This window comes from Ochrovirga pacifica (assembly GCF_000220525.1).
Taxonomy (GTDB): domain Bacteria; phylum Bacteroidota; class Bacteroidia; order Flavobacteriales; family Flavobacteriaceae; genus Ochrovirga; species Ochrovirga pacifica.
The window spans coordinates 57,672-115,342 of the sequence record NZ_AFPK01000044.1; the positions used below are offsets into that span (position 1 = coordinate 57,672).

The 57,671-nt window shown below is 34.0% G+C and carries 58 protein-coding genes (2 of these 58 cut by a window edge); 36 read left to right on the plus strand and 22 right to left on the minus strand.

The genetic code is table 11. From position 1 onward, the window contains the following. The 3 genes in view from FS85_RS0109340 to FS85_RS0109350 are tightly spaced (at most 4 nt apart) and all read left to right on the plus strand, a layout consistent with a single transcriptional unit that may run on beyond the window. Positions 1-276, plus strand: partial view of a YfiT family bacillithiol transferase gene (locus FS85_RS0109340; RefSeq protein WP_010135964.1) — the 3' portion only. It extends 258 nt beyond the left edge of the window; 276 of the gene's 534 nt are visible here — the last part of the coding sequence; its start codon lies off the left edge, out of view; it ends in the stop codon at positions 274-276. A 3-nt stretch (positions 277-279) separates the two neighbouring features. Next, positions 280-780, plus strand: coding sequence for a hypothetical protein (locus FS85_RS0109345; RefSeq protein WP_010135965.1), 501 nt, complete (start codon positions 280-282; stop codon positions 778-780). A 4-nt stretch (positions 781-784) separates the two neighbouring features. Further along, a complete protein-coding gene (locus FS85_RS0109350; RefSeq protein ID WP_010135966.1) occupies positions 785-1,714 on the plus strand; it encodes an SGNH/GDSL hydrolase family protein in 930 nt (309 codons plus the stop codon). On the opposite strand, the gene FS85_RS0109355 is transcribed toward FS85_RS0109350, so the two are convergent. After that, positions 1,715-2,137, minus strand: coding sequence for a secondary thiamine-phosphate synthase enzyme YjbQ (locus tag FS85_RS0109355; RefSeq protein WP_010135967.1), 423 nt, complete (start codon positions 2,135-2,137; stop codon positions 1,715-1,717). Between the two features lie 190 nt (positions 2,138-2,327). Between FS85_RS0109355 and FS85_RS15435 the strand changes: the two genes are divergently transcribed. From FS85_RS15435 to FS85_RS0109400, 8 genes are all read left to right on the plus strand, one after another. Beyond that, positions 2,328-4,325 (plus strand): bifunctional metallophosphatase/5'-nucleotidase, encoded by a 1,998-nt coding sequence (locus FS85_RS15435; RefSeq protein WP_010135969.1) that lies wholly within the window; start codon positions 2,328-2,330, stop codon positions 4,323-4,325. Between the two features lie 172 nt (positions 4,326-4,497). Then, on the plus strand, positions 4,498-4,935 hold the full coding sequence (locus FS85_RS0109370) for an Hsp20/alpha crystallin family protein (protein ID WP_010135971.1): 438 nt from the start codon (positions 4,498-4,500) through the stop codon (positions 4,933-4,935). Between the two features lie 56 nt (positions 4,936-4,991). Beyond that, positions 4,992-5,192, plus strand: a complete 201-nt coding sequence (locus tag FS85_RS15440; protein WP_010135973.1) for a hypothetical protein — start codon at positions 4,992-4,994, stop codon at positions 5,190-5,192. A 93-nt stretch (positions 5,193-5,285) separates the two neighbouring features. Further along, positions 5,286-6,188 carry a histone deacetylase family protein gene (locus FS85_RS0109380; RefSeq protein ID WP_010135974.1) on the plus strand — a complete coding sequence of 301 codons (903 nt, stop codon included), beginning with the start codon at positions 5,286-5,288 and terminating at the stop codon, positions 6,186-6,188. Positions 6,189-6,286: 98 nt separating this feature from the next. Next, positions 6,287-6,466, plus strand: coding sequence for a hypothetical protein (locus FS85_RS0109385; RefSeq protein ID WP_029489376.1), 180 nt, complete (start codon positions 6,287-6,289; stop codon positions 6,464-6,466). 57 nt (positions 6,467-6,523) lie between these two features. Further along, complete coding sequence (locus FS85_RS0109390) at positions 6,524-6,910, plus strand: hypothetical protein (RefSeq protein WP_010135975.1); 387 nt, start codon at positions 6,524-6,526, stop codon at positions 6,908-6,910. Between the two features lie 152 nt (positions 6,911-7,062). Next, complete coding sequence (locus FS85_RS0109395) at positions 7,063-8,004, plus strand: hypothetical protein (protein WP_029489377.1); 942 nt, start codon at positions 7,063-7,065, stop codon at positions 8,002-8,004. A 75-nt stretch (positions 8,005-8,079) separates the two neighbouring features. Further along, positions 8,080-8,517, plus strand: a complete 438-nt coding sequence (locus tag FS85_RS0109400; protein WP_010135977.1) for a TlpA family protein disulfide reductase — start codon at positions 8,080-8,082, stop codon at positions 8,515-8,517. A 193-nt stretch (positions 8,518-8,710) separates the two neighbouring features. On the opposite strand, the gene dnaK is transcribed toward FS85_RS0109400, so the two are convergent. The 6 genes from dnaK to FS85_RS0109430 all read right to left on the minus strand — a co-directional run bounded on the left by dnaK (position 8,711) and on the right by FS85_RS0109430 (position 15,077). Further along, on the minus strand, positions 8,711-10,615 hold the full coding sequence (gene dnaK / locus FS85_RS0109405; protein ID WP_010135979.1) for a molecular chaperone DnaK: 1,905 nt from the start codon (positions 10,613-10,615) through the stop codon (positions 8,711-8,713). 140 nt (positions 10,616-10,755) lie between these two features. Beyond that, positions 10,756-11,430 carry a hypothetical protein gene (locus tag FS85_RS0109410; protein WP_010135981.1) on the minus strand — a complete coding sequence of 225 codons (675 nt, stop codon included), beginning with the start codon at positions 11,428-11,430 and terminating at the stop codon, positions 10,756-10,758. Positions 11,431-11,711: 281 nt separating this feature from the next. Then, positions 11,712-12,635 carry a hypothetical protein gene (locus FS85_RS0109415; protein ID WP_010135982.1) on the minus strand — a complete coding sequence of 308 codons (924 nt, stop codon included), beginning with the start codon at positions 12,633-12,635 and terminating at the stop codon, positions 11,712-11,714. Positions 12,636-12,659: 24 nt separating this feature from the next. Further along, positions 12,660-13,418: a peroxide stress protein YaaA gene (yaaA, locus tag FS85_RS0109420; RefSeq protein ID WP_010135983.1), complete on the minus strand. Its 759-nt coding sequence runs from the start codon at positions 13,416-13,418 to the stop codon at positions 12,660-12,662. A 31-nt stretch (positions 13,419-13,449) separates the two neighbouring features. After that, on the minus strand, positions 13,450-14,463 hold the full coding sequence (locus FS85_RS0109425; protein ID WP_010135984.1) for an RluA family pseudouridine synthase: 1,014 nt from the start codon (positions 14,461-14,463) through the stop codon (positions 13,450-13,452). A 17-nt stretch (positions 14,464-14,480) separates the two neighbouring features. After that, a complete protein-coding gene (locus FS85_RS0109430; RefSeq protein ID WP_010135985.1) occupies positions 14,481-15,077 on the minus strand; it encodes a PASTA domain-containing protein in 597 nt (198 codons plus the stop codon). 92 nt (positions 15,078-15,169) lie between these two features. On the opposite strand from FS85_RS0109430, the gene FS85_RS0109435 reads away from it, so the two are divergent. Together FS85_RS0109435 and coaD are read left to right on the plus strand one after the other, a co-directional pair. Further along, the gene (locus FS85_RS0109435) at positions 15,170-16,147 is read left to right on the plus strand and encodes a D-alanine--D-alanine ligase (RefSeq protein WP_010135987.1); all 978 of its coding nucleotides are present in this window, start codon (positions 15,170-15,172) and stop codon (positions 16,145-16,147) included. A gap of 4 nt (positions 16,148-16,151) precedes the next feature. After that, complete coding sequence (gene coaD / locus FS85_RS0109440; RefSeq protein WP_010135989.1) at positions 16,152-16,619, plus strand: pantetheine-phosphate adenylyltransferase; 468 nt, start codon at positions 16,152-16,154, stop codon at positions 16,617-16,619. Here coaD and FS85_RS0109445 read toward each other — a convergent pair. Next, on the minus strand, positions 16,616-16,852 hold the full coding sequence (locus tag FS85_RS0109445; RefSeq protein ID WP_160162394.1) for a hypothetical protein: 237 nt from the start codon (positions 16,850-16,852) through the stop codon (positions 16,616-16,618). The genes coaD and FS85_RS0109445 overlap by 4 nt on opposite strands. Positions 16,853-17,197: 345 nt before the next feature. Between FS85_RS0109445 and FS85_RS0109455 the strand changes: the two genes are divergently transcribed. The 10 genes from FS85_RS0109455 to FS85_RS0109500 are packed head-to-tail and all read left to right on the plus strand — an operon-like array spanning position 17,198 to position 24,814. Continuing rightward, the gene (locus tag FS85_RS0109455) at positions 17,198-17,854 is read left to right on the plus strand and encodes a TetR family transcriptional regulator C-terminal domain-containing protein (protein ID WP_010135991.1); all 657 of its coding nucleotides are present in this window, start codon (positions 17,198-17,200) and stop codon (positions 17,852-17,854) included. A gap of 6 nt (positions 17,855-17,860) precedes the next feature. Beyond that, on the plus strand, positions 17,861-19,171 hold the full coding sequence (locus FS85_RS0109460) for an ABC1 kinase family protein (protein ID WP_010135992.1): 1,311 nt from the start codon (positions 17,861-17,863) through the stop codon (positions 19,169-19,171). 4 nt (positions 19,172-19,175) lie between these two features. Beyond that, complete coding sequence (locus FS85_RS0109465; RefSeq protein ID WP_010135993.1) at positions 19,176-19,811, plus strand: flavin reductase family protein; 636 nt, start codon at positions 19,176-19,178, stop codon at positions 19,809-19,811. 36 nt (positions 19,812-19,847) lie between these two features. Next, positions 19,848-21,269 (plus strand): SDR family oxidoreductase, encoded by a 1,422-nt coding sequence (locus FS85_RS0109470; protein WP_010135994.1) that lies wholly within the window; start codon positions 19,848-19,850, stop codon positions 21,267-21,269. Positions 21,270-21,273: 4 nt separating this feature from the next. Next, the gene (locus tag FS85_RS0109475; protein WP_010135995.1) at positions 21,274-22,758 is read left to right on the plus strand and encodes a cryptochrome/deoxyribodipyrimidine photo-lyase family protein; all 1,485 of its coding nucleotides are present in this window, start codon (positions 21,274-21,276) and stop codon (positions 22,756-22,758) included. Beyond that, the gene (locus FS85_RS0109480) at positions 22,745-23,161 is read left to right on the plus strand and encodes a hypothetical protein (protein ID WP_010135997.1); all 417 of its coding nucleotides are present in this window, start codon (positions 22,745-22,747) and stop codon (positions 23,159-23,161) included. The genes FS85_RS0109475 and FS85_RS0109480 overlap by 14 nt, the downstream gene beginning before the upstream one ends. Positions 23,162-23,171: 10 nt before the next feature. Next, positions 23,172-23,444, plus strand: coding sequence for a TIGR03643 family protein (locus FS85_RS0109485; protein WP_010135998.1), 273 nt, complete (start codon positions 23,172-23,174; stop codon positions 23,442-23,444). Positions 23,445-23,448: 4 nt separating this feature from the next. Then, positions 23,449-24,144 carry an SDR family NAD(P)-dependent oxidoreductase gene (locus FS85_RS0109490; protein ID WP_010135999.1) on the plus strand — a complete coding sequence of 232 codons (696 nt, stop codon included), beginning with the start codon at positions 23,449-23,451 and terminating at the stop codon, positions 24,142-24,144. Positions 24,145-24,162: 18 nt separating this feature from the next. Next, on the plus strand, positions 24,163-24,339 hold the full coding sequence (locus tag FS85_RS16620; protein WP_010136000.1) for a Lacal_2735 family protein: 177 nt from the start codon (positions 24,163-24,165) through the stop codon (positions 24,337-24,339). 16 nt (positions 24,340-24,355) lie between these two features. Continuing rightward, positions 24,356-24,814, plus strand: a complete 459-nt coding sequence (locus tag FS85_RS0109500; RefSeq protein WP_010136001.1) for an SRPBCC family protein — start codon at positions 24,356-24,358, stop codon at positions 24,812-24,814. Here FS85_RS0109500 and FS85_RS0109505 read toward each other — a convergent pair. Further along, on the minus strand, positions 24,811-25,728 hold the full coding sequence (locus FS85_RS0109505; protein WP_029489379.1) for a LysR family transcriptional regulator: 918 nt from the start codon (positions 25,726-25,728) through the stop codon (positions 24,811-24,813). The genes FS85_RS0109500 and FS85_RS0109505 overlap by 4 nt on opposite strands. 146 nt (positions 25,729-25,874) lie before the next feature. On the opposite strand from FS85_RS0109505, the gene FS85_RS0109510 reads away from it, so the two are divergent. The 9 genes from FS85_RS0109510 (at position 25,875) to FS85_RS0109550 (ending at position 35,199) form a co-directional block, all read left to right on the plus strand. Then, positions 25,875-26,837 carry a sodium-dependent bicarbonate transport family permease gene (locus tag FS85_RS0109510; protein WP_010136003.1) on the plus strand — a complete coding sequence of 321 codons (963 nt, stop codon included), beginning with the start codon at positions 25,875-25,877 and terminating at the stop codon, positions 26,835-26,837. A gap of 63 nt (positions 26,838-26,900) precedes the next feature. Continuing rightward, positions 26,901-27,293 carry a hypothetical protein gene (locus FS85_RS0109515; protein ID WP_010136004.1) on the plus strand — a complete coding sequence of 131 codons (393 nt, stop codon included), beginning with the start codon at positions 26,901-26,903 and terminating at the stop codon, positions 27,291-27,293. A 214-nt stretch (positions 27,294-27,507) separates the two neighbouring features. Continuing rightward, positions 27,508-29,136, plus strand: a complete 1,629-nt coding sequence (locus FS85_RS0109520) for a peptidase domain-containing ABC transporter (RefSeq protein ID WP_029489380.1) — start codon at positions 27,508-27,510, stop codon at positions 29,134-29,136. Between the two features lie 4 nt (positions 29,137-29,140). Beyond that, entirely contained in the window at positions 29,141-30,520 is a 1,380-nt protein-coding gene (locus tag FS85_RS0109525; protein ID WP_010136006.1) for an HlyD family secretion protein, read from the plus strand. Beyond that, a complete protein-coding gene (locus FS85_RS0109530; protein WP_010136007.1) occupies positions 30,520-31,905 on the plus strand; it encodes a TolC family protein in 1,386 nt (461 codons plus the stop codon). The genes FS85_RS0109525 and FS85_RS0109530 overlap by 1 nt, the downstream gene beginning before the upstream one ends. 7 nt (positions 31,906-31,912) lie before the next feature. Then, a complete protein-coding gene (locus FS85_RS0109535; RefSeq protein WP_010136008.1) occupies positions 31,913-32,371 on the plus strand; it encodes a TspO/MBR family protein in 459 nt (152 codons plus the stop codon). 85 nt (positions 32,372-32,456) lie between these two features. Next, positions 32,457-33,911, plus strand: coding sequence for a 23S rRNA (uracil(1939)-C(5))-methyltransferase RlmD (rlmD, locus tag FS85_RS0109540; RefSeq protein ID WP_010136010.1), 1,455 nt, complete (start codon positions 32,457-32,459; stop codon positions 33,909-33,911). Positions 33,912-33,958: 47 nt separating this feature from the next. Beyond that, the gene (locus FS85_RS0109545) at positions 33,959-34,501 is read left to right on the plus strand and encodes a pyridoxamine 5'-phosphate oxidase family protein (protein ID WP_010136011.1); all 543 of its coding nucleotides are present in this window, start codon (positions 33,959-33,961) and stop codon (positions 34,499-34,501) included. Positions 34,502-34,569: 68 nt separating this feature from the next. Then, positions 34,570-35,199 carry a 2OG-Fe(II) oxygenase gene (locus FS85_RS0109550; protein WP_010136012.1) on the plus strand — a complete coding sequence of 210 codons (630 nt, stop codon included), beginning with the start codon at positions 34,570-34,572 and terminating at the stop codon, positions 35,197-35,199. A gap of 5 nt (positions 35,200-35,204) precedes the next feature. On the opposite strand, the gene FS85_RS0109555 is transcribed toward FS85_RS0109550, so the two are convergent. The 4 genes from FS85_RS0109555 to recG form a co-directional block, all read right to left on the minus strand. Continuing rightward, on the minus strand, positions 35,205-36,170 hold the full coding sequence (locus tag FS85_RS0109555; protein WP_010136013.1) for a glycosyltransferase: 966 nt from the start codon (positions 36,168-36,170) through the stop codon (positions 35,205-35,207). A 27-nt stretch (positions 36,171-36,197) separates the two neighbouring features. Beyond that, positions 36,198-37,238, minus strand: a complete 1,041-nt coding sequence (locus FS85_RS0109560; protein ID WP_010136014.1) for a quinone-dependent dihydroorotate dehydrogenase — start codon at positions 37,236-37,238, stop codon at positions 36,198-36,200. Between the two features lie 110 nt (positions 37,239-37,348). Beyond that, complete coding sequence (pheT, locus tag FS85_RS0109565; protein ID WP_010136015.1) at positions 37,349-39,775, minus strand: phenylalanine--tRNA ligase subunit beta; 2,427 nt, start codon at positions 39,773-39,775, stop codon at positions 37,349-37,351. A 94-nt stretch (positions 39,776-39,869) separates the two neighbouring features. Further along, on the minus strand, positions 39,870-41,969 hold the full coding sequence (gene recG / locus FS85_RS0109570; RefSeq protein ID WP_010136016.1) for an ATP-dependent DNA helicase RecG: 2,100 nt from the start codon (positions 41,967-41,969) through the stop codon (positions 39,870-39,872). A gap of 390 nt (positions 41,970-42,359) precedes the next feature. Between recG and FS85_RS0109575 the strand changes: the two genes are divergently transcribed. Continuing rightward, positions 42,360-43,568, plus strand: coding sequence for an RsmB/NOP family class I SAM-dependent RNA methyltransferase (locus FS85_RS0109575; RefSeq protein ID WP_010136017.1), 1,209 nt, complete (start codon positions 42,360-42,362; stop codon positions 43,566-43,568). Positions 43,569-43,571: 3 nt separating this feature from the next. Here the strand turns inward: FS85_RS0109575 and FS85_RS0109580 are convergent, their stop codons facing one another. After that, positions 43,572-45,887: a type IA DNA topoisomerase gene (locus tag FS85_RS0109580; RefSeq protein ID WP_010136018.1), complete on the minus strand. Its 2,316-nt coding sequence runs from the start codon at positions 45,885-45,887 to the stop codon at positions 43,572-43,574. A gap of 112 nt (positions 45,888-45,999) precedes the next feature. Between FS85_RS0109580 and FS85_RS0109585 the strand changes: the two genes are divergently transcribed. Then, complete coding sequence (locus FS85_RS0109585) at positions 46,000-47,151, plus strand: MFS transporter (protein ID WP_010136019.1); 1,152 nt, start codon at positions 46,000-46,002, stop codon at positions 47,149-47,151. A gap of 34 nt (positions 47,152-47,185) precedes the next feature. After that, positions 47,186-47,719, plus strand: a complete 534-nt coding sequence (locus FS85_RS0109590) for a hypothetical protein (RefSeq protein WP_139062185.1) — start codon at positions 47,186-47,188, stop codon at positions 47,717-47,719. 53 nt (positions 47,720-47,772) lie between these two features. Here FS85_RS0109590 and ytxJ read toward each other — a convergent pair whose 3' ends face one another. From ytxJ to FS85_RS0109605, 3 genes are all read right to left on the minus strand, one after another. Then, positions 47,773-48,153, minus strand: a complete 381-nt coding sequence (gene ytxJ / locus FS85_RS0109595; protein WP_010136021.1) for a bacillithiol system redox-active protein YtxJ — start codon at positions 48,151-48,153, stop codon at positions 47,773-47,775. 99 nt (positions 48,154-48,252) lie between these two features. Then, complete coding sequence (locus tag FS85_RS0109600) at positions 48,253-49,170, minus strand: helix-turn-helix domain-containing protein (RefSeq protein ID WP_202797929.1); 918 nt, start codon at positions 49,168-49,170, stop codon at positions 48,253-48,255. Positions 49,171-49,209: 39 nt separating this feature from the next. After that, on the minus strand, positions 49,210-49,968 hold the full coding sequence (locus FS85_RS0109605; RefSeq protein ID WP_010136024.1) for an SDR family NAD(P)-dependent oxidoreductase: 759 nt from the start codon (positions 49,966-49,968) through the stop codon (positions 49,210-49,212). 267 nt (positions 49,969-50,235) lie between these two features. On the opposite strand from FS85_RS0109605, the gene clpB reads away from it, so the two are divergent. Further along, entirely contained in the window at positions 50,236-52,833 is a 2,598-nt protein-coding gene (gene clpB / locus FS85_RS0109610) for an ATP-dependent chaperone ClpB (protein ID WP_010136025.1), read from the plus strand. 62 nt (positions 52,834-52,895) lie between these two features. On the opposite strand, the gene FS85_RS0109615 is transcribed toward clpB, so the two are convergent. The 5 genes from FS85_RS0109615 to FS85_RS0109650 form a co-directional block, all read right to left on the minus strand. After that, a complete protein-coding gene (locus FS85_RS0109615) occupies positions 52,896-53,219 on the minus strand; it encodes an antibiotic biosynthesis monooxygenase family protein (RefSeq protein WP_010136026.1) in 324 nt (107 codons plus the stop codon). 13 nt (positions 53,220-53,232) lie between these two features. Next, the gene (locus FS85_RS0109620; RefSeq protein ID WP_010136027.1) at positions 53,233-53,514 is read right to left on the minus strand and encodes a DUF1272 domain-containing protein; all 282 of its coding nucleotides are present in this window, start codon (positions 53,512-53,514) and stop codon (positions 53,233-53,235) included. 12 nt (positions 53,515-53,526) lie between these two features. After that, positions 53,527-54,519 carry a sensor histidine kinase gene (locus FS85_RS0109625; RefSeq protein ID WP_010136028.1) on the minus strand — a complete coding sequence of 331 codons (993 nt, stop codon included), beginning with the start codon at positions 54,517-54,519 and terminating at the stop codon, positions 53,527-53,529. Positions 54,520-55,312: 793 nt separating this feature from the next. After that, positions 55,313-57,094, minus strand: coding sequence for a RagB/SusD family nutrient uptake outer membrane protein (locus FS85_RS0109645; RefSeq protein ID WP_010136029.1), 1,782 nt, complete (start codon positions 57,092-57,094; stop codon positions 55,313-55,315). An 18-nt stretch (positions 57,095-57,112) separates the two neighbouring features. Next, positions 57,113-57,671: the 3' end of a SusC/RagA family TonB-linked outer membrane protein gene (locus FS85_RS0109650; protein ID WP_010136031.1), read on the minus strand. Its footprint extends 2,672 nt past the window's final position; only the last 559 of its 3,231 coding nucleotides appear in the window; the start codon falls outside the window, past its right edge — the gene reads right to left on this strand; its stop codon occupies positions 57,113-57,115.

Here is a 57,671-nt window from a genome sequence, read left to right on the forward strand (position 1 = left end):
ACCATAAAACCTTATTTAGAAGACAAATGGGCTGAACTTGCCGATGCTTTAGATGATGATGTTTCTACTTCTATAGCTTTGCTTACAGCTTTGCATAAAAAATGGGTGTTTTTGTTAAAGTCACTAAGTACAGAACAATTACAGATGCAATTTGTCCATCCAGAACATGGAAAACAATTTTCCTTGCTACAAATTATTGAAGTATATGCTTGGCATTGCAACCATCATTTGGCTCATATCAAAAATGCAATTATATCTAAAGGTAAATACAACTAAAACATGCTTAAACATTTTATTTTCTTTTTAACTATTGTTGGATTTCTTAATAGTAATGCACAAAAACAAAACATTACACTACATGCTATTAGTGATTTTAAGCAAGTATCGCAAAAAAATCACGTTTCGTTTTACGTACACAAATACAAAAAAGCTTTGGCTATTAATGCAGGAAAACACAAAGGGAAATTTGCAATAGCACAAGCTACCAAAACAATTGCTAAAGGAACCTATCAAGTAACGATAACCACCTTAGGAGAAATTGATGGGGAATCTACCTATAGATTGTTTGTTAACGACCAACAGGTTGCGGAACAACAAAACCAACCAACTGAAAAAGATTACCAACCACAAACATTAAACTTTGGTACAATAAAAATTCCTAAAAAAGCTACAATTAAAATAGCTTTTAACAGCCATACCAATGGAAAAATTCCAGAAGGTAACGGAACCGCTTTTTCTAGAGGTAGATGGACACAATTGACATTAACACCTTTAGACTAACTTTATGAAGTATTTTTATACACTACTACTTTGTCTTTGTAGCTTAATTTGTTGTGCACAAACACAGTACAAAATTCCCAATCATGCAAAACGTATTCTTTTTTTAGGAAATAGCATAAGTTACCAAGGACATTATATTACTTACATAGAAACAGTTTTATCTTTAGAAAACCCTAACGGTTCAGAAAAAACATTTATTAACGTGGGCTTGCCTAGCGAAACAGTATCTCAGCTATCAGAGCCTAATCATGCACAAGGTGCCTTTCCTCGACCTAAATTGCAAGAACGTTTGGGTAGAATATTAGACAAAACAAAACCTGATTTTGTGATTGCTTGTTATGGTATCAATGATGGAATTTACATGCCTTTTGATTCTGATAGATTTAAAGCCTATCAAAAAGGAATGCTTTGGCTAAACAACGAACTCATCAAAAAAAAATTACCTGTATTATACCTTACTCCATCTCCTTACGATAAAATGTCAGACCCAGCATACAGCAATGTTATTGATTTGTATTCTAATTGGCTAATGAGTTTGTCTTTTACTAAAAACTGGAATGTGATTGATGTTCATGAAGGAATGAAAAATGAATTGCTAAATCATCGAAAAACCAAACCCAACTTTACCTTTACTCGTGATGGAATTCATCCAACACCTCATGGACACTGGGTTATGGCGAAGCAAATACTAGCTGGTTTAGGCCTACAGCATATGTTACAATACACTACTTTTGCACAAGCGTTACAAAACTATCAACATGGTGAGGCTGTTTATAAACTTATTAACCAAAGGCAGCAATTAATGAAAGATGCATGGCTAACATATACAGGCCATAAAAGACCACAAATGAAAAAGGGAATTCCCATAGCACAAGCTAAAGAACAGCACTTTATCATTCAACAAAAAATTAATAATTTACTAAAAGCTCAATAATTACAAACCAAAAGCAGTAATAACCACAGACCTAGCACCTCCATAGTTTCTATGCTCTCCTAAATAAATACCTTGCCAAATTCCTAAATTTAGTTTTCCGTTGGTAATAGGAATGGTCACAGAACAACCTAACATAGATGCTTTTAAGTGTGCTGGCATATCATCGCTACCCTCATAATTGTGTTTGTAATAAGGCATATTTTCAGGTATCATTTTATCAATGTGTGTTTCAAAATCATATCGTACTGTTGGATCTGCATTTTCATTAATGGTTAAACTAGCCGATGTATGTTTAATAAACACTTGTAACTGACCTTTGATAATAGTGCTTAATTCTGGCATCGCAGAAATAACCTCTTCTGTTATAAGATGATATCCTCTTTTTCTAGCTTTTAATTTTATTTCTTTTTGATGAAATTTCATAAGAATACTAAAATTTTGTAAGTTCTATTTTTCTACATAGATACGTGTTTCTTTTGATTAAATTTTAAGTAACCTAAAGTTTATAAAACATAAAAATTAGCCTCTACTTTTAAGTTTCAATAACGTTATTGTAATACACCTAGTAATTAGAGCGAAGTAAATTAGCACATTATTAAACTTAATAAACATCATGAAAAAAATAGTATGTGCAATCGCTGTTATCTTTTCTTTGTATAGCTGCGATGATGAAATTAGAGAAGTTGAAAAAATCGTAGAAGTTGAAGTAGATGCTTCTGTACAAGCCAAATTAGAAAATAGCGATTTTGTTCTTCAGTTATTACACTATGCAGATGTAGACGGTGACGAGGAAATTGCATTAAACAGTATCAATCAATTTGCAACTTTAGTAAAACACTTTCAAAACGATGCTTTGTTTGGAGAAAACACCTTAACAGTAAACTCTGGAGATATCATTATTCCTGGTCCTCGTTACAACACCGCAGAAGAAAGTGTAATTAGAGCAATGACAGGTAGTGATGAGCCAGGACATATTGATATTGCTTTTGCAAACGCTTTTGGTGTAGATGCAGCTGTAGTAGGAAATCACGAATTAGATCAAGGGCCTGGAGAATTGGCAGATGCTATTTCTTCTGAATCTAGAAACGGAGTTACTTTTTCGGGTTCTAAATTTCCATATTTAGCAACTAACGTAGACTTTTCTGGAGAATCTGATTTTACAGTAGGAATTGACGGAGCGGAAACAAACACCCTAGGTGCTCAGGTAGCAAAATACGCTATTAAAACAATAAAAGGACAAAAAATAGGTATTGTTGGAGCTTGTTCTCCTACTTTTCCTAGAATTACCTCTGTAGGAAATTTAGCTTTTACACCTGGTCTAAACTTTACCAACGAGCAATTGGCTGCCGAAATTCAAATATCAGTAAACGCTTTAAAAGCACAAGGGGTAAATAAAATAGTATTGCTAGCACACATGCAACAAATTTCTGTAGAAAAAGCTTTGGCAAAATTGTTAACTGATGTAGATATTATTGTTGCTGGTGGTTCTAACACTAGAATGGGTGATGATAACGACGTTTTGTTTCAAACAGATACAGCTTTTGATGAAGTATATCCATACACAACCACCAACACAAACGACGAGCCTGTGTTAGTGGTAAATGTAGATGGAGATTACAAATACTTAGGAAGATTGGTTGTTGGTTTTGATGCAAATGGTGTTATTGACTTAGAAACACTAAGCACTGTGTACAATGGTGTTTACCCATCAAACAATAATGGTGTTGCAGATCTTGAAGATGCTGTTAGTGATTTGATAGACAAACAATTTTCGAATGTGATTGGGTATTCAAATGTCTTTTTAGATGGAAGAAGAGAGCAAGTAAGAACGCAAGAAACCAACTTAGGGAATATGTCTGCTGATGCAAACTTGTGGTATGCGAACCTACTATCTAACGAAACGGTAGATATTTCTATTAAAAATGGAGGTGGAATAAGAGCTGCTATGGGACAAATTGTGGTTGCTCCTGATGGAACAACCACATTATTACCATCGGCAGACAAAACTATTTCTGAAGGACACCTTAGAGCTGCTTTTAAATTTGACAACGGATTGGTGAGACTTACAGTAACCGCAACAGAATTAAAAGACATTTTTGAACATGGAGTGGCCGCTACAGCAGATGGAGCTACACCAGGACAGTTTCCACAAATTAGTGGTTTAAAGATTGAATACGATGCTAGTCAATCAGCAAGAACAACAAAAGGTACTGGTAACAGAATACAAAAATTAATTGTAACTGGAGCAGATGGAACTAAGAATGATGTTGTGGTGCAAAATGGAACCATCCAAGGAGATGCAAATAGAACTTACAACATCGTAACTCTTAACTTTTTAGCAGGTGGTGGTGATGAGTATCCTTTTACCGAACTTTCTAACCCTAATAGAATCAACTTTTACTCTGGAACAGGTTATGGAGAAGATACCGATTATCCTGATGGAGTTCTAAGCAATGACCCTAATTTAAATGATGACTTTAGTTATACAGGAGGTGAACAAGATGCTATTGCCGAATACATGTTGGCCAAACATGCAACTGAAGCTACAGCGTTTAATGAAGAAGAAACTACTGCAGAAAACGACTCAAGAATTGTTCGTTTAGATGATTAAAAAATAATTTCTATTTTTCTTAAAAAGCTACTCATACCGAGTAGCTTTTTTGTTACTGAACACTTACTGTCTGACAATTTTTCATTTTCACAAGACATTTTTTCACTCCATTTTAACAGGCACATCCTTTGTATAGTGATTAAAAAAATGTTTCACCAAAAAAAATTATGTTATGTCTGTAGTAAAATTTTCAAACACATACCCTAGTTTGTTGGATCGTTTTTTTCCGTACGACATATGGACTCAACACACAAAAAACACCAACAAAAACAATGCTTACGAGCCTTTGGTAAATGTATATCAAACAGAAAAAGGCTATGCAATAGAACTGATTGTGCCTGGTTATAGAAAAGAAGATATACAAATAGAGGTACAAGAAAATTTATTGAGTATTTCTTCTAAAAAACTGCCCCAAGAACAATTACAACCTGAAAAAAAATACACTTATAGAGAATTTTATTATCAGGATTTTAAAAGAAGTTTTAGCTTAACAGAAGAACTTAATACCGATGGAATTTCTGCAAAATACGAAGAAGGAATTCTAACAGTATCCATTCCTAAAAAAGAAGCTTTACCTTCTAAACCTGTACAATTGATAACAATTGAATAAGCAATTTGCTTGAGTTTTTATTTGATTTTTTATGTGTCTTTTAACCTTTTTACGCTATGATAGAATTACAAAAACATGTATTAAACCAAGTTTATCCAAACAAAGAGTTATTTATGAAAGAGTTGATGAAATCTAAAAAGTGGTTGCAGCCTCATGAAATTTCTGAATTAAAGAATTGGTTGCTTCAGCGTAAATTTCATCAACATCAACAGATTGTAGAAGCTGTTTTAGACAATTCTTATCAGTTGGCTTCTTAAAAACTATTGAACTACCATTTCTAAAGATTTAGGAATGGTAGTTTTTTACAAGCTAAAAAGTAACTTTGTACCTACTATTCAAACTTTAATCTTTTGCTAAAAATTGCTTATCACCCTTGCTACGAACATCCGCTTAAAAAAGGACATCGTTTTCCTATGGAAAAATACGATTTGATACCTAAGCAGCTTATGTACGAGGGAACTTGCGATTTTGAGAATTTCTTTAAGCCACTAAAAGCTAATTTTTGCGACTTGATAGAAGCCCATACCGAGGCTTATGTAAATCGTCTCCTCAATTTACAATTAACCAAAGAGGAAATTCGACAATCGGGTTTTCCTTTAAGCAAACAAATCGTAGATAGAGAACTCATCATCACCCAAGGAACTATTGATTGTTCTTATTATGCTTTAGAATATGGTATTGCTATGAACGTTGCTGGAGGCACGCATCATGCATATAGCAATCGTCCTGATCCTTTTTGTTATCTAAACGATCAAGCTGTTGGAGCTACATATCTACTCAAAAATCGGCTTGCTAAAAAAGTTTTGATTGTAGACCTGGATGTACACCAAGGAAACGGAACGGCTGAAATCTTTAGAAACACTCCAGAGGTTTTTACTTTTTCCATGCACGGGAAACACAATTATCCTTTTGAAAAGGAAATCTCTGATTTAGACATAGGCTTAGAGAACAATTGTACAGATGATGAATATTTATCAACCTTAAAACAAGTGTTACCTAAACTCCTAAAAGAACAACAACCTGATTTCGTTTTTTATCAATCAGGTGTAGACATTTTAGCTTCCGATAAACTAGGTAAACTAGCTTGTTCTATTGAAGGTTGTAAAGATCGAGATCAATTTGTATTGGAAACCTTTTTTGAGCTAAATATTCCTGTAGTTTGTTGCATGGGAGGAGGATATTCTAAAGAACTAAGGACTATTGTAGAAGCGCATTGTAATACGTTTAGAATTGCTAATGAATTAGTTAACTAATTTTTATTACACTTATTTTTTTTAAGACAGCTACTATAAATCCCTTTTTTTTATTATTCTTGTTAAGAATACTCTATTCAACATAAAAAAATTGCATAATGAAAAAAATTCTATTAGTCTTTGCATTTGCATTGGTTGGTCATGTTTTACATGCTCAAAAAATTATTAAAAATCCTGAATTTAGTGCTACTACTGCCACTAATGTAAAAATTAAAAAAATTGAACTTTATGATACTATAACCAAAATAGATTTTGAAGTAAAATATTATCCAAAATGATGGATTCGTGTATCTTCTAACGAAACATACATTCAAAACAGCAAAGGAGGTAAAAAGTTGTTTGTTACCAATGCAAAGGGAATTGAACTCAATCAAAAACATTGGACTCCAGAAAGTGGACTAAATACATACACACTGTACTTTCCTGCTTTAGATAAAAATACTAAAACTATAGATTTTCTAGAAGAAAGTTGGAAAATATACGATATCAATTTATCCGAAAATAAAAAAACCTCACTAATTCCTGAAGAAATTAAAGGTAATTGGCTAAAAACAAATGGTAGTAACGAATGGTTAATAAGCCTACTTAATGATGTTGTTATTTATAAAAATAAGGTTTGGAAAAAAATAGCTATCCAAAGAAAAAGAGGCAAATATGAATTGATTTTACATGACAATAATCAACAAGAAAAAATAACTATTAAAAAAAAGACAAGATTGTAGTACAAAATTCGCTTAAAGAAAAGTTTCTATTAAGTAAGTCAAAAACTTTTAATAAAAGATATCATAACCCTAATGATAAAGAATACAAAACTCCAATCTTTAAATCAGAAACCGCTATTTACAAAGGGTTTATTAAGGGATATCATCCTAAAATGAGGAAAACAGGAATGGTTTATGCAAATAACATCATTACTCATAAGCAAAATTCACACTTAATTGCTATAGAACCAGATGGAAGCTTTTCTTGTCAAATTCCGTTAATCCATCCACAAGATGTTTTGGTTAGGATTTTAAAAATAAACAAGAGTGTTTACTTAGAGCCTGGGGAAACAACTTTTGAGTTCATAGATTTCTCGAAATATGCAACTCCCCGTAAATTTAGAAAAAAACAAGAACAAAAATCTTTGTTTATGGGAGGGGTTGCAAAAATTAACTCTGACTTGCTAGCTATGGATAGCATATCTTATTTTGACTATTACAAAATACAAAAAAAAATTCTTAATATGACAGGTGATACTTACAAAGCGTATTGTCTTGAAATTATGAATAAAGAGAATAAAGTTTTAGAAAATTTTACTCAAAACAATCAAGTAAGTAAAAAAGCACTTCAAATTAAAAAAATGCAAATTCAATACAATGCATACACTAATATACTGAGTTTTAACAGATATAGAAATCAAGCCTATTGTAAAAAACATAAAATCCCTAGAAACCAAAGAGAGATTCCTTTAAAAGAAAAAATATTTAAACCTACGTTTTATGACTTTATTAAAAACAACCCTAATATTAAGAAACCTATTTCGGTAGTTTCTGGAAACGCTTACAATAGATTAATTAATAAACTACGCTTTTCTAAAAGTATTCGTAGATATTCAATTGAAAAAAAACAACATGAGGTCGTTGTATTTGATTCTATTACTAAAAAAAATAAAACTATTAATGCATCTGTTCTAAAAGACTTAGTAACTGGCAAAATATTAAATTTTAAAACTTTTGACGATTTTCAAAAATTCATTTCTGATAATTTTAAAAACTGTTATAATTTACAAGATGATTTTGCTACAGAAATTATGTTTGCCCAATCTAAATTTTAACTGAATAGCAATGAATTAGAAGCTTTTAACGACAAAACAAAAGCCGAAATCAAACAAAAAATCTCTCATCCTTTTTTGGTAAAATGGATATTTGACTATGATAATAAAAAAGTGGGGAAAATTAAGAAAACGATAGAAGCTAATAAAAATAAATCGGGATACACCGTTAATGAAACCCCTAAGAATACAGGCAACAAACTATTTGAAACCACAATGAAAAAATACAAAGGTAAAATTGTTTTTGTTGATTTTTGGGCTACTTGGTGTGGACCTTGTCGTAATGGGATCAAAAAAATGAAGACTTTAAAAAACAAACTCAAAGATAAAAACATTCAATTTGTATATATTACCAATCAAAGTTCACCAAAAAAAATGTGGGATATGATGGTACCTGATATTAAAGGAGATCATTACCGTGTGAATAAAGACGAATGGAATTATCTATCCTCAAAATTTAAATATTACTGGTATTCCACACTACGTACTAGTAGACCAGGAAGGAAATGTTGCTGATAAAAAAATTTATTTTAATTCCTCCAACAAACAACTCAATGCTCTTTTTGATAAATACTTACAATAAACCCTGATTTACCAAAACTCAACCTATTATTTTACATATATACTTTTCTCTTTAATTATATAAAAAACCCGTTTCTAATAAATTAGAAACGGGTTTTTAGGTATCAAAAAACTAGTGTTTTATTTCTTACTTCACCTCTTCAAAATCTACATCTTCTACAGAATCTTCAGAGTTGTCTTTGTTTGGTTGTGCCTGTTGTGCTCCGGCATCTGCTCCTCCTTGGTTTGCCTGAGCAGCCGCTTGGAATTCTGCAGCAGCTCCTTGCAAAGCAGTGTTCAACTTCTCAATTGCAGGATCAATACCTTCTACATTTTTAGCAGCATGAGCAGCTTTCAGTTCAGTTAAAGCATCGTCGATTGGCTTTTTCTTGTCTTCTGGTAATTTTCCTTCTACTTCTTTCAATTGTTTTTCTGTTTGGAAAATCATTTGATCAGCAGTGTTCAATTTTTCAGCTGTTTCTTTTGCTTTTTTATCAGCATCAGCGTTTGCCTCTGCATCGGCTTTCATTTTAGCAATTTCTTCTTCTGATAATCCTGAAGAAGCTTCAATCTTAATTTCTTGAGATTTATTAGTTGCTTTATCTACTGCCGATACTTTGATGATTCCATTGGCATCAATATCAAAAGTTACTTCAATTTGAGGTACTCCTCTTTGTGCTGGCGGAATGTCAGTTAATTGGAAACGTCCAATGGTTTTGTTATCCGCAGCCATAGCTCTTTCTCCTTGTAGCACGTGGATATCAACAGAAGGTTGGTTGTCTACAGCTGTAGAGAATACTTGTGACTTTTTAGTAGGAATTGTAGTATTTGCTTCAATTAACTTAGTAAATACATTCCCCATAGTCTCAATACCTAATGACAAAGGTGTAACGTCTAATAACAATACATCTTTTACATCTCCAGCTAAAACTCCACCCTGAATAGCAGCTCCAATGGCAACTACCTCATCTGGGTTTACTCCTTTGTTTGGTTCTTTTCCAAAGAATTTTTTAACTTCTTCTTGAATTACAGGAATACGAGTAGATCCTCCTACTAAAATAACCTCATCAATATCAGAAGTGTCTAAATCTGCATCAGCTAATGCTTTTTTCACTGGTTCCATAGAACGAACTACCAATTCAGCAGCCAATTGCTCAAACTTAGCTCTAGTTAATGTTTTTACCAAGTGCTTAGGTCCAGAAGCCGTTGCAGTTACGTAAGGTAAATTGATTTCTGTTTGTGCAGAAGAAGACAATTCTATCTTCGCTTTTTCAGCTGCTTCTCTTAAACGTTGCAAAGCCATAGGGTCTTTACGTAAATCTACTTGCTCTTCAGCATTAAACTCATCTGCCAACCAGTCTATAATTACTTCATCAAAGTTATCTCCTCCTAAGTGGGTATCTCCGTTTGTTGATAATACTTCAAATACACCGTCTCCAATTTCTAAGATAGAGATATCAAAAGTACCTCCTCCTAAATCGTACACAGCAATTTTTTGATCGCTACCTTTTTTATCAATACCATAAGCTAATGCAGCAGCTGTTGGCTCATTAATAATACGTTGTACTTTTAAACCTGCAATTTCTCCAGCCTCTTTAGTAGCCTGACGTTGTGCATCGTTAAAGTAAGCCGGTACCGTAATTACAGCTTCCGTAACATCTTGTCCTAAGTAGTCTTCTGCTGTTTTTTTCATTTTCTGCAAAGTCATCGCAGAAATTTCTTGTGGCGTATACAAACGACCATCAATATCAATACGTGGTGTATCGTTGTCTCCTTTTACTACTTTATAAGGCACTCTTCCTGCTTCTGTTGCAGACTCAGAGTACTTGTTCCCCATAAAACGTTTTACAGAATAAATAGTTTTTGTTGGGTTGGTTACCGCTTGTCTTTTTGCCGGGTCTCCAATTTTACGTTCTCCTCCTTCTACAAATGCTACAATAGATGGAGTGGTTCTTTTTCCTTCTGCGTTAGGAATTACCACTGGATCGTTTCCTTCCATTACAGAAACACATGAGTTGGTAGTCCCTAAGTCAATTCCAATAATCTTACTCATAATGATTTATTATTTAATAAAGTTGTTGATTCAATTTTACAGTTTCAATTAGTCAATATGTATGCCATGAAAATTGAGTTCGCAAATTGTCAGAAGTAAGTGACAAGCTGTCAGAAAAAACAAGAAAAGTTTTACTTGTCTTATAAATTGTAATAGAAGTCTCGAAGCTGCTTCTCTTTTATATGCTGAATTCTTATGGTTTCCTTTTTATTTTCTAATTCCAACAATTGATGAAAACCTGAGTTCAGCGAACAGTAATTTAATTCTAATCCAACATCATGTTTGACAAGCATTGCATGATTGGATGCATCCTTAACAGCAATTTCTTTATTTAAAGGTGTCAAGTGATATTTATTAAATAATACTTTTAAAATATGTTGCTTGGATGTTTTTTTTACTACTGAAAACTTAGCGGTGATTAAGAAAAGATTCTTTTTAAAAAAATGAAAATCAACCCTTACATTCTGCTTACCAAAAGTTTGTTTGTAGTAGAATATATTTACATCTGTTCCTTTATGAAGATTAACGATGGCATTGGGCAAACCTAGAGCTTTTAAAACTTCCCTTTTTGTACTTTCTAATTTGATTCCTAAAAAAGATATAGGTGTAGGTGTTGACTGATAATTGTTTTGTAAAAAATCGGCAACAATATGGTTGTAAGATTTTACATCTGTAAAGGTTTCTTTTAAGTCTTTTTTATGTTTGTTTGTTGGGTAATAGTATGCTCCTGGTATAAAATTACCTGGTAAAATGCTACTGCCAAAAAGTATATTTTTGACTCGTAACTTGGGTCTTTTTTGAAAGAAATGCAGCATACTAGGGGTGAATTAGGGTATCATTTCTTAATCATAGATTAGTACCTAAGTACTACAGCTAAAATATACGTATTTCTACGTTAATACTATGACAAACCTCATGTTTAAAATTGATTAAAATCAACCCGAACAACAGTGTTGATTTTAATCAACTCAGTGTTAAAACTATTTATAAACGTATTCATGATGGTGGTGGTTATTTAATAATATTTCTTTTAAAAAAAATCCGCATTGCAGTAGTAAGTTGCAATGCGGATTGTGAGATGTTAAAATTAAGTCTCTTATTCTATAAACTCAATGATTTTGTTTTCAACAGCTAAGCCGTCTTTAGATACTACTTCTTTTTCTTCAATAGTGTAAGTTGTCCATCCAGTTCCTTCATGAATTACAGATGAAATATAAGTAGTATTTGTTAATTTTGGAAAGTCTATTAAGGTTGGAAACAAACTTTGAGCCTCTTTAGGCATATTAGACTTGATAAAATCGTAGGTTACTTTGGTTAACTGCTCACTATCGATCTCAGTTATTGATCTTAAAACAATGGTCCCTTCTTCTTTATCTATTTCATCCAAACTTACACTTAATTGTGCATCAAAAGAAGAACCTCCTAGTGAGTTAGATACCTTAGTAGCTCCTTGATACTTTTTATTTAGCTCATAACTCCCTCCATGAAAATGATAAAATTGTTGTGCATCTTTCATTAAATTGTTCCTTATTCCTTCTTTACTAGCAAAAATAGTTTTTACTTTTTGCAAGGCATTTTTCATAATCTCATTCTCCTTCTCAATCTCTTCTAAAGAACTTATTTGTTGTAAAACAGTGTCTCTTACGGCCTCCCAGTTTACAATATCTAAAACACCTCCTAATTCATTGGTTTTAAACTTTACTAACAAATTATTATTTAACCTATTTATCTTTTGATAAACTGGGTTGTCTGAAGTAATAAGACAGTTGGTGTACAACCAATCTACGGTATAACCTGTGGCAGTTGAATCTTTTACCGTAATTTTTAAATCACAAGTTGATTGGAACGTATATACGGTATCTTTTTCTTTGACTGTAAATTTTTCTTGAGAAACTTTAAACATATGACTTTCGTTCAAGTTCCAATATCCTACAACCTGAGCTACTGTATCGTTTAAAATTTGTCCATAAAAGTTTGTAGATACTCCTATTAAAAGTATCACTAGTGCAATTTTTTTCATTCTTTTCCTTTTTCTTATTAAATGCTATCTTGTAAAAATCAATTCTGTATCTGTAGATAAATTGGCATCAAATGCGTAACCTTCATAATTAAAACCTTTTAGCCCTTCTAAGTCTTGTACATTGTGATCTACAATATAACGTACCATCAATCCTCTGGCTTTTTTGGCATAAAAAGAGATAATTTTTAACTTGCCATCTTTATACTCTTTAAAATTGGGAGTTATTACAGGTACTTTTAACAGTTTTGGCTTTACAGCTTTAAAATATTCATTGCTTGCTAGGTTGATAAACAATTCGTTTTCTTCTAGTTCATCGTTAAGTTTTTGAGTAATTTCATCTCCCCAAAACTCATACAAATTGCTATGTTTTCCAATATTTAACTTGGTTCCCATCTCTAGTCGATACGGTTGCATTAAATCCAATGGTTTTAAGATTCCATACTGACCAGATAAAATCCTTAATGTTTGTTGTAAATTTTCAATTTGTTGGGGTTCTAGATTATAAGCATCTAAACCAGCGTACACATCTCCGTTAAAGGCAAACACTGCTTGTCTAGCATTGTCTTTAGTAAAAGGTAAGCTCCACTCCTGATTGCGTTGCCAATTCAATTCGCTTAACTTGTCAGATATATTCATTAAGCCTGATAAATCTTTAGGAGATTTCTTTTTCAACTCTTTATTTAGTTTTTCTGCTTGCTCTAAAAACACTCCTTGTGTAAAGGTCTTTGTGGGAAGTTTAGTGTCAAAATCTAGAGATTTTGCTGGAGAAACAACAATTTTCATTTTTTTATTTTATTAGATGACTATCCTTTATTTAACTATTCGTTAGCGTATACCCTCTCCACTTTTCCAAAACTGCTATTAAATCTTGCGGCACTCCACAATCAAATCGTAAAAATTCGCCCGTGGTAGGATGTTCAAATCCTAGGGTTTTGGCATGCAATGCTTGTCTAGGGATTAACTTAAAACAATTGTCAACAAACTGTTTGTATTTGGTATAAGTAGTTCCTTTTAAAACAGTATTTCCTCCATAGCGTTCATCATTAAACAAGGTATGACCTATGTGTTTAAAATGTGCTCTAATTTGATGTGTTCTTCCTGTTTCTAACTCACACTGCACCAAAGTAACATAAGTAAAACGTTCTAACACCTTAAAATGTGTTACTGCAGGTTTTCCATGCTCTCCATCAGTAAATACATCTTGCATTAACCTGTTTTTTAAGTGCCTTCCTATGTGCCCTTCTATGGTTCCTTCATCTTCTTCTATATTTCCCCACACCAAGGCATAATACAAACGTTCTGATGTTTTGTCTTTAAACTGTTGTGATAAATGTGCCAAAGCATGTTCTGTTTTTGCAATAACCAACAAACCACTAGTATCTTTATCAATTCTATGAACCAAACCGGGACGTCCGTCGGCGTTTTCAGGTAAGTTTTTAAAATGATGCATTAATGCATTGACCAAAGTTCCTGTGTAATTTCCATGTCCTGGATGTACTACCATTCCCGCAGGTTTGTTTACCACAATTACGGCATCGTCTTCGTGTACAATGTCTAGGGGAATATTTTCAGGTAAAATTTCTGTTTCTCTGGGTGCATACTCAAACACAACACGCACTACATCTCCTGCTTTTACCTTGTGGTTGGCTTTTACCACTTCGTCATTTACCAATACATTGCCATCTTTTACAGCCTGTTGCACCTTGTTACGAGTAACATTCATTATAAAGTTCATCAAAAACTTATCAACTCGTAAGGGTTGCTGTCCTTGTTCTGCAACAAATCTATAATGTTCAAAATTTTCCGCTGCCTCCTCTAAATCATCCATTTCTTAATCTTTAATATCTATTCTACTTCTGCGGTTTGGGGTATGCTGTCTGTGCTTGGAATTACGCTATCCATTCCATTACCTATTACAATATCTATAACAGACATTTTGGGTAGTTTGTCTCCTTTTGCCAAATCTTGTCCTTTGTACTTTAACCCTCTTACTACTGTTCCAATATCTTCTATTTCCTCATACGTACCTATTACAAAACCACTATTTACAATAATTTGTTCTATCTCTTTTTGTGTTTTTCCATAAAATTCGGGAATGGAGGTTACCGCATATCCTTCCGGATTTGTTGTGATGTAAATTTTTCTCTTTTCTTTTACTACCTGTCCCGCTTCTGGCACTTGTTCTAACACCGCTCCTTTGGGAATTTCTGGTTGATAAGATCCTGTTTCTATAACCTCATAGCGTAGCTTTAAATCTTCTAAAACTACTTTTACCTCATCTGTAGTTAAACCTCTTAGTTCTGGTACCAAAATTTTTTGTGCTTGATTGGTATACGACTGTAAAAAATGTCCTACTCCATAGGCCAATCCAACTGTTAAAGCCAATATAATCACTAAATTGATCCAAAAAACTTTACTTCCTAAAAAACGCAATAAGTTCATTCTAACCTTTTTTGCAAAGATATAAAACCTATATCTAGGGTTTTGAATTAATATTTAATATTTTTAACCTCCAATTTATAACACGTTTTACAATGCAAAACATTGCAGTTATTATGGGGGGATACTCTAGCGAGTATAACATTTCTATGATTAGTGGTTCTGTGGTTTTTAACCATTTAGACACCCAAAAGTACCGTCCGTATAAAGTAGTTATTACCAAAGAAAAATGGATTGTTTTAGGTACTGATAATCAAGAGTATTCTGTAGATAAAAATGATTTTTCTGTAACCATCAATCAACAAAAAATAATGTTTGATTGCGTATTTAACGTGATTCATGGAAGCCCTGGAGAAGATGGTAAATTTTTAGGCTATTTGGAAATGTTGGGCATACCACATACCTCTGCCCCTGCCTATCAAATGGCATTAACTTTTAACAAACGTGATTGTTTAAGTGTGTTACGAAAACATGGAATTCATACCGCAAAATCTCTGTACTACGACAAAGGTGATGCAATAGACATTGATTTTATTGTTGATACCCTAGGACTCCCTTGTTTTGTAAAACCAAACAATGCTGGCTCTAGCTTTGGAATTTCTAAAGTAAACACTAAAGATGAATTTAAACTAGCTTTTGAAAAAGCTTTTACTGAAGATCATGAAATTTTGATTGAATCGTTTTTAGAAGGAACCGAAGTTTCCATTGGGGTTATCAACTATCAAGGAATCATAAAACCTTTGCCTGCAACAGAAATTGTATCAGAAAATGATTTTTTTGATTACGAAGCTAAATACGAGGGAAAATCTCAGGAAATTACACCTGCTAGAATCTCAGAAACTCAATTACTAAACTTACACACAGAAGCTATAAAAGCCTACAGAGCCTTAAACATGAAAGGTTTTTCTAGGTCAGAATTTATTTTTATCGGAGATATTCCGTACTTTTTAGAAATGAATACCGTACCTGGAATGACTACTGAAAGTTTGTTGCCTCAACAAGCAAAAGCAGCTGGAATTCCATTATCCAATTTGTTAAGCAACGCTATAGAAATGGCAATAAAAACTACATAAATTAATGAGAAAAGCTGTTTTTCCTGGTTCTTTTGATCCCATAACCTTAGGTCATGCTAACGTGATAGAACGTGCCTTACCTTTATTTGATGAATTGGTGATTGCTATTGGAATTAATGATGCAAAAAAATACAGATTCTCCTTAGAACAACGCTTGGAATTTATAAAAGAGACCTTTAAAAGCGAAACAAAGATTAGTGTAGAAACCTATTCGGGGCTAACAACGGAATTTTGTAAAGATATTCAAGCAGATTTTATTTTAAGAGGACTTAGAAATCCAGCAGATTTTGAGTTTGAAAAAGCCATCGCCATTACCAACAGAAAGCTTACAGGAATTGACACCGTTTTTTTACTAACTAGTGCAGATACTTCTTTTATTAGTTCTAGTATTGTAAGAGATATTTTAAAGCACGGAGGAGATTTAACCAACTTTGCACCACAAGCGGTTATCAATGCAACTAAAAAAGATTAAGCAATGGTGTACTTTTTTTTAATTGATTTTTTTGAAGGTAACAACAAACGCTCTACTCTTTTATTGGGTCTAAAAACTTCTTTAACCTGATTGTAATCTACTTTTTCAGGTTGGTACAAAGAATCGTTTACTTTAGGAACATCGTTCAATTTATCATCACCATCTGTTGATGGATTGGCAGAAAATACACTAAAAGAAATTAAGATACCAAGTAACTGAATTGTTTTTTTCATGAGCTGTTTCCCTAAATTTGGGTGAGCAAATATAGGTAGCTTTCCATCAACACTTAAACTTTTTAACATTAATTTATTGTTAAAACAACAAACTACTCAAAGCTACTTTTTTAACAGAGTTTGCTCCCATCTGAAACCAAAAGCTCCCAAAAATCCCTAAGCCGTTTTTTTTGTGTTTTTTTCTTGATTTTTCGCTTTTCCCTTTCGTCACATTTCTTCGCTAAAGCCAGTGTTTACAAAGGAAAAAATCACCAGTTTACACCTTATTCCTCTAGCACAAAACCTAGATCCAAAACTGTAATTTTTAAGGTTTGATGGCTAATTTTAGGTAAACAATTTATTTAGATGGAAACAAGAACAGCCACCCAAAAAAAAATCTTAAAGCAATACATGGAGTATACTTTAGATAATAACGAAGCTCCCAAATCAATTTATTTGTTTTGTAAAAGTCTACAAATAGAAGAAAAAGAGTTTTACGAACATTACAGTTCTATGGAGCAAATCTCTAAAGATGTTTATGCAACTTTTTGTGACGAAACAGTAGCTTTAATCAGCAAGGACGAAAGCTATCAATCTTTGGATGCTAAAAATAAATTGTTGGTTTTTTACTTTACTTTTTTTGAAATGCTAACTGCAAACAGGAGCTATGTATTATTAACGCTAGAGCATAATAAAAATATATTGGAAAGAATTCAATTATTACAAGCCTTAAAAACTGGATTTAAAAACTTTATACAAACCTTAGAAATCAATCACATCGATTTTAAGAAAGACAGTATTAACAAGCTTAGTAAAAAAAGTATTGATGAAATTTCATGGAGTCAGTTACTTTTCATCCTTCGTTTTTGGATAGAAGATACATCCAAAGGATTTGAAAAGACAGACATTCTTATAGAAAAATCCATACATGCTAGTTTTGACTTGTTAGACATTACTCCCCTTAAAAACTTGATTGATCTTGGAAAATTCTTTTTTAAAGAAAAAATAAAACCCAACCTGTAACCGCCTATGAAAACATTAGACAGCATCCCTACTGGCAAAATTCAACGAGCCTCTAAATTGATTGGTACAGGTACCAAGGTGGGAATTAACTACCTAAAATATAATGTAGAAAAAACATTTGGAGACTCTAAAACAGCCAAAAACAATTTAGACAAGTCTAACGCTGAAGATATTTACGACAGTTTAAAAGATTTAAAAGGAAGTGCCTTAAAAGTTGCACAAATGCTAAGCATGGAAAAAAGCATACTGCCTAAAGCGTATGTAGATAAGTTTTCTTTGTCTCAATTTTCGGTTCCTCCGCTGTCTTCTGCATTGGTATTAAAAACTTTTAGAAAATATTTTGGCAAAAGTCCTAGCGAAATTTACGATACGTTTGATTTAAACTCGGTAAACGCTGCCAGCATTGGACAAGTACACAAAGCTACCTTAAACGGAAAGCAACTAGCTGTAAAAATTCAATATCCAGGAGTAGCTCAAAGCATTAGTTCCGATTTGGCTTTGGTAAAACCTATTGCTATAAAAATGTTTAACATTGGAGGCGAAGGATCGGATAAGTATTTTAAAGAAGTAGAACATAAACTTATAGAAGAAACCAACTACATACACGAAGTAGCACAAAGCATTGCCATCTCAGAAGCTTGCCAACACATTCCTAATTTAAAATTTCCTAACTATTATCCAGAGCTATCATCGGACAGAATTATTACGATGGATTGGATGGAGGGAATGCACTTGTCTGAATTAAATATAGATACGATTGATAAAACCACCAGAAATAAACTTGGGCAAGCTTTCTGGGATTTTTACATGTTTCAGATTCATACTTTAAAAAGAGTACATGCAGATCCGCATCCTGGAAACTTTTTAATCTCTAAAGAATACAATCTTATTGCTTTGGATTTTGGGTGTACCAAAGAAATTCCGAATGAATTTTATGTGCCTTATTTTGAACTGGCTGATCCTAAAGTGATTGCTAACAAAAAATTGTTTCAAGAAAAACTGTACGAATTGGAAATTTTAATTCCAGAAGACACCTCATACGAAATTACGTATTTTACAGATCTTTTTCACGAGCTACTAAGTTTGTTTACTCAACCTTTTCATGCAGAAACATTCGATTTTTCTGACCATCGTTTCTTTGCAAAAATAGGGGAATTAAGCGAGCGTTTTAACAACAATTCGGAACTAAAAAACATGAATGGGAACCGTGGTTCTAAGCACTTTATTTATATCAACAGAACCTTTTTTGGCTTGTACAATATAATGCACGATTTAAAATCGGACCACATTTTAATCAACAACTATAAAAAATACTAAGCTTATGAAAACCTTTGACTTAAACGAAATTCATCAGCTAGAACATATTTACAAAATCAACCTAATTAATAGTGTTACTGGGGTAAAATCTGCTAATTTAATAGGTTCTATATCCAATAGTGGAATGGTAAATGTTGCCGTATTTAGCTCTGTGGTGCATATGGGTTCTGCCCCTCCTCTTTTAGGCATGTTGTTTAGACCTACAACTGTGGCTAGAAACACTTATGACAATATAAAAGACAATGGCTATTATACCTTAAACCATATTCATCAACACAATATAGCAGATGCGCATCATACTAGTGCTAAATATCCTTTTGATGTAAATGAATTTGAAATGACTGAACTAGAAGAAGAGTACAAACCTGGATGTGCTATTCCATTTGTTGCTGGTTCTCCCGTTCAACTTTTAATGAAGTATAAGAATGAATATCCTATAAAAGAAAACGGAACTATTTTACTGGTAGGAGAAATTCAGAAACTTTACGTACAAGAAGATTTGATACACTCTGACGGTTTTGTGGATTTAGCCAAAGCAAATGTTGTAGGAATAAACGGACTGGATGGTTATGTAAAAACAACATTAATAGAACGCTTACCGTACCAAAGACCTAAAGAATATACAGCCAGTAATTCTTAAAAAAGGAGAAAACAAATAATTAATCTAAAGGAAAAAATGAAAATCTTAATCACAGGAACCACAGGATACATTGGTATGAGACTAATTCCCGTGTTGTTGCAAAACAAACACGAGTTGGTTTGCTGTGTTAGAGATTTAAACCGAATACCACAAGAGTATGCCAATACAGAACAAATAACATTCATTGAGGTTGATTTTTTAAAATTAGAAACCTTAAATCATATTCCTAAAGACATACAAGCAGCTTATTACTTGATCCACTCCATGTCTGCAGATGCAGATGGTTTTGAAACCTTAGAAGAAATTTGTGCTACCAATTTTACCTATCAAATAAACCAAACGGAGTGTGAACAAGTAATTTACCTAAGTGGAATTGTTAACGACAAAGTGCTATCAAAACATTTAGGCTCTAGAAAAAAAGTTGAGGATTTACTTAACAAAGGAACTTTTGCCTTAACCACATTTAAAGCGGGAATTATTGTTGGTAGCGGCAGTGCTTCTTTTGAAATTATTCGTGATTTGGTAGAAAAGCTTCCGGTAATGATCACTCCAAAATGGTTAAATACCAAAACTCAACCCATAGGAGTAGCAGATGTAATTCAGTTTTTGTCTAAAGGCCTAAGCGTTTCAAAGCTATACAATCAATCGTACGATATTATGGGGCCTGAAATTATGACATATAAAGAAATGCTACTGCAATTTGCCCGAGTAAGAAATTTAAAAAGATGGATTATAACTGTTCCTGTTATGACTCCAAGACTCTCGTCTTACTGGCTATATTTTGTAACCACTACCACTTATTCTTTAGCAAGTAGTTTGGTAGATAGCATGAAAGTAGAGGTCATAGGAAAACCTTCGGAAATCAACCAAATTTTGGGAATTAACCCAATGACCTACACACAAGCTGTAGAAAAAGCATTTGAAAAAATAGAACAAAATGCCATTGTTTCTAGTTGGAAAGATGCTGTAAACGCTCCTATAGATCAACATTTTTTTGGAAAGCATATCAACCCACCAAAATTTGGATGTTTTAAAGACATACGAGTAGGAACTGTAACCGACCCAAAGAAAGCACTGAATAAAATATGGTCTATTGGCGGAAATACAGGTTGGTACTATGGAAACTTTTTATGGGAAATTAGAGGTTTTATCGATTTGCTTTATGGAGGAGTGGGACTTAGAAGAGGTCGTACACACGACAGTAAAATTCAGACAGGCGATGTGATTGATTTTTGGAGAGTACTCTATGCCAATAAAAAAGAAAAAAAACTACTACTCTATGCCGAAATGAAATTGCCTGGAGAGGCTTGGTTAGAGTTTAAAATAATTCAAAACAAATTATACCAAAGAGCCATCTTTAGACCCAAAGGATTGTACGGACGTTTGTACTGGTATGCAGTACTTCCTTTTCACGGATTTATATTTAACGGGATGTTAAAAAACATCATAAAAACCTAGAACCATGTATTATAAAGAACCTTTAGCAGTGGTCTGGTTAAAAAGAGACTTAAGACTGCAAGATAACGAAGCTATTTACAATGCCATCAATACTGGCAAAAGAGTGTTGTTGCTATACGTATTTGAAGATTTTTTATTAAAAGATCCTCATTACGAAACTAGACACTGGAATTTTATTAAAGAATCTATTGCAGATTTAAATCAACTATTACTGCCCTACAATTCAAAAGTTTTAGCGGTTCATTCCGAAGTCGCTGCAGTGCTTAATCAATTATTGCAACATTACGAAATTCGAGATTTGTTCTCACATCAAGAAACAGGGCTGTTGTGTACTTATCACAGAGATCAAAAAATAATACGTTATTGTCATAACAATTTTATTACCTGGAAAGAAAATATTTGGAACGGTGTTTTACGCGGTCTAAAAAACAGACGAGGTTGGGTTGGTAAGTGGAAAAACTACATGAATGCTTCAGTATTTCCTTTTCATCCAAAAAATCAATTGCTAACAATTCATGAAATTGAAGAATTAGAGAAACAATTTAGCGTAATGGACTTGGCCACTCCTGAACAAAATAGCATTCAGAAAGGAGGAGTAACAGAAGCGTTAAAATATGAAAAAAGTTTTTTTGAAGAACGTTATCTAAATTACAACAAGGGAATATCTAAACCTAAAATTGCGGTAGAATCTTGCAGTAGATTGTCTCCTTATTTGGCTTGGGGAAATTTATCTACCAGACAAGTTTGGCAAGCTTTAAAAGCAATAAGACACCATAGTAAAAACAAAAAAGATTTAGATGCCTTTGCTGCTAGACTAAAATGGCAAGCCCACTTTATTCAAAAATTTGAAATGGAACATACCATGGAAAACGCAAGCATTAACAAAGGATATAGAATGCTAAAGAAAACCATTTCTGAACAATACCAAATAGCGTGGCAAACTGGACAAACAGGAATTCCTATGATAGATGCTTGCATGCGATGTTTAAATGAAACAGGATATTTAAATTTTAGAATGCGTGCCATGATTGTTTCTTTTTTTACCCACATGCTATGGCAACCATGGCAAGACTGTGCCGTATATCTATCTAAAATGTTTATAGATTTTGAACCAGGAATTCATTTTGCTCAAGTACAAATGCAAGCAGGAGAAACAGGAGTAAATACTTTGCGAATTTACAATCCTATAAAAAATGGATACGAACATGATAGCAATGCTGATTTTATCAGAAAATGGGTTCCCGAATTGGCTCATTTACAAACCAAGCACATTCACGAACCTTATTTAATGACTCCGCTAGAGCAAGGACTTTATCACTTAAAGTTAGGGACAGATTATCCATTGCCTATCATCGACTTGAAACAAAAACGAAACCGAGCAAGTAAAATTTTATGGGAAATGAAACACGACCCATTGGTGATGGAAGAAAACGAACGAATATTAGACAGACATGTAATACAACCTAAGCCCTTAAATGATGCTGTATAAAACCACCTATAAGAATGATAAAATAAAAGAAGAGATCAACCAAGTGGTGGGTGCTCCTTTCTCTTTGATGCAAAAAATTAGAATGGGACGTATAGGATCTGGTAGAATGATTTTAGCTCAGGTAAGCCCTAAATATTACAAAAACATCAACACCTTAAACGATCTTAAATATGTTAATATAGAACTACGACCCAAAGGAATTTTAGTGCATTTGTATCAATCCTTAGAACGATATTCTTGGCCTATCCCCTTTTATCAACTTTCTTTTTTTGATAGTAACTTGTTTAGTATACATGCCAACGGAAATTTTATCAAAGTGAAAAAAGACAGTCGTTACGAGAGTAATCTTGCTTTTATACAACAAATTTTAAAAATTAGAAAACAAGCAATTGCATCCGTTTAAATTAACAAAAATGAATTTATCAACAGAACAAATAGATAGAGTTGTAGAAATGGCATGGGAAGACAGGACTCCTTTTGAAGCTATTCAGTTTCAATTTGGGATTTCTGAACCAGAAGTAATTCGCTTGATGCGCATAGAGTTAAAACCTAGCAGTTTTAGACTTTGGAGAAAAAGAGTACAAGGAAGAGCTACAAAACACGCCCAAAAAAGATCCTTTGTAAAAGGAGTTTTTAAAAGCAAAATGCAACGAACTATAAGCAATAACAAACTTTCAAAAAGATAAAATTATGGCAACATATTTAGTAATAGGAGCTTCGTCTGGAATTGGAAAAGCAACGGCTAAAATATTGGCTTTAGAAGGACATAGTATTATTGGAACATACCACAAAACCGAACCCGAAAAAATAGAAAATGTACGTTATTTTCCGTTGGATGTAATCCAAGATACTTTAAATTTCGATTTTGTTCCCGAGCAAATAGATGGGCTAATTTATTGTCCGGGTAGCATAAATTTACTACCTTTTAAGAGAATCCAACCTAAAGATTTTTTATCGGATTACAACTTACAGGTCGTAGGAGCCATTAAATCTATTCAAGCAAATTTAAATCGCTTAAAATCAGCCAGCAACCCAAGTATTATAGTATTTTCTACAGTAGCTGTGCAACAAGGTTTTAACTTTCACACTCAGGTAAGTTCATCCAAAGGAGCTATAGAAGGTTTGGTACGTAGTTTGGCCGCAGAACTATCGCCCACTATACGGGTAAATGCTGTTGCACCTTCTATTACCCAAACCCCCTTGGCTAAAAAATTGCTAAGCAATTCTTCTAAAATAGAAGCAAATGCACAAAGACATCCTTTAAAAAAAATTGGTACCGCTAAAGACATTGCTCATTTAGTTGCTTTTTTAGTTTCTGAAAAAGCTTCTTGGATTACAGGGCAAGTTGTAAACGTAGATGGTGGAATTTCAACATTAAAAATATAACACAAAAAAAATTACATTATGCTTTCATTTTTCACTAAAAAATCTCCCATTCAAAAATTAGAAAAAGAATTAAATCATCTATTAGAAGAAGCTTTTAAACTATCTTCTATCAATAGAAAAAAAAGCGACGAAAAAATTTACGAAGCTGAACAAATTGCCATCAAACTACAAGCGCTTAGAAAAGCTGAAATCTAATTATTAACAAAATCTTATGTCATTTTATCAATTAAAAAGAGAACAATTTATTCCTGCAGATTTAGACACTGTATGGGATTTTATGTCATCACCAAAAAATTTAAAACAAATCACCCCAAAACACATGGGATTTGATATTACTTCTGATAATGGTGATGAAAAAATGTATCAAGGGATGATTATTAGCTATGTGGTAAAACCTATGCTAAACATCCCTACAACATGGGTTACGGAAATTACCCATGTAAAAGACAAATTATATTTTGTTGATGAACAAAGAATTGGACCTTACAAATTGTGGCATCATCAACATATTTTGATTCCGCAAAATAATGGTGTATTAATGAAAGATATTGTTACTTACCAACCTCCTTTTGGTTTCTTAGGAAACATAGCCAATACTTTGTTTATTAGAAATAAATTGAATCAGATTTTTAAATATCGATTTAAAGCGGTAGAAGAACGATTTTATTAATACTCTAAAGACCAGTTAAAATGTTCGTGAATTAGTTCTTCTTTTTTTTGACGAATTGTGTTAATAAAAGCCTGATGTGCCGTTGTTAGTTTCTTTTCGCTTAAATACACTAAATTCCACTTAGTAACCATAGGCAATCCCTCTAATTTGTGGACTTTTATTTCTTTGTTTTTTAACGCCAATCGCAATCCAATAATAGGCATTAGAGAACATCCTACATCGGCATAAATGGCTTGTTTAATAGCTTCGTTAGAAACCAGTTCCATCGCATTTTTTACTTGTACATTGTGTTCTTTTAAATATTGCTCCATAACATCTCTTGTTGCCGATCCAGACTCTCTAAACAGCAAGTTTACTTTTTCTAAATCTTTAGGGGTTTGTAGTCTGTTAACTGCTGTATTTTTGCTTGCAAAATAAAGTTTGTTTTCCATCAGTTCTATTTTTTTTAGTTTTAACCCTTCTGGAATAATAGAAACCAAAGCAAAGTCTGTTGCATTGTTTTGCAAATCTTTAATGACCCTATTTTTATTAGAAACGTTTACCGAAATTTCTACTTCTGGATACAAATCCATAAATGGTTTTATAAAAAATGGAATTACGTACTTTCCTGTTGAAACCACCGATATTTTTAATTTTCCGGTAACCACACCTTTGTATTGAGAAACCGTGTCTTTGATTTCATCAGCTGCTTCGATAATTTTTTCACATTTTGTAGCTAATACTTTTCCAAATTCGGTTATGTACAACTGCTTACCTATTACTTCAGTTAGGGGCAGTTCAAACTGATCTTGTAGTTTTTTTATTTGAATAGAAACTGCTGGTTGGGTTAAGTACAAAGCTTCGGAAGCTTTGGTAATGCTTTTTAACTCTACTACTTTTAAAAAAACCTTTAGTTGATGTAATGTATAATTCATACCCATAAAAAATTTGATAAAGTCTTTACAAGATACATAAACTTTTACTTATTAAACTCATAAAAACATTAAATAAAAACTAATCATTTGTTTGCTTTAATTTTGCGGTCAATTACAAACATCACTCGCAACAAAACAACTATCGCATGAATTCAACTCTTATTTTTGAAAACATTTCTAATCCATCACTTTTGTTTTTTATTTTAGGAATTTTGGCCGTACAAATTAAAAGTGACTTAGAAATTCCGGCACAAAGCTCTAAGTTTATCTCTATCTATTTATTACTTTGTATTGGGTTTAAAGGAGGGCAAGAACTCTCTCACAGTGGTTTAGACTCTGAGATTTTTTACAGTGTTTTATTAGCCCTTGGCCTGGCCTTTGTAATTCCCTTTACCACATTTCAACTACTAAAGCCAAAGTTAGGGGCCGAAAATGCGGGAGCCATTGGTGCCTCGTACGGATCTGTAAGTGCCGTTACCTTTGTTACTGCTTGCTCTTTTTTAGATTTCGAAAGTGTAAATTTTAACGGGTATATGATTGCCATTATGGCTTTGATGGAAGCTCCTGCAATTATTGTTGGAATTCTTTTGATTCAAATATCACAAAAAGAAAAAGGAACCAGTATAAAGAAGATTGTAAAACATTCTCTTACCAATGGTAGTATTTTATTAATTGTAGGTAGCTTGGTTATTGGTATGATTGCTTCTAGTCAGCAGGCTGCAGACATCAAACCTTTTACTACAGATATTTTTAAGGGTTTTTTAGCAGTCTTTTTACTAGACATGGGAATTAAAAGCGGAAAGCATATTAAGGGCTTAATTAAAAACGGAATTCATCCATTCGTTTTTTCCATAATCATGCCTTTTGTACACGGGCTAATTACATTGTACATTAGCTTTTACATAACAGACAATCCTGGAAATCAACTCTTATTTGCCATTTTAGGAAGTAGTGCTTCGTATATAGCAGTGCCCGCTGTAATGAAAGAAAGCATCCCAAAAGCAAATCCTGGTTTGTATTTACCCATGGCATTAGGAATTACGTTTCCTGTAAACATCATTATCGGAATTCCTTTTTACTATAGCATTATACAAGCCTTTTCGGCCTAATTTTTGACAAGATATACGCAATTCATCCACAAAGATGTTTGTAATTAATGTATTTTTGCCTGTATGTTAAAGCAACTTAGAAATAGCATTGCCATTAAAATCTTATTTGGATTGTTAGGATTTCACTTACTAAACATTAGTATTGATAGGCCTAAAGTCTTAAATACACCTAGCCAAAAAACTGTTGGTATCAATTACCCTAACAGTCTTTTGGAGCTTCTTTTGGAAATAGGTTTGGGTTATGAAGATGCGATAGACGAGTTTGAAGAACATGAAGAAGATGCTAAAAAACGCAAACAAAAAAATACGACAGAATTAGAACTTATTGCTATGGCAGGATTTCCAAGCAAAGAAAACACTTCTAATTTGTTAACTAACACACAAGAGTTTCCTTGTTTAAAAAACCAAATAAACACAGGGCATCATCAGTTAGACACTCCTCCTCCAAAATCTTAGCATTGCCCAGTGCTGTATCTTGCCAAAACTAAAAAAAGATACTTCTAAAAGATTCTTAAAAAGAACATAGCAAGTTTTGCTATTTTTCAGGAATTAGTACCAAGCAGATTAACTAAGAATCTTAAAAAAACAATTAAAAACAAGGTATAAATATTGCGTTTTGGAGGACTCTAAAAACGGTGTATTTATTATTTTTGAACAAACGAAAGCGAACATGGAAACAACCCCACTACTGAGGTTTTGGAATTTAATCAAACAATACAAAAAAAGAATTCGGTTAATTTATTACTATGCTATTATTAGCGGACTGGTAAACTTATCTCTTCCTCTTGGAATTCAAGCCATCATCAACTATTTACAAACTGGAGAACTAACCACATCTTGGTTGGTTTTGGTAGTATTTGTATTGGTAGGAATAGCTATAAATGGAAAAATACAAATCAACCAATTAAGAATTGTAGAAGACATTCAGCAAGATATTTTTGCTAGATCGGCATTTGAATTTGCTTACCGAATTCCAAGAATTAAACATTTAAATTTCGACAACCTTCACGTGCCTGCTTTGGTGAACCGTTTTTTTGATGTGATGACCATCCAAAAGGGAATGCCTAAAATTTTAATTGATTTTTCATTGGCCTGTTTCCAAATTATTTTTGGGTTGATTTTGTTAACTTTCTATAGTTCTTATTTTATAATTCTTGGAATCAGCTTGTTTATTATAATTTATTTAATCTTTAAATACACTGGGCCTAACGGACTAAAAACAAGTATAAAAGAAAGTAAATATAAATATAGTTTGGTGCACTGGCTAGAAGAAATTGCCAGCAACACTAAAACCTTTAAAATTGAAAGTCACGAAAATTTACATCTAGACAAAACAGACGATATTAACCTAAAATATTTAGAAAACAGAGAAAATCACTTTAAAGTTTTAATTCAACAATTTATTCTTTTTATTGGTTTTAAAGTTTGGGTAGCTGCTGGTTTGTTAGTTTTGGGTAGTTTCTTGGTTTTTCAACAACAAATGAATATTGGACAATTTGTTGCTTCTGAAATTATTATCATCTTAATTATCAACTCGGTTGAAAAAATTACACTAGTAGTAGAAACCATTTATGATGTACTAACTGCATTAGACAAAATTGGTTATGTTCACGATTTGGGCTTAGATTGCCAAAAAGGGCAGGCTGAATTAGACGATCGTCAAGGTGTTAAAATTGAAGCTAAAAACTTGTCTTTTCAATATCCAGACGAAGATACTTTTGTGTTTAAAAACCTATCCTTTTGCATAGAACCAAAATCTAAAGTAGTGCTTAAAGGAGACTCCGGTAGCGGAAAAACAACACTGTTAAACATCTTAGGGAGAATTTATCCTGCAGAAAAAGGTGAATTGTTGTACAACAACCGAGAAAGTTCTTTTTACAACTTAGAATCTTTTTACAAAAAGATTTCATTTACCGTTCCTACAACAACCTTGTTCGAAGGAACAATTGAAGAAAACATTACGTTAAACAAAAAAATAGACCCTGCCAATTTAGCCGAAATTTTAGAGGTGCTAAGACTTACAGATTTTATAAATCAACTACCTTATGGTATACAAACCAATGTAGACTCTAAGGGTAGAAAACTATCTAGAAGTGTTATTCAGAAAATTATTTTGTCTAGAGCTTTGATTGGAAACCCTAGCTTATTATTGCTAGAAGACCCGTTACGATTTATAGACAAAGACGAGAAAAAAGCGATTATTGATTATATCATGCACCCAGAAAGACCTTGGACAGCAATTATTATTGCAGATTACGAATACTGGTCAGAAAAATGTGGTCAAATTATTAAATTGTAAGCTCATGTTGAATATTTCTAAAAATAACATCGATCACCTGATAAAGTTCAACGAGTTTAAATCTCACCTTCACTTTTCAGATAAAAACTATAGCAAAAAACGTTTTTACTACGGAATTACATTGATTGTTCTTTTGGTGCTTTCTATTATTGTGCCGTGGACTCAAAATATTACAGGTAAAGGATACGTAACTACTTTACTCCCCGAACAAAGACCTCAAGCTATACATTCTATTATTTCTGGTAAACTAGAAAAATGGTATGTAAGAGAGGGAGATTTTGTACACAAAGGCGATACGTTAATTTACATTTCGGAAGTAAAAAACGACTATTTTGATCCTAATTTAATTTCTAGAACCAAAGAGCAAGTAAACGCAAAGTCAGAAAGCATTACTTCTTACGATGATAAAATCAACGCTTTAAAAGCACAATTAAGTTCTATTAAACAAAGTAAAGACTTAAAACTTGCCCAAGTAAGAAACAAAATTTTACAAACTAAAAATAAAATTAAGATTGATAGTATTGATTTGAACGCTTATGAAATTAAATACGAAATAGCTGTTAATCAATTAAAACGTACACAAGAACTGTACAATAAAGGGCTAAAATCTCTTTCTGATTTTCAAGACAAAGAATTAAAGAAACAAGAAACCTATGCATCCTTTTTAGCACAAGAAAACAAGCTAGAAAATCAAAAAAATGCATTGATTAACTTATCGCTAGAACTTTCTTCTACCATAGAAGATTACAATCAAAAAATAGCCAAAACAAATTCTGATATTCAAAGTGCTTTGTCTGCCAAACTAGAAGCAACCTCTAATACATCTAAACTTAGAAACCAATTAAGTAATTATGAAAGAAGGCAAGATTTGTACTACATTACAGCACCCACCCAAGGATACATTACCAAAACTATCAAAAAAGGAACAGGTCAGTTAATAAAAGAAGGAACAGATATCTTAACTATTATGCCTTCTAAATACGATTTGGCAGTAGAGGTGTATGTAAAACCGCAAGATTTGCCTTTGCTAAAAATTAACGACCATACACGTTTGCAATTTGATGGTTGGCCTGCTTTGGTAATTAGTGGATGGCCTGAAAAATCGACAGGAATTTTTTCTGGAAAAATATTTGCTATAGACCAACACATTAGTGACAACGGTAAATACAGAGTATTAATTGCACCTGATGAAACTGAAAAAAAATGGCCCGAAAACTTAAGAGTAGGAACGGGTACGTATACCTTTATTTTGTTAAAAGATGTACCAGTTTGGTACGAGTTGTGGCGTAACTTAAATGGATTTCCACCCGACTTTTACCGAGACGGAGAAGAACAAAAAAGCGAAGAAATTAAACAAAAAGCACCTTTAAAATCGGTCAAATAATGAGAAAATTTTATGCACTTGCACTCCTCTTATTTTCTGTCGCCACATTTGCTCAAGAAAAAAAAGAGGAAGTGTTGACTTATAAGGAGTTTATATACAATGTAATTAGCCAGCACCCTATAGCCAAAAGTGCTGAGCTTAAAGAATTATCGGCAAAAGCAAAATTATTAAATGCCAAAGGTGGATTTGATCCAACACTAACGTCTACTGTGGATCAAAAAGAATTTGACCAAAAAGAATACTATAGTATTTTTAAAAATAAAGTAACTATTCCAACTCCTATCGGAGTAGATGTAACTGGGGGTTTTGACAATAACAGTGGGTATTATTTAAATAATGAAAATAGAACAACCAACAAAGGGTTATGGAGCGTAGGTTTAGAGGTAAATGTACTACAAGGTTTGTTAACCAACCAACGTAGAACAGATTTAAAAATAGCCAAAGTGTATCAAGAAGTAGCTAAAAATCAGCAAATGCAGATGTTAAACGAGCTGATTTACAACGCCTCTAAAGCTTATATAGACTGGCAGCAATATGCTTCTATTTACGAATTTTTACAGAATACAATCAAACTGAGTCACCTTTACTTAAAAAACACCAAAAGTGCTTTAGAAAATGGAGAGAAAACAGCCATTGATACCTTAGAAGCTCGTGTGTACTTACAAAACAATCTTATTCACATAGAAAAATACCGTCAGTTGTTATTAGAAAAAAAGCTAAAGGTAGAAAACCATATGTGGTTAGACGACATGCCTGTTCAAATACAAAAGCACGTTATTCCAGAAAGAAACAGCATCTCTACCAACACCAACATCAATCTGTCTGACAACTTAGATAGTATTCCCATTATTGCCGAAAAAAGAGCAAAAAAACAACAGCTGATTTTAGAGCAAAAAATGAATAGAGAAAAGCTAAAACCTAAGCTAAAAGTAAAATACAATTACCTACTGGGTACCACGGACGAGTCACTAAGACCCATGTACGATGTAGACAACTACAAATGGGGAGCGAGTCTTACGTTTCCACTTTTTTTTAGAAAAGAATTGGGAAAATTAAAGCAAAGTAAGTATAAAATTGATGAAATTGATTACGAGATATCTTACAAAAAGACAGAAGTTAAAAACAAAATCTTAGCCAACAAACAAAATCAATTAGCTTTGGTAAAACAAATTGATTTGTTAGAAAAAAACGTGCAAGGATATGAACGACTGTTAGATGCAGAATCTCAACGTTTTGAATACGGAGAAAGCTCTTTATTTTTAATTAACAAAAGACAAGAAAAATTGATTGAATCTGAACTAAAACTGTTAGACACACAAAACAAACTCATTACCAATTATTTAGATTTTTTACTTTTAACCAACCACATCGTTCCACAAGAATAGCAACATTATGTTAAAAAAAACGCTCCTTTTTCTTTTACTAAATTTTGCCGCTTTGGGCTTGGGGAGTTTGGTTACCAAAAATGGAGTTGCCTCTGAATGGTATCAGCAGCTAAACAAAGCTCCGTGGACACCGCCAGGCTACTTGTTTGGAATTGCATGGTCTGTTATTATGATTTGTTTTGCTGTCTATATAGCAAAAATTATTACTTCTAAAACCTCTGTTCGTTTTGCGATAATACTCTATATTTTTCAGTGGATTTTAAATACAAGTTGGAACTACGTCTTTTTTTACTACCATCTGGATGTTATTGGGTTGTTTGTAATTGTAAGCTTAACCCTTGTAATATTTACTTTTTTAATTAAATACTACAAATTGATTCAATTCTATAGCTTATGGATTGCTCCTTATCTTATTTGGCTATTAATTGCTACTTCTTTAAATGCTTATATTGTATTTATGAACTAGTTTAACAAGCATAAGTTTGCTTGCATTTTAAACTTTTAGACAAGCAACTGTTCCAACTTTCAAAACTTAGAAGTACCTTTGCGGCATGCCAAGAAGAGAACGAAACAAATTTGTAAAAAGAGGTGAAATCATCTCTATTACTATAGAAGACTACGCCTTTGGAGGAAAAGGAATTGGAAGAATAAAAAATGAAGATGGAGAGTTTGTGGTTTTTGTACCCAATACACTGCCTGGTCAGACCGTAAAAGCACAAATAAAAAAAACAAGCAAACGCTATGCTGAAGCCAAGTTATTTGAGGTTTTAGAAGCTTCTGAACAAGAAGTGGAAGTTCCTTTTCAAATCATTCCAGGAGCCCCATACATTCAATTGCCTATAAACATTCAACATCAATACAAAAAAGAAAGCACCTTAGAACTTTTTAAACGTATCGGTAAGGTGGCAAATATTGAAAATCTTTTTGATGAATTTATCGCATCACCTGAAGTTTTTCATTATCGCAACAAAATGGAATATGGTTTTTCTGCCATTCGTTATGATTTTGAACAAAAAACAGACGTAGATGAATTTGCCTTAGGGTTTAAAAAGCGTGGAACATGGTGGTGTACCGAAAATTTAGACAAAGACTCTGGCTTGTTTGATGAGCAAGTAGAAAACAGTTTAAAAATCATTCGCCAATTCTGTATAGATAGTGGCTTGGAAGCATGGCATGCTCCACAAAAAAAAGGTTTTTTCCGTTACTTTGTGGTTCGTAAAAGTTACAAAACCAATCAGGTTTTGTGTAATTTGGTTACTACTTCTCCACAAGTATCTCACTTTAACATGAAAGGATTTGTGAATTTGCTGAGAGATTTATTTGGAGAGCGTTTGGCAGGATTGATTCACACCACCAACGATGAAATTGGTGATAGAACACTTGCCGTTACTGGAGACGAAACCTTAGTCTATGGAAAAGATACCTTGGTAGAAAACTTACTAGGATTGAACTTTGAAATATCAATGAAAAGCTTTTTTCAGACCAACCCAAAATCTGCGGAAAAGCTCTATAGCAAAGTCATAGACTATGCTTTAGAAAAGGCCGATACTGTAAACGGAAAAATAGTAATGGATTTGTTCTGTGGTACGGGAACTATAGGGCAAATATTGGCTTCTAAAACTACCAATACTAAAATAATTGGGGTAGATATTGTAAAAGAAGCCATCATAGATGCAAAAAAAAATGCAACTAGAAATGGGATTAATGGAGTTGATTTTTATGCAGCCGATGTTGGAAAATTTTTATTAGAATACCCACACTACAAGAGTAAAATAGAAACTATTGTTTTAGATCCACCACGAGCAGGAATTGCTCCAAAAACCTTAAAAAAAGTCATTCAATTAGGAGCTAGCAGAATGGTCTATGTTTCTTGTAATCCAGCAACACAAGCTAGAGACACCGAAACCTTAATACAAGCTGGTTATAAAATTACGAAATTGAGTTTGGTAGATCAATTCCCTCATACTGCACATATAGAAAGTGTGGTATTGTTTGAAAAGGATTAACTAACTTTAAGCCATCGATCGGTTTTATGTAATATAGCAACACAGTCATGGGAAAAAAATTCACAGAAATTAGCAAAGAGCATCAAGAGTTCATTAGCAAACAACCTCTCTTTTTTGTTGGGACTGCAGCCGCTGAAGGTCGTGTAAATGTATCTCCAAAAGGAATGGATTCGTTTCGAGTACTAAATGCCAACAAAATTGCATGGCTCAACCTAACGGGAAGCGGTAATGAAACAGCCGCGCACCTATTGCAAAATGAGCGAATGACCATTATGTTTTGTGCTTTTGAGGGCAAACCACTGATTTTAAGACTGTACGGAACGGCTAAAATCTATCATACTAGAGATGCTATTTACCAAGAGTATGTTGATTTATTTCCCAAAACACCAGGCTCACGTCAAATTATTATTATGGATGTTGATTTGGTACAAAGCTCATGTGGTTTTGCTGTTCCTTTAATGGATTACAAAAAAGATCGCTCGGTATTAAAAGATTGGGCAGAGAAAAAAGGCCCTAAAAAAATAGAAAACTATTGGGAAGAAAAAAACACTCAAAGTATTGATGGATTTGAAACCAATATTTTAGGTTAATACAACAATAAAAAAATAGTTGCATTCGTTTTTTAAGTATATTTGTCCGCTATTTTTTTAATACTTTATTGACAACAAAACACCAATTAGAAGATTGGCTTTTCTGGGTGGATGAGCTATCTCAAAATGACTTTGTCATCATTGATAATTTTTTAAATCCAAGTGATTTATTACAAATCAACCAGTTGTTTCAAGAAACTTTGCCAGATTTTACGAAAGCAGGTATTGGAGCAATCAATGACCACGTGATACGACAAGATATCCGTGGAGACCATACTTATTGGTTAGACAGAAAAAGAGACATATCTATTCCTAACTTTTGGTCTCTTATAGACGAGAGTATGGCTGTATTTAATCGCTATTGTTATTTAGGTCTTGCAGGATACGAATTTCATTTTGCCAAATATCCTCCAGGAACACTATACAAAAAGCATTTAGACCAGTTTAGCAACCGTACCAATCGCACAATTACGATGGTTTTGTACTTAAATAAAAATTGGCAAAAAGGCGATGGTGGAGAACTAGAATTGTTTTTGGAAAACAACAAAACATTAACAGTAGATCCGATTTTAGGAAGGTGTATTTTCTTTAAAAGTGCTGTTGTACCTCATCGTGTTATTGAAGCAAATAAAGACCGATATAGCCTTACAGGTTGGTTTTTGCAACAACCTTCTGCTCTGGGACAAATTCTAGGATAAACAACTTAGAATCTTTTTTTAGAAAAATAGCTTTTTATAAAACCTAATCCGTAACCAGCCATCTGTGCCAAAGTGGTAAGAATTGTTAAAAACGAAACTGAAATTTCTTTAGTAACCCATAGGGCATTTAAAAAAAGTAAAGTAAAGTACAAGTAATAAAACGCAATCAGTTGCCAATTACCAAACATAAATAAGGTAGAAGCCGCTACAAAACCTATAATAAAAACACTTGGAAACCAGTAAGTAATTTTGGCTGTACCTGGATATTTTTTGTTTAATATAGGCCTTGCTGTACCAAACTTAAAAGTCTGTTGATAAAAAGCCTCTAAGCTTGTTCTTCTTTTATGATATACAAAAGCCTCTTCTATTAGTTGAGTCTCAAAACCTTGATTCCACAATTTAAAAGTCAAATCGATATCTTCTCCGTATTGCATCCTAGAAAAGCCTCCTGTAGTTTCAAACGCTTTTTTAGAAATTCCAAAATTAAAACTTCTTGGTTGAAACTTTCCTACTCCGTTTTTCTTTCCTCTAATCCCTCCTGTGGTTAATAAAGAAGTCATAGAAAAATTAATGGCTTTCTGAAAAGATGTAAAGCTAGGATGTGCTTCATCGGGTCCGCCAAAAGCATCCGTATAGTTTTTTTTGAGAGCTTTGTGTACTTTTTTTAAATAATTAACGGGTACCAAAACGTCGGAGTCTATGACTATAAAATAAGCTCCTAGAGCATGATTCATTCCAAAATTACGAGCCATACCAGCCCCTTCATTTTCTGTTACGTAATATTGTATATCCAATCGATCCCTGTAGGCTTGTACCACTTCTTTGGCTGTATTTTTAGAACCATCTTCTACAATAACTACCTCAAAAGATTTGTGAAAATCTTGCTTGGTTAAACTGTACAACAAATCATTAATTTCTTCGGGTCTGTTATACACAGGTACTATAAAGGAATATACAGGTTCTGGATCCATGTCCGTAAATTTCTTTTAAAATAAGAGTTATGTATTTTTTAAAATCGCTTTGTTAATTTTTTTCACCAAAGCAGGTCCCTCATATATAAATCCAGTATAAACTTGTACCAAATCTGCTCCTACAGCAATTTTCTCTAAAGCATCAGCAGCAGAATGAATTCCTCCTACTCCTATAATTGGAAAAGCTTTGTTTGATTTTTCTGCTAAATATTTAATAACAGCTGTACTTCTATCTTTTATAGGTTGTCCGCTTAATCCTCCATTGCCAATTGCTGCTAGTTGCTGCTTACTTGCTTTTAAACCTTCTCTATTTACTGATGTGTTTGAGGCAATCACTCCATCTAATTTTGTCTCAGCAACCAAATCGATAATTTCATCTAGCTGAGTTGTATTTAAATCGGGAGCAATTTTTAACAAAATAGGTCTTTGTTCTTCTTTTGAATTGTTTATTTTTTGTACAGCAGCAACTAACTCTAACAAATAATCTTTGTCTTCTAATTTAGCGTGACTGCTTACATTGGGGCAACTTACATTTAGCACAAAGTAATCTACATAAGGATGTAATTCTTCAAACACATGACAATAATCTTGGGTATATTGATTTTCAGGAATGCCTGTATTTTTACCGATATTTCCTCCTATAATAATTTTTCCTTCGTTTTGCTTTAAATTTTCAACAATTTCTTTTACGCCCAAATTATTAAACCCCATACGGTTAATAAGTGCCTTGTCTGCTTTAAGACGAAACAAACGCTTTTTAGTATTTCCTTCTTGCCCTTTTGGCGTTACCGTTCCTATTTCTACAAAACCAAACCCAAAGTCTGCCAACTGATTAAACAACACGGCATTTTTATCGAACCCTGCAGCCAATCCTACAGGATTTTTAAAGCTAATACCAAACAATTCTCGAATCAACCTAGGGTCTTCTATTTTATAAATAGCCTGTGTTAGTGCAGATACTCCTGGTATTTTTGATAAAAATTTTAAAGTATCAAAAACAAAATAATGTACTTTCTCGGGGTCAACTTTAAATAATAGGGGGCGAATAATTGTTTTGTATAAACTCATAATCCTAAATTTTAAACTTGTTCTGTAATTTAAGAACAACGGACTGAAGAATATTACAGTATTCTCCAGTTATAAAAAAGCCTTTACACAGGTAAAGGCTTGTAAATAAACTATCTTAACACAGCTTCAAACTGTTTCTGAAACGAGTTTTGGAGCTTGGTCATTATTTTATCTATCTGTTTGTCTTCTAAGGTTTTGTTCTCGTCTTGTAATACAAAACTCAAAGCGTACGATTTTTTTCCTTCTGGTAATTTATCTCCTTCATATACATCAAACAAATCTACTTCTTTTAACAAATTCTTTTCCGATTGAAAGGCTGCATTGTACAAATCTTTAAACGCTACTTCTTTGTTTAACAACAAGGCTAAATCTCTTTTTACCAAAGGATATTTAGGTAATGGACTTACTTTCATTTTTTTGTTTTGAGATACTTTTAGTACCGTATCCCAATTAAAGTCTGCATAAAAAACAGGCTGTTTAATTCCAAATTCTTTTAGAATTTTAGGACTTACTCTTCCTATATCAACCAAATTCATTTTTCCTAGTCCTAAAGTAATTCCCTCTGCAAACACATCATTTTTTGTTGGAGTAGTTTTTAAATTTTGATGTCCTAATCTTTCTAAAACTCCTATTACAATAGACTTTAAATAATAAAAGTCTGTAGCTTGACTGGCAGAAATCCAAGTTTCTTTTGCTCTGTTTCCAGATACAAATAAAGTCAAATGTTTTGCCTCCTCGTATTTTTCTCCATACTTATGATAGGTTTTACCAAATTCGTAAAATTTGATATCACTGTTTTTTCTATTGATGTTATAAGCAACCGACTCCAATCCACTAAATAACAAAGACTGTCTCATCACAGCCAAATCGCTACTTAACGGGTTTAGCATTTCTACATTGTGCTCTGTATTTAAGTTTTCTGACAATGTTACATAAGATGCTTTGGTTAAAGAATTGGCCATGGTTTCGTTAAACCCTTGAACTCTTAACTGCTCTGCTATGGTGTTTTCTGTTTTTACTCCGTCAAAAATAGAAGGCTCTATAGAAGTGTTTAATTTATGAGAAAATTCTATATTATTATATCCATACACACGTAAAATTTCTTCTACAATATCAGCTTCTCTTTGTACATCAACACGGTAAGAAGGTACTACTAAGCCTAAACCTCCTTCAGTTTCACTATTAATTTTTATTTCTAAAGAAGCTAAAATATTTTTGATGGTATCTTTAGACAATTCCTGCCCTATAATTCTAGCAACATTTTGGTAAGAAACAAAAACTTCAAAATCTTCAATTCTATTAGGATATACCACATCTACATCAGACACTGCTCTACCTCCTGCTACTTCTTGAATTAGCAACGCAGCACGAATCAGTGCGTATTTGGTAATGTTCGGATCGATTCCTCGTTCAAAGCGAAAAGAAGCATCGGTATTAAGTCCATGTCTCTTAGCTGTTTTACGAATAGACACAGGGTTGAAATAAGCTGCTTCTAAAAAGACAGAAGTGGTACGTTCGGTTACTCCAGAATCTAATCCACCTAAAACTCCTGCAATACACATTGGGTTTTCTTCTCCATCACAAATCATTAAATCTTCTTCGTGCAATTCTCGCTCTACTCCATCCAACGTAGTAAACTTAGTTCCGCTAGGCAAGGTGGTTACCGTTACTTTGTTTCCTATAATTTTATTGGCATCAAATGCATGCAAAGGTTGCCCTAGCTCATGCAGTACATAATTAGTCACATCAACTACATTGTTGATAGGCTTTACACCAATAGCTTTTAATCTATTTTGCAACCATTCTGGAGAATCTTCTACACGAACATCTTTAATGGCTACTCCTGCATATTTAGGAGCTTTTTCAAAATCTTTAACATGGATGTCAATTTTTAACAAACGTTCATACACATGAAAGTCACTTACCGATGGAGAAATCAGTTCTTTTTGCACACCTTGTTGTAACAATCCTGCTTTTAAATCTCTTGCTACTCCTAGGTGACTCATCGCATCAGCTCGGTTAGGAGTTAGTCCTATTTCAAAAACTTCATCTACCTCTATATTAAAAACTTCGGCTGCTGGCGTTCCTGGTACTAGAGTATTGTCTAACACCATAATCCCATCATGTCCTGAACCAAGCCCCAGTTCGTCTTCGGCACAAATCATTCCATGGCTTTCTTCTCCTCTTATTTTTCCTTTTTTTATTTTAAAACCTTCTCCATTTTCATCATACAGAGTAGTGCCTACTGTTGCTACAGGTACTTTTTGGCCGGCAGCTACATTAGGTGCCCCACACACCACTTGTATGGGTGTTTCTTTACCTATATTTACAGTAGTTACACTTAGTTTATCTGCATTGGGATGTTTTTCACAAGTCAGTACTTCTCCTACGACAACGCCTACCAAACTTCCTTTTATAGATTCAATTTTTTCAATTCCCTCTACTTCCAATCCAAGATCGGTTAACAATTCACCTGTTTGCTCAGCTTCCCAATCAATTTTGATAAACTGTTTTAACCAATTGTATGATATTTTCATGTGTTCAAAATTCGTTTTCAGTTTGCAAATTTACGACTTCAATTAGCAATGTGCAATTATCCTATCACAATTTAAACGCATCCTAATTTAAGAGCTAACTAATATTTGCCCAAATGCTGGTTCTTTTATGTATTTGTTCATAGGTTTGTTTGATTGGTTTGTTTTTTGGCAATGCTAAATTGGGATCTTCTTGTAACACTAGAACGGCTGTATTTCTGGCCAAATGCAACTCTTTTGAGTCTTTTACTAAATCAGCAATTTTTAAATTTAACACTCCGCTTTGTTGTGTTCCCATTAAATTACCTGGCCCTCTTAATTTCAAATCTACTTCTGCAATTTCAAACCCATCACTGGTTCTAACCATTGTTTCCAAACGTGTTTTAGAATCGTTAGATAACTTTACTCCAGACATTAAAATGCAATAACTCTGATCGGCACCACGACCTACCCTTCCTCGTAACTGATGCAATTGTGACAAACCAAAACGTTCTGCACTTTCTATAATCATTACCGAAGCATTAGGTACATTTACACCTACTTCAATTACTGTAGTAGCTACCATAATCTGCGTTTCACCTTTTACAAAACATTGCATTTCTAACTCTTTATCATCGGGTTTCATTTTTCCGTGCACTATACTAATTCTGTAATCGGGTAAGGGAAATTCTCTCTGAATACTTTCGTAACCATCTTGCAAATCTTTGTAATCCATAGCTTCGGACTCTTCTATCAATGGATAAACAACATATACTTGTCTTCCTTTGGCTATTTCGTCACGCATAAATTTAAAGACACGCAAACGTGCACTGTCAAAACGATGTACTGTTTGCACGGGCTTACGACCTGGAGGCAATTCATCAATTACAGAAACATCCAAATCTCCATAGGCACTCATGGCCAATGTTCTTGGAATTGGAGTTGCAGTCATGATTAGAATATGTGGAGGCAAGGAGTTTTTCATCCACATTTTAGAACGCTGAGCCACACCAAATCTATGTTGCTCATCTATAATAGCCAATCCTAAGTTTTTAAATACCACTTTGTCTTCTAAAATAGCATGTGTGCCTATTAGAATTTGTAAAGAACCTTCTTCTAACGTTTTGTGAATTTCTCTTCGTACTTTGGTTTTGGTAGAGCCCGTTAACAACTGTACCGTAACTCCAAAACCTTGCAACAATTCCGTAATTGCCTGATAATGTTGGGTTGCTAGTATTTCGGTAGGAGCTAATAAAGCTGTTTGAAATCCATTGTCTAAAGCAATTAGCATGGTTAACAAAGCTACAATGGTCTTTCCTGCTCCAACATCCCCCTGCAACAAACGATTCATATGTGCTCCTGTAGCCATGTCGGCTCTTATTTCTTTTAACACTCTTTTTTGAGCTCCGGTTAAGTCGAACTTTAATCCTGATTGGTAAAAAGAATTAAAATACATTCCAATATGCTCAAAAACATAACCTTTTATTTTATCTTTTCTGATAAGCTTGTTACGAATTAGCTGCATTTGAATATAAAAAAATTCTTCAAACTTTAATCGCTTCTGAGCCTTTGCTAAAAGTTCGTGACTTTTGGGAAAATGAATATTTAGTAGTGCTTCTTTTTTACTCATCAGGTCGAGTTCTTTTAAAACTTCTGGTGATAGCGTTTCATGTATGTAAGGAAAAGCTTCTTTTAACAAATGCTCTAGAGCCTTAGAGATAACTTTGTGATTAAACCCTTTGGCACTCATTTTTTCTGTAGATGGATACAGAGCCTGCAAACCAGTCGTTAAACTTTTTTTATAATGTTCTTCTAACTCCATTTCTGGATGAGGCATACTAAATGATCCGTTAAAAAAGTTCAGCTTTCCGTAAATTACATAAGGTTCGTTAATTTTAATGCTAGACTTTAACCATTTGGTGGCACGGAACCAAATTAGCTCTAGAGTTCCCGTATCATCCTTAAATGTAGCCACCAACCTAGAACCTCTTTTTTGTTGTACTTCTTTGATCCCCACCACTACTCCTTTGATTTGAACTTCGCTAGCATTGGGAACCAATTCTCTGATTTTAAAAAACTGAGATTTATCTACATATCGATGCGGAAAAAAATTCAGTAATTGATTGGCTGAAAAAATTCCCATTTCTTTCTGTAGTACCGTAGCTTTGGCCGGTCCTATTCCAGTTAAATAAGTAACAGGTGTATCAAAATCAAACATGAATTTCTTTAGGTTTATGGCATTCTATCAACCATCAAAAATAAGAATTCCTTTTCTTAAATACACATCGCTTTTTTTACTATAAATTGAACAAGTGTTCACTAAAAGAAGAACTGCATCAACTAAACCCAATAACCTTTATGCAGACATAATATTTTAAACTTTTTTTTATTGATTTTAAACAACTAACCTAACATTTCAGAAAAATTATGCCTACATTCGCTAGTACTAAAGTATGATATCATTACATATATTTATTGCTACCCCTTTTATATAACGACCCTAGATTAAGGGCAGTAGTTTACTGCCCTTAGTTGAAAGTCGAGAACTTTTATAGTAGTTAAAGTTCAAAAAACGCTTACCTTTGCACTTCCATTTAGAATATAACGCATGAGACTTCATAGAAATCTAGTATTTACAGTTATTGATTCGTTACACGCAATTTTTAACGAACAAGAATATGCTGATAAAGTTGTACAAAAAGCATTAAAAAAAGACAGTCGCTGGGGAGCCAGAGACCGAAAGTTTGTTGCAGAAACCATTTACGAAATTGTAAGATGGAAACGTTTGTATAACGAAATTGCTGGAACCAAAGACCATTACACACGTGATAATTTATGGAAACTGTTTGCAGTTTGGGCGGTATTAAGAGGAATTGAGTTGCCTGAGTGGAAGTATTTTACTGAAACGCCTGTAAGAAGAATTAAAGGAAAGTTTGATGAACTTCAAAGCCAAAGAGCCATTGCGCAATCTATACCTGATTGGATGGATGATTTGGGAATTAAAGAATTAGGAGAAGAAGTTTGGAGCAAAGAAATCAAAGCACAAAACATTCCTGCATCTGCCATCTTAAGAGTGAATACACTAAGAGGAACCAAACAGCAATTGCAAAGCTTATTAGCCAAAGATGACATTGCTACACAGCCCATTAAAGGTTATCCTTATGCCTTAGAATTAGACGAACGTAAAAACGTATTTACCACAGCTGCTTTTAAAAGTGGTTTGTTTGAAATGCAAGATGCTTCTTCTCAACTAGTGGCTGAATTTCTAGAAGTAGCCCCAGGTATGCGCGTAGTAGATACTTGTGCTGGAGCTGGTGGAAAAACTCTACACATTGCTGCATTAATGGAAAACAAAGGTTCTATTATAGCTACAGACATTTACGGTGGTAAATTAATGGAATTAAAAAAACGTGCCAAAAGAGCAGGTGCATTTAACATTACTACCAAAAAAATAGAATCGACCAAAACGATTAAAAAATTATACAACACTGCAGATCGTGTATTGATTGATGCACCATGTTCTGGTTTGGGAGTCTTAAAAAGAAATCCAGATAGTAAGTGGAAATTACAACCCGAGTTTTTCGAAAACATCAAGCAAGTACAGGCAGAAATCTTAGATCGCTACAGCAAAATTGTAAAAACAGGAGGAAAAGTAGTTTATGCTACTTGTTCTATTTTTCCTAGTGAAAACCAACAACAGGTTGAATTCTTTCTAGCCAACAATCCAAATTTTAAACTTGTTAAAGACAATAAAATCTTAGCCTCAGAATCTGGCTACGACGGATTTTATATGGCTCTTCTAGAGAGAGTAGAATAAAAATTAAGACGTTAATATGTTCCAAACCAATTCTTTTGTTAAGGGTTGGTTTTTTGCTTTTTCTTTGATGGTAACAAAATCCATTTTAAAATCGCAACCCGTTTTGTATTCCGAACATCCGTAAGCAGTAGCACCTTTTAATATGGTTCCTTTTTTACATTTTGGACACATCAAAACCTCGGGTACTTTTTGGGCTTCAGTTTTGTTTTTTTTAGGGACTTTAGGCTTCAATTTTAACTGAAAATCTTTATCAAAAACAACTGTACCTTCTACTTTTTTATCCTTTTGTTCAAAACCTTTTAGGTTTACCGTACTTCCTTTGCTTAACAAACGAACAAATTGATTTTCTGATATTTTTTTTCCTAAATATTCGAATGGTAAAATAAAATTACAATTCTCATTGTATTTGCTACATCCATAAGCTTTGCTGCCTTTTAAAAGCTGTCCTTCTTTGCATTTAGGACACGATTTTCCAACAACCCCTTGGGTTTCTTTTTGAATAGCCTGTACTTCTTTCTTACTTGCCACATCTACCTGAATAGGTCTATAATTGGACAAACGCACCTCTACCACCAAATCATCTACCATCTGTTTCATATTTCTTATAAACGTCCCTGCGTGGTAAGTTCCTCTTTCAATATCTTTTAATTGCTTTTCCCATTCCCCTGTTAATCTTGCTGATTTTAACAATTTATTTTGAATAGTATCAATCAATTGAATTCCTGTAGACGTAGGTAAAATTTGTTTTTTATTACGTTCTATATAATTTCTTTTAAACAAGGTTTCTATAATACTTGCTCTGGTTGAGGGTCTTCCTATTCCATTTTCTTTCATCAAGTCTCTCAACTCATCATCTTTTACCTGCTTTCCTGCCGTCTCCATAGCTCTTAACAAAGTTGCTTCGGTATATTGCTTTGGAGGCTTGGTTTCTTTTTCTAAAAAAGAAGGTTTATGCACACCCGATTCTCCTTTTACAAAAGTGGGCATTACTTTATCGTCTTCTGTTTTTTTTGCTGTTGATTGATTTTGTTCTGCTGTTTTAAAAACCACTCTCCAACCTTCGGTTAAAATTTCTTTTCCTGTGGTTTTAAAACCTATTTTTTCTACTTCTGCCAATACAGTTGTGTTAGACACATCACTATCTGGATAAAAAACTGCAATGAATCTACGAGTAATAATGTCGTATACTTTTTGTGCATTGGCATGCAAGGGCACTTCTACTCCTGTAGGAATAATAGCATGATGATCTGTTACTTTTTTATCGTTAAAAACCTTGATGGATTTTTTGATTTTTTTCTCTGCTAAAACTGGAGCTGTTAAGGTTTGATAACGACTTAATTTTGATAAAATACCTCTTACTTTTGGATACAAATCATTAGGTAAAAAAGTAGTATCAACCCTAGGATACGTAACTACTTTTTGCTCGTACAATCCTTGGGTAAGCTTTAAGGTTTCATCGGCTGTAAAGCCAAACTTATTATTGCAATAAACTTGCAACCCTGTTAAATCGAACAGTTTGGGAGCATATTCTTTTCCCTTTTTTTTAAGAACGGATGTTATTTCTAAAGGTTTGTCTTTAATTAACGCTAAAGTTTGTTCTCCGTCTTCTTTTTTTAAATAACGTCCTTGTTCGTTGTTAAAAATGGTATCTCTGTACAAGGTCTGAATTTCCCAGTACGGTTGGGGCTTAAAGTTTTGTATTTCTAAAAAACGTTTTACAACCATGGCTAAGGTTGGAGTTTGCACTCTACCTACAGACAGCACTTGTTTGTCTCTTCCGTATTTAAGAGTGTACAAACGCGTTGCATTCATTCCCAACAACCAATCTCCTATTGCTCTAGAACTTCCTGCATAATACAGGTTATCGTATTTTTCTGCGGGTATTAATTTCTCAAATCCTTCTTTAATAGCTTCTGTGGTAAGTGATGAAATCCACAAACGCTCCACTTTGCCTTTGTATCCTGCTTGGTTGATTACCCAACGCTGAATCAATTCTCCTTCTTGTCCTGCATCGCCACAATTAATTACTACATCTGCTTTACTAAATAGAAATTTAATGGTATTGAATTGCTTCTGAACTCCCTTGTCTTCCATTACCTTTACTTCAAAACGTTCAGGAAGCATGGGTAAAGTGTCTAAATTCCAACTTCGCCAATGAGGTTTGTATTCGTGCGGAGCATACAACCCACACAAATGTCCAAAAGTCCATGTTACTTGATATCCATTTCCTTCATAATATCCATCACAACGAAGATTAGCTCCTAAAACAGCAGCTATTTCTTTGGCAACACTTGGTTTTTCGGCAATACAAACTTTCATAAAAAAGAGGCTTCTTTTTTTGGATAGGGAACAAATATACTACAAAAGTTTTTCTAGTTTAGAGAAAGATATTCACAGTTTCACGACTATGGATATTTAAACTTTTTTAGAAATGAACAAACCCCTTATACTCTGTCTTATTGTACTAAGTCAGTTTTTTGGTACCTCTCTTTGGTTTAGTAGCAATGCCGTGCTTTTCTCTATTGCAGAATACCATCATTTAGAAAATTCGGATTTGCTAGCGAACCTAACCATTGCTACGCAAGTAGGTTTTATTTTAGGGAGTTTGTTGTTTGCTTTTTTTAGCATAGCAGACAGATACAAAGCTAACTGGGTGTTTAGCGGTAGTATTTTACTTGCTGCTTTGTTCAATACTTGTATCACCCTTCCTGAACTAACGTTTAATTGGATTTTTGCCTTTCGCTTTTTGACTGGTTTTTTTCTTGCAGGAGTGTATCCGGTGGGCATGAAAATTGCTGCATATTTTTTTCCTAAAAAAGTTAGCAATGCTCTTGGTGTTTTGGTAGGTGCTTTGGTTTTAGGAACCGCTTTCCCTCATTTTGTAGCTAGTTTTCAAATAGACTTGTCTTGGAAAGCAGTTATTTTTACAAGCTCAATTCTCGGAATTTTAGGAAGTTTTTTAATGATTGGTTTGTCAACACCAACAAACAGCAACTTAACTCGACTAGACATGACTCTACTTCCTAAACTCTTTAAAAAACAAGATTTTAGAGCCGCAAGTTGGGGTTATTTTGGTCATATGTGGGAATTGTACACCTTTTGGACATTTGTGCCTTTGCTTATTTCTAAATTTGCTCAACAACAAAACTCAACAGTCAATACTTCTTTCCTTTCTTTTATCACCATAAGTGCAGGTGCTTTGGGTTGTGTATTCGCTGGAAAACTTGCATTGAATTTAGGAACACTAAAAGTTACCCGATGGGCTTTGTTTGCTTCATTTTTTTGTTGCTTGTTAGCTCCAATAAGTTTGTATTTCCCTACAGAATTGTTTTGTGTTTTTTTAGTTTTTTGGGGGCTTGTCGTGGTAGCAGACTCTCCTTTATTATCAACACTTATCAACCAAAACTCAATACCCAACTACAACGGAACTGCATTAACCATTTCTACCAGTATCGGTTTTATGATTACAATTGTTAGCATTGCCCTTTTTAACTATGCAATGCAATACTTTACAATTCCTTTCGTTTTTGTATTACTTGCACTGGGGCCTTTAATTAGTATTTGGGCTTTGCCTAAAAAATAAGTATCTTATAGTTATGGGCTTATTATCTAAAATTATGTCTAAAGTATATCTTATTTTTCTATGTTGTTCTAACTTGTTGTTTTCTCAAGAAGTTCCTAAAGATTGTTTGTTGATTGTTAAAGAGAACCATTGGAAAATGAACTTTGTTATGCCTGTAAAAAAAAGCAACAACGCAGAACTTAATGATTTACAAGCTATTGAAAAAGCTATTACCAATTCTCCTTTTGTTCAAGGATACAAGTACAAAATTGATTTAAAATATATAGAAAAAATTGCTCCAGTTCCTAGTTTAGAATCTTTACTTCCTCTTAGCAAAACATCGTTTTTAGACACGGATTTGTTTCCCAACCTAAACAGTAACTTGCATTTAAACGGAAGTGTAAACATAAACGGAATTACACAACTCATCACCCTAAAAGGAGATTTAAACAAATACGATGGTAAATACCTGCTACAAATAAGTTATCATATTGGTACAGAACAAAGTTATCTACCTAAAATTGTACATCAGCGAGTGCAAGAAGGATTGGGACTAATTCTAAAAATAAACCTAGAACGTTCTAAATAAAAAGAGCAACAAATATAAACTTGCTGCTCTTCTGCTTTATTGATCTTTATTTTTTAAAAACTCAATTCTAGAATTCCATAATGAGAATCGTGCTGCTTTACCTTTCCGTCTTTTAAAAAGATAGCTTGTGGAGATTGATGTACAATTTCAAACTTTTCGGCAATGGCATTAGACACATCTCTGTTTGCAATTAAATCTAAATAATACAGTTTATACGTATCACTAGCTCCTACTTGATTTTTAAAACGATTTAATACACTAGAACTAATACTACAACGTGTGCTGTGTTTAAAAATTACAACTTCTTGCGTTTTAGATTCCTCTATCAGGGTTTCTAATTGAGCAACATCTACCAAAGGATGCCAAGTTGTTTCTGAACTTTCCTTTGATGCATCTGATTTGTTGTTTCCTAAAAATTTATTAAATAATCCCATCTATTTTAGTTGTTTTGTTAATTGTCTTTTTACAAAGATTAAAAATTAAGTCGAAACAAAACCTGTTGCTTACAACAAACTAAGTCTTAAAACAATGTTTTAATTGCACTGTGTTCTAAATTCTAGCGGAGACATTTGGGTCTTTTTTTTAAATAATTTATGAAAAGACGATGGGTGTCCAAACCCCAAATCATAAGCTATCTGACTAACAGATAATTGGGTATTTGCCAACTGTTCTTTGGCTAGTGAAATTACGCTAGCATGTATGTGCTGCAAAGCACTCATACCTGTTACTGAAGTTAACAAGCTACTTAAATAACTTGGAGATAAACAAACAGCTTCTGCTAATTGCTCTACAGTAGGCAACCCTTTTTCTAATCCCTTGGCTTCTTTGAAATAAGTTGCTAGCCAAAGCTCTACTTTTTCAATAATTTGATGATTGGATTTGTTTCTAGTAAGAAACTGTCTTTGATAAAATCGTTCGGCATAATTAAGCAACAACTCTAAATGAGCTACTATAATTTTTTGACTAAAAGGGTCTAAATTGCCCTGATATTCTTGTTCAATACTTTTGAAAAGTGTAACTACTTGGGCTTCTTCTTTTAACGACACGAACAGAGCTTCGTGGGTAGTATAATTAAAAAAATCATACGATTTTATTTTTTTTACCAATGCTGTCTTCCAAAAAAAGTCGGGATGTATTAACAATAACCAACCTGAAGGTTTTAGATGAGTCTCCACTTTTAAATTGGGATTGTGCTCCATGCTTAGCACCTGATTGGGTGCTATAAAAGTCATCACTCCTTCATTAAAATCATAGGTTTGCTGACCGTAATAAAACTTGTACGGAACATTCCTCTTTAGTCCAATAACATAATATTCGTGCTTTAATTTCCAACTTTCCCAATCTTTTGGATAAGCAATTTGGTTGTACGCTACCAAACTGATAAGAGGATGTTCCGGAGCAGGCAAATTGGCAAAGCTATGGTAGTCGCTAATAGTTTTAAAATGGTTCAATTTTTCCAAGTTTTTTTATTGACTAATTTATAAAAACATTTACAGTAACATTCCTCCTGAAACTTCTATACGTTGCCCATTGATCCAGTTTGCTTTCTCCGAACATAAAAAAGCAACCACACCACCAACATCTTCTGCCTCACCTACTCTTCCCAAAGCTGTAATATTTTTAATGATTGTTCTTTTCGCTTCGTTATCTCTATTTGCTCCGTTCCCAAAATCGGTGGCAATAGCTCCTGGAGCAACCACATTGGATCTTATTTTTCTATCACCCAATTCTTTGGCTAAGTAACGTGTAAACACTTCTACCCCACCTTTCATTATTGCATAAGCAGAAGCACCAGGAAAACTGAATCTTGTTAACCCACTAGAAATATTTACAATACTTCCCCCTTGATTTATATAAGGAATAGCGGCTTGGGTAAGAAAATAAACACTTTTTAAGTGAATTTGAAACATTTCATCAAAATCTATTGCTTGGGTTTGCTCAATCGTTTTGTTTAAGCCTGTCCCTGCATTGTTGATAAGGAAATCAAAATTAGGATGTCCATTTTCTTTTTGTAAAAATGCCGTAACTTCTGCCAGCAATTCTCTACCCGACAACGGATTGTTAGCATGGTAAACAAACGCTTTGGCTTTAACTCCCAAAGCTTCTATTTCGGTAATTACCTCATCAGCTTTGTTTTGATTGCTATGGTAAGTAAAAAGAATGGTAACTCCTTCTTTGGCTAAATTCAAAGCCATATCTTTTCCTAGACCTCTGCTTGCTCCTGTAATAAATGCAATTTTGTTTTTCATCTTACTAAATTTTAAAAGTTCTATGTTGTAAAACTAGTCCGATAGGTTGTAACTATTGTTTCCATATTTGGGTTTGTTGTGTCCATATCTTCGTCTTTACTTTTTTATTACGATGTAGCACAAAATGTCATCTAAACCCAATAAAATCAAGACATTTTGTCTTTATTCACGTCAAAATTTCAGCTTTATAATTTGGGAATAGGAATTGCTTATTGGCAAGTGTAAATAGCTATTTTAAAAAGTAAAAAAAATTAAAAACCTCAAGACATGAATTTTAACAATTATACCATAAAATCACAAGAGGTTGTGCAACAATCTCAACAAATTGCCCAAGGGTTTGGGCATCAACAAATAGAAAATACTCACTTGCTAAAAGCCATTTTAGAAGTAGATGAAAACGTTACTCCATTTTTGTTAAAAAAGTTACAAGTCCCCGTAAACTTATTAACACAAGTGTTAGAAAAAAACTTGCAAAGCTTTGCCAAGGTGCAAGGAGGACAAATTGGTCTATCTCCAACAGCTGCACGTACGTTGACAGATGCAAGCAATATTGCCAAAAAAATGGACGATGAGTATGTATCTATAGAACATTTATTACTGGCATTGTTAAACAACAAAGATACTGTTAGCAACCTTTTAAAAGATCAAGGTGTTACCGAAAAAGCATTGAAAGCTGCCATTGATGAGATTAGAAAAGGACAAAAAGTAACGTCGCAAAGTGCCGAAGAAACCTACAATGCACTAAACAAATACGCAAAAGATTTAAACAAACTAGCCAGTACTGGTAAACTGGACCCTGTGATTGGTAGAGACGAAGAAATTCGTAGAATTTTGCAAATTTTATCGCGTAGAACCAAAAACAACCCAATGTTAATTGGTGAACCTGGAGTAGGAAAAACAGCCATTGCCGAAGGACTAGCGCACCGAATTGTAAAAGGCGATGTGCCTGAAAACCTAAAGAACAAACAAGTGTTTTCTTTAGATATGGGAGCTCTAATTGCGGGTGCCAAATACAAAGGAGAATTTGAAGAACGTTTAAAATCTGTAGTAAAAGAAGTGACTTCTGCCGAAGGAGACATTGTATTGTTTATTGATGAAATCCACACTTTGGTGGGTGCAGGTGGTGGTGAAGGTGCTATGGATGCTGCCAACATTCTAAAACCCGCTTTGGCCAGAGGAGAACTAAGAGCAATTGGTGCCACTACCTTAGATGAATATCAAAAGTATTTTGAAAAAGACAAAGCTTTGGAAAGACGTTTTCAAAAAGTAGTGGTAGATGAACCAGATACTGAAAGTGCGATTTCTATATTGCGTGGTATTAAAGAAAAATACGAAGCACATCATAAAATTCAAATTAAAGATGCGGCTATTATTGCAGCAGTAGAACTAAGTCAGCGATATATCACCTCTCGTTTTTTGCCCGACAAAGCTATTGATTTAATGGATGAAGCAGCAGCAAAAATGCGTATGGAAATCAACTCTAAACCCGAGGAATTGGATGTATTGGACAGAAAAATTATGCAGCTAGAAATAGAGATAGAAGCCATCAAAAGAGAAAAAGATGAAAACAAACTAAGCTATCTGCGTAAGGATTTGGCCAATATCAAAGAGGAAAGAGATAGTATTTATACCCAGTGGAAATCTGAAAAAGAGGTGGTAGATCAAATTCAAAGTGTTAAAGACGAGATTGATCAATACAAACATCAGGCAGAAAAAGCAGAACGAGACGGAGATTACGGTTTGGTTGCTGAATTAAGATATGGTAAAATAAAAGAAGCTCAGGAACGCTTAGAAGCAGCACAACAAACACTTAACGAAAAGCAAGAAAACAGTTTGGTAAAAGAAGAAGTTACCGAAGATGACATTGCCGAAGTGGTTGCTAAATGGACAGGAGTGCCCGTACAAAAAATGTTGCAAAGCGAACGTGAAAAATTACTAAAGCTAGAAGAGGAATTGCACCTAAGAGTTGTGGGACAAGAGGATGCCATAGAAGCGGTATCGGATGCAGTAAGAAGATCGAGAGCAGGATTGCAAGATGCCAGAAAACCTTTGGGAACTTTTTTATTCTTAGGAACTACGGGAGTTGGTAAAACAGAGTTGGCCAAAGCGTTGGCAGAATATTTGTTTGATGATGAAAATGCGTTGACAAGAATAGATATGAGTGAGTATCAAGAACGTCATTCGGTAAGTAGATTGGTGGGAGCACCTCCTGGATATGTTGGGTACGATGAAGGTGGGCAATTGACCGAGGCTGTAAGACGTAAACCTTACTCTGTAGTTTTGCTAGACGAGATTGAAAAGGCTCATCCAGATACGTTTAACATTTTGTTACAGGTACTGGATGAAGGAAGATTGACAGACAACAAAGGACGTTTGGCTGACTTTAAAAACACTATTATTATCATGACATCCAATATGGGGGCTGAGATTATTCAGGAACGATTTGATAAGGTTAAAGATCAAGACAGAGAAAAGGCTGCCACACAAGCAAAAGGAGAAGTGTTGCAAAATTTAAAACAAATTGTAAGGCCAGAATTCATTAACCGTATTGATGAGATTGTAATGTTTACTCCGTTAAATCTAAATGAGATTGCACAGATTGTAGACTTGCATTTAAATGGATTAACTGATTTGTTACGCAACAAAGAGATTACACTAGAAGCTACGGAAGATGCTAAAATTGCCTTGGCTAAAAAAGGATTTGATCCTGAATTTGGTGCAAGACCTGTAAAAAGAGTGATTCAAAAACAAGTATTAAACTTATTATCTAAAGAAATTCTAGCAGGTAAAATAACCAACAAAAGCCGTGTTATTTTAGATGCTGTAGACGAACAACTTTTTTTTAGAAACGGAGATTTGGTGTAACCTATTTGTTTTAAAGACAGTAAAACCACTTTTAACCAATTTAAAAGTGGTTTTCTTTTGCTTTAAAGACTAAAAAATTCGTAGTCTCTTTCTACTTTACAGATTCTAGTTTTGTAGTGTTTGTACCATTCCGATTTGCCTTTTTCTTGTGCTATTATATGCTGCGAGTGTTGTTTCCATGCCTGAATGGCCTCTAAACTTTTCCAGTAAGAAACCGTAATTCCTATTTCGTTTCTGGCACTTTCTATGCCTAAAAACCCCTTTTGTTCTTGTGCTATGTTTATAAGTGTTTCTGCCATAGCATTGTACTGGGGAGTATTGTTTCTTTTAATGGAGGTAAAAATTACAGCATAGTAAGGAACTTGTGGAGTGTTAGCAATTTTCATTTATATTTTCTTTTTATCTATTTTCAGGGAGCTTATTTTTGTTTTTTGCCAAGTACTTATTGTGAATAACTGGCTTGTGTATTTTTTCTTTTTTTACAGGATGTTTTAGCAAGTTTGCTTTGGGTCTAATGGGTCTTGGCTGAAAGCCTCCACCGCAATTAGGACACACGTTGTGCAGTAGCTGTTCTACACAATCTTTACAAAAAGTACATTCGTAAGAACAGATTCTGGCTTGCGTACTGTTGTAAGGTAGTTCTTTTTCGCAATGTTCACAAGTGGTTCTTATTTGTAGCATACGGATCAAGGCTTATTTAGGGCAGCTCATTACAAACTTGGTTCCTAGTTTTCCATCAGAGATAACTTCTACGTTGCCCTCGTGTTTTTCTACAATCTTTTTTACAATAGACAAGCCAATACCAGTGCTTTCGTATGTATCTCTATCGTTTAGGGTTTGAAAAACTTCGAATATTTTTTGATGGTATTTGGGATCTATTCCGGGTCCGTTGTCTTGGAAGGTAATAAAGTATTTGTCGTTGGTTTCTATAGAAGAGATGACGAGCTCACAAACAGGTTTGTCGTTATATTTAACTGCGTTGCTTATTAAATTGGCTACTACCTGAGACAATTGCAAACGGTCTCCTTTAACAACAGGCAACTGGTTTTTTACAGTACAATTTAGGTTTGTGTTGTTTTGATATTCTTCTAACTCATCAATTACTATCTCGTGAAGGTTTACGGATTCTTTTTTGATATTTCCTATTCTAGAATAATGAAGTATTCCTGTAATTAAGCTTTCTAAACGCTCTATACGTCCTTGCATAAAGTCTAAATGCTTATATACATCTTCGGTTTTTCCTGCTTGCAAGTCTTCTTTAATAAAAGTAGCCAAGCTAGAAATTCCGCGTAAAGGAGCTTTAAGGTCGTGGGAGGTGATGTAGGCAAACTGTTCTAACTCTTCGTTTTTTAGTTCTGTATCGTCTAGATTTTGGTGCAATTGTTTAAGTTTTGTAAAGCTATCTAGTCCTGTACTTACCACTAAAAACACAAACAAAGACCCCATAAAAAAAATGGCTCCGGAAAGAATGGCTAATAGTTCTGTTTTGCCTAATACAACCACTAAGGCCACACCTATGTAACCCACAAAGAAGATTAGCATTAAAACTCTTAGCTTTTTCCAGTTGCTTTGTAGGTTGTTGTCTGATAAAAGGCGAAATATTTTTTGGGTATAACGAGCACTTAGCAAAATAATAATGGCTCCTGATAAAACTAAGCCTGTAATGATGTAATCATAGAAGTCCATAGTATGCAGTTTTTAAGGGATAGAATTTTTGGGGTACTGAGCAATCTTTGACCTTTCTGATAAAAATACTATTTTTGTTTGATATTGGTTTGTTTTCTTACTTATTATCTGCTTGTTTTTTTAGATATTTGGACTACTTTTTGAAACACAATATTTTAGCGGCTTTGTTTTTGTTTGGTTTTTGCTTTTTATACACTGTCTTTGCCGTTTTTTGATTTGGGTAAGCATAACAAAGCTACCTTTATGGACTTTTATAAAACAGGATGTTTGTTTGTAGTATTGCCTTTAAAGATTCTTAAATTACGATACTAAAACCGCCAATTGCATTGCCATTATTTTTAATTACATTGCTAGAACCACAAATGTAATTGCAACTTTTTTATTTTACATTGCCACATTCTTATTTGTGTTTGTCTTATTTACTTGTGAGATTGCCATTATTTTGTTTTGCGTTGCTAATACCGCAAACAGGGTTTGCTGTTTTTTGCTTTGGCTTGTGCTATTTTTTTAGCAGGTTGCCATAATGTGGTGGGTTGCTGCCCTATTGTTTTTTTGGATGGTACTTATGATGTATGGACTTGATGTAGTTGAAAAAGTGGTTTTAAGTTTTGCTTTTGGGGATTGAAAAAGTGTACAGCTACTAGGCATTTAATTGGTTTGGGTTGGCTAGTTGGTAATGGAGGTTTGGATTGTAAGCTAGCTTGTGTGCTTAACAACAAAAACCCTTACAAACTTGGTATAGGTTTGCAAGGGATTTGAGAAAACTTAAATTAAAATAACAAAACTGTACGGCTTATTGCCAACCAAAGACTTGTTTTAGGTTGCTGTTTAGCTGTATTTCTGAGGCTGGTATGGGTCTGTAATAATGTTTGGGTTCTGTAAATGTACCACGCTCTGGATTGGCTACAATGTATCCGCTTGTTCCTTGGCTTAGGTACACGTTTGCATTGATGTTACCTACGGTACCTACTTTGTAGTATACGAGCTCGGCACCTAGGGTATTTTTTTCTTTGGGGTTGGGTACTGCATCGGTTTCTTGTATTAGTACAATGTCTGGGATGCCATCGCCTGTTAGATCGTGCTTTCCTAAACCGCTAAAGTACATTCCTACGGGTTCTTTTTCTAGTAATTTTCCTGCTGCCCATCGGTTTAAATCGTCTAGACGACGACCCTCTAAGGCTAATTCTACCCTACGTTCTCTTCGGATTTCTAGCAATAGTGTATTTCCTATTTTTGGATGTCTGGCTGCCTGTATAGGGTCTGTTGGGGTTGCTATGGTCATAGGAGTTAAGCCTACACGATTTCTTAATAGGTTGATGCTTTGGTCTAAGTCGGTCTGGGTAATGGTATTTAGTTCTTGTTTGGCTTCTGCGTAGTTTAGCAATACTTCGGCATACCTTAGCACAGGAACATCGACCCCAGCACGAATGTCTTGTAGGGGGCTATTGGTAAATCCTTTGATTTGATGGTATCCTGTAAAGTTCTTTTTAAGTTCTTGTACATACAGGGTGTTTCCTGGGCTGTAGGTTGATGTGTAGTACAACTGCCACCCTGGGTAAGCAAAGGTTTGAGATAAACGAGGGTCTCTGTTCTGAAATTCTTCTACAAAAGACATGTTTGTGTTTGCGTTAAAAAAGCTTCCGTCTGCATTTAGATAAGCGGTTAACAAATCTCTGGCAGGTCCTGGCTCGTAGCTTCCGAACATGTATTGGGGGTCTGCTGCATTCTTTAGGTTGTTCTGAAATGTATTGGCAAAAATAATTTCTGGGTTGGTGGTTAGGTCTTGGCTTTGAAACAAATCTTGATAATCGCTATTGGGATTTCCTGTGTTGTAAATGCTATACCCCCCTTGATCCATGATTTGTTTGGATACGGTGGCTGCCATTTGTAGGTATTGGTTAGCGGTGTCTGTAAGCTCTAGTTCTGGATGGTATTTTCTGAACGTACCTTCGTGCAAGGCATTGCGGCTGTAGTAGGCAGCTACTACCCATTTGTTTACTTCGCCTGTGGGTCTGGTTGCCATTACGTTTTCTAGGGCAAATTGATAGTCTTCGAAAATGTGAGTGATTACGGTGGTTCTATCATCACTAGCTTTGTATAGGTCTTGGCTAGAGGTACCTAGTACTTGGCTGTACCAAGGAACGTTAGAGTATCTTTTTACTTTTTCCATGTAAAAGTTGGCTCTAAAAAAACGAGCGACTCCTATGTAGTGGTTGCGTACTTCTTCGGTAACATCGGCTTTTTCTATGTTTTCTAGAAAGAAATTGATGTTTCTTAGCTCGCTCCAGTTCCATCCTGATGTGATGGTGGTTGCGTTTGCTTCGGTTGTCATGATGGTTTTAATTTCGCGACTTCCTGTGGTGTTCATGTTGTCGGTAGCTTCATCGGCTATGTACAAATCGTCATCAGGAAAATTGTACATGCTGTAGGCGTAAGTGGCCAAATCTTCTTCGGTATTGAAAAAGTTTTCGGCTCCTATTTCTGTTTCGGGGAATTTGCTTAGGTAGTCGTCATCACAAGACATCAAACAAATAAAACTGAACAGACAAAGTGTTTTGGTGATATATTTTTTCATGATTCTTCTGGTTTATAGTTAAAAGCTTAGGTTTACCCCTAACGCGTATTTACGTTGGTACGGGTATTGGTAGCCACTGGTTTCGGTACGTCCTGGGCTGTAGCCTGGATTTAGACGATTGTTGATGTCTGAAATGGCTTCTGGGTCGAAAAAGTCTGCAATTTCTGACCACTCGAACAAGTTGTCTCCACTGAAATAGATACGGAACTTAGAGATTCTCATTTTTTTAGAAATCGATGTTGGAAGTGTGTATCCGAAGGTGATGTTTTTTAGTCTTAGGTAAGCTGCATTTAGCAAATAAGCACTTTGTGGCAAGGCCAATCCTTTTGCTTGGTCTAGACGTTCTCCTAGGTTACGATCTGCCAACCATGCCTGTGCTACTGGAAATTTTGCGTTGGGATTTGCAGATGCTAAGCCTGCGTTGATGTAGGCTTGGGAGTGCATTGCCATTAACTGTGCACTGTCGTCTGATGCTCTGTAATAATCGTTTAGGTGAGCGTATCCTCCTGCATAAGGTTGTTGGTAAAAGCCCCAGTATAGGTAATCTTTTGGATAGTAATCTCTTTTACCGACTCCT

Excerpts from the sequence above, each read along its gene's own strand:
- FS85_RS0109345 (WP_010135965.1), top strand. The coding sequence starts at position 280 with ATGCTTAAACATTTTATTTTCTTTTTAACTATTGTTGGATTTCTTAAT.
- FS85_RS0109350 (WP_010135966.1), top strand. The coding sequence starts at position 785 with ATGAAGTATTTTTATACACTACTACTTTGTCTTTGTAGCTTAATTTGT.
- FS85_RS0109355 (WP_010135967.1), bottom strand. The coding sequence starts at position 2,137 with ATGAAATTTCATCAAAAAGAAATAAAATTAAAAGCTAGAAAAAGAGGA.
- FS85_RS15435 (WP_010135969.1), top strand. The coding sequence starts at position 2,328 with ATGAAAAAAATAGTATGTGCAATCGCTGTTATCTTTTCTTTGTATAGC.
- FS85_RS0109370 (WP_010135971.1), top strand. The coding sequence starts at position 4,498 with ATGTCTGTAGTAAAATTTTCAAACACATACCCTAGTTTGTTGGATCGT.
- FS85_RS15440 (WP_010135973.1), top strand. The coding sequence starts at position 4,992 with ATGATAGAATTACAAAAACATGTATTAAACCAAGTTTATCCAAACAAA.
- FS85_RS0109385 (WP_029489376.1), top strand. The coding sequence starts at position 6,287 with ATGAAAAAAATTCTATTAGTCTTTGCATTTGCATTGGTTGGTCATGTT.
- FS85_RS0109395 (WP_029489377.1), top strand. The coding sequence starts at position 7,063 with ATGAGGAAAACAGGAATGGTTTATGCAAATAACATCATTACTCATAAG.
- dnaK (WP_010135979.1), bottom strand. The coding sequence starts at position 10,615 with ATGAGTAAGATTATTGGAATTGACTTAGGGACTACCAACTCATGTGTT.
- FS85_RS0109410 (WP_010135981.1), bottom strand. The coding sequence starts at position 11,430 with ATGCTGCATTTCTTTCAAAAAAGACCCAAGTTACGAGTCAAAAATATA.
- FS85_RS0109415 (WP_010135982.1), bottom strand. The coding sequence starts at position 12,635 with ATGAAAAAAATTGCACTAGTGATACTTTTAATAGGAGTATCTACAAAC.
- yaaA (WP_010135983.1), bottom strand. The coding sequence starts at position 13,418 with ATGAAAATTGTTGTTTCTCCAGCAAAATCTCTAGATTTTGACACTAAA.
- FS85_RS0109425 (WP_010135984.1), bottom strand. The coding sequence starts at position 14,463 with ATGGATGATTTAGAGGAGGCAGCGGAAAATTTTGAACATTATAGATTT.
- FS85_RS0109430 (WP_010135985.1), bottom strand. The coding sequence starts at position 15,077 with ATGAACTTATTGCGTTTTTTAGGAAGTAAAGTTTTTTGGATCAATTTA.
- FS85_RS0109435 (WP_010135987.1), top strand. The coding sequence starts at position 15,170 with ATGCAAAACATTGCAGTTATTATGGGGGGATACTCTAGCGAGTATAAC.
- coaD (WP_010135989.1), top strand. The coding sequence starts at position 16,152 with ATGAGAAAAGCTGTTTTTCCTGGTTCTTTTGATCCCATAACCTTAGGT.
- FS85_RS0109445 (WP_160162394.1), bottom strand. The coding sequence starts at position 16,852 with ATGAAAAAAACAATTCAGTTACTTGGTATCTTAATTTCTTTTAGTGTA.
- FS85_RS0109455 (WP_010135991.1), top strand. The coding sequence starts at position 17,198 with ATGGAAACAAGAACAGCCACCCAAAAAAAAATCTTAAAGCAATACATG.
- FS85_RS0109460 (WP_010135992.1), top strand. The coding sequence starts at position 17,861 with ATGAAAACATTAGACAGCATCCCTACTGGCAAAATTCAACGAGCCTCT.
- FS85_RS0109465 (WP_010135993.1), top strand. The coding sequence starts at position 19,176 with ATGAAAACCTTTGACTTAAACGAAATTCATCAGCTAGAACATATTTAC.
- FS85_RS0109470 (WP_010135994.1), top strand. The coding sequence starts at position 19,848 with ATGAAAATCTTAATCACAGGAACCACAGGATACATTGGTATGAGACTA.
- FS85_RS0109475 (WP_010135995.1), top strand. The coding sequence starts at position 21,274 with ATGTATTATAAAGAACCTTTAGCAGTGGTCTGGTTAAAAAGAGACTTA.
- FS85_RS0109480 (WP_010135997.1), top strand. The coding sequence starts at position 22,745 with ATGATGCTGTATAAAACCACCTATAAGAATGATAAAATAAAAGAAGAG.
- FS85_RS0109485 (WP_010135998.1), top strand. The coding sequence starts at position 23,172 with ATGAATTTATCAACAGAACAAATAGATAGAGTTGTAGAAATGGCATGG.
- FS85_RS0109490 (WP_010135999.1), top strand. The coding sequence starts at position 23,449 with ATGGCAACATATTTAGTAATAGGAGCTTCGTCTGGAATTGGAAAAGCA.
- FS85_RS16620 (WP_010136000.1), top strand. The coding sequence starts at position 24,163 with ATGCTTTCATTTTTCACTAAAAAATCTCCCATTCAAAAATTAGAAAAA.
- FS85_RS0109500 (WP_010136001.1), top strand. The coding sequence starts at position 24,356 with ATGTCATTTTATCAATTAAAAAGAGAACAATTTATTCCTGCAGATTTA.
- FS85_RS0109505 (WP_029489379.1), bottom strand. The coding sequence starts at position 25,728 with ATGAATTATACATTACATCAACTAAAGGTTTTTTTAAAAGTAGTAGAG.
- FS85_RS0109510 (WP_010136003.1), top strand. The coding sequence starts at position 25,875 with ATGAATTCAACTCTTATTTTTGAAAACATTTCTAATCCATCACTTTTG.
- FS85_RS0109515 (WP_010136004.1), top strand. The coding sequence starts at position 26,901 with ATGTTAAAGCAACTTAGAAATAGCATTGCCATTAAAATCTTATTTGGA.
- FS85_RS0109520 (WP_029489380.1), top strand. The coding sequence starts at position 27,508 with ATGGAAACAACCCCACTACTGAGGTTTTGGAATTTAATCAAACAATAC.
- FS85_RS0109525 (WP_010136006.1), top strand. The coding sequence starts at position 29,141 with ATGTTGAATATTTCTAAAAATAACATCGATCACCTGATAAAGTTCAAC.
- FS85_RS0109530 (WP_010136007.1), top strand. The coding sequence starts at position 30,520 with ATGAGAAAATTTTATGCACTTGCACTCCTCTTATTTTCTGTCGCCACA.
- FS85_RS0109535 (WP_010136008.1), top strand. The coding sequence starts at position 31,913 with ATGTTAAAAAAAACGCTCCTTTTTCTTTTACTAAATTTTGCCGCTTTG.
- rlmD (WP_010136010.1), top strand. The coding sequence starts at position 32,457 with ATGCCAAGAAGAGAACGAAACAAATTTGTAAAAAGAGGTGAAATCATC.
- FS85_RS0109545 (WP_010136011.1), top strand. The coding sequence starts at position 33,959 with ATGGGAAAAAAATTCACAGAAATTAGCAAAGAGCATCAAGAGTTCATT.
- FS85_RS0109555 (WP_010136013.1), bottom strand. The coding sequence starts at position 36,170 with ATGGATCCAGAACCTGTATATTCCTTTATAGTACCTGTGTATAACAGA.
- FS85_RS0109560 (WP_010136014.1), bottom strand. The coding sequence starts at position 37,238 with ATGAGTTTATACAAAACAATTATTCGCCCCCTATTATTTAAAGTTGAC.
- pheT (WP_010136015.1), bottom strand. The coding sequence starts at position 39,775 with ATGAAAATATCATACAATTGGTTAAAACAGTTTATCAAAATTGATTGG.
- recG (WP_010136016.1), bottom strand. The coding sequence starts at position 41,969 with ATGTTTGATTTTGATACACCTGTTACTTATTTAACTGGAATAGGACCG.
- FS85_RS0109575 (WP_010136017.1), top strand. The coding sequence starts at position 42,360 with ATGAGACTTCATAGAAATCTAGTATTTACAGTTATTGATTCGTTACAC.
- FS85_RS0109580 (WP_010136018.1), bottom strand. The coding sequence starts at position 45,887 with ATGAAAGTTTGTATTGCCGAAAAACCAAGTGTTGCCAAAGAAATAGCT.
- FS85_RS0109585 (WP_010136019.1), top strand. The coding sequence starts at position 46,000 with ATGAACAAACCCCTTATACTCTGTCTTATTGTACTAAGTCAGTTTTTT.
- FS85_RS0109590 (WP_139062185.1), top strand. The coding sequence starts at position 47,186 with ATGTCTAAAGTATATCTTATTTTTCTATGTTGTTCTAACTTGTTGTTT.
- ytxJ (WP_010136021.1), bottom strand. The coding sequence starts at position 48,153 with ATGGGATTATTTAATAAATTTTTAGGAAACAACAAATCAGATGCATCA.
- FS85_RS0109605 (WP_010136024.1), bottom strand. The coding sequence starts at position 49,968 with ATGAAAAACAAAATTGCATTTATTACAGGAGCAAGCAGAGGTCTAGGA.
- clpB (WP_010136025.1), top strand. The coding sequence starts at position 50,236 with ATGAATTTTAACAATTATACCATAAAATCACAAGAGGTTGTGCAACAA.
- FS85_RS0109615 (WP_010136026.1), bottom strand. The coding sequence starts at position 53,219 with ATGAAAATTGCTAACACTCCACAAGTTCCTTACTATGCTGTAATTTTT.
- FS85_RS0109620 (WP_010136027.1), bottom strand. The coding sequence starts at position 53,514 with ATGCTACAAATAAGAACCACTTGTGAACATTGCGAAAAAGAACTACCT.
- FS85_RS0109625 (WP_010136028.1), bottom strand. The coding sequence starts at position 54,519 with ATGGACTTCTATGATTACATCATTACAGGCTTAGTTTTATCAGGAGCC.
- FS85_RS0109645 (WP_010136029.1), bottom strand. The coding sequence starts at position 57,094 with ATGAAAAAATATATCACCAAAACACTTTGTCTGTTCAGTTTTATTTGT.